The sequence below is a fragment of the Vibrio sp. 1641 genome, assembly GCF_033339995.1.
Classification (GTDB): domain Bacteria; phylum Pseudomonadota; class Gammaproteobacteria; order Enterobacterales; family Vibrionaceae; genus Vibrio; species Vibrio alginolyticus.
The window spans coordinates 1-44,684 of the sequence record NZ_JAWOVP010000023.1; the positions used below are offsets into that span (position 1 = coordinate 1).

Below are 44,684 nucleotides of genomic sequence, written 5' to 3' on the forward strand. Positions count from 1 at the left end.
GAAACGACGGCAATGACCAAATCACAAATTCTATCGCAAGCGTCAAGCTCAATCCTTGCGCAAGCGAAACAAGCGCCAAACTCAGCGCTAAGTCTGCTAGGTTAATTTCAAACCTAAGACGAGAACCTCATTGGCTCGTGGTGAGAGATGAGCGAGTAAACCCAGCTTCGGCTGGGTTTTTTTCTGTCTTTTGGGGACTCAGGATTTCTGCGAATCACGGCATTAGAGCTTCATCACATTTCAGTAAACCAAAGAAAATAATCGCAAAAAATTGAAAATTTCTTCTAAAGGATATTCATTGGTCGCCGTTAAAGGGACTGAGAGAAATGAGATGTACCTAAGTGAGGTGAGAGACACGACGGTACATTCACTAAAGCCTTAAGGAGATCAATTATGGCGATTAACGTTAATACTAACGTTTCTGCGATGACTGCACAGCGTTACCTAAACCAGGCAGCTGACGGTCAACAAAAATCTATGGAGCGTTTGTCTTCGGGTTACAAAATCAATAGCGCGAAAGACGATGCTGCAGGTCTACAGATTTCAAACCGTTTGAATGCACAAAGCCGTGGCCTAGATATGGCAGTGAAAAACGCAAACGACGGTATTTCTATTGCACAGGTTGCTGAAGGTGCAATGAATGAATCTACCAACATCCTACAACGTATGCGTGATCTTTCGCTTCAATCGGCGAACGGCTCTAACTCAAAAGCAGAACGTGTAGCGATCCAAGAAGAAGTAACAGCGCTAAACGACGAGCTAAACCGTATTGCTGAAACTACCTCTTTCGGTGGTAACAAGCTTCTAAACGGTACTTACGGTACTCAATCTTTCCAAATCGGTGCGGACTCAGGTGAAGCAGTGATGCTTTCTATGGGTAACCTACGCTCAGACACTTCAGCAATGGGTGGTAAGAGCTACGCAGCAGAAGAGGGTAAAGACGCATCTTGGACTGTTGGTGAGAAAACAGAGTTCAAAATGAGCTACACCAACAAGCAGGGTGAAGAGAAAGAGCTATCAATCAGCGCTAAGCAAGGCGATGATATTGAGCAGCTAGCGACATACATCAACGGTCAAAACGATGATGTAAAAGCCTCTGTTGGCGAAGATGGCAAACTACAAGTATTTGCTTCTTCTCAAAAAGTTGAAGGTGATGTTGAGTTTTCTGGCAACCTAGCAGACGAGATCGGCTTTGGTGGCCCGAAAGACGTAACAGTGAAAGACATCGATGTAACCACAGTAGCTGGCTCTCAAGAAGCAGTAGCGGTTATCGACGGTGCTCTTAAGTCCGTAGACAGCCAACGAGCTTCACTCGGTGCTTTCCAAAACCGCTTCAACCACGCAATCAGCAACCTAGACAACATTAACGAGAACGTTAACGCGTCTAAAAGCCGTATTAAAGATACTGATTACGCGAAGGAAACCACTGCGATGACTAAGTCGCAAATTCTTCAGCAAGCAAGTACTTCAATCCTGGCTCAAGCGAAGCAGTCTCCATCTGCAGCGCTAAGCTTGTTGGGCTAAGTGGTAAACCCAGCCTGAGGTCAACACCTTAGTGCTGGGGCACCAAAGCGATAGATTCTATCGTTAGCCCATAAGGTGGAAGGGAGATTGTAATGGATATATCCTCCTACGCATCGAACATCCAGCCTTACGGCACGCCAAATGGCACAAAGTTTGCAAATAAAAATGGCAATGATATAGGCACGTCTAGCCCAGCAAATTCAAATGGTGAGATTTCGCCGCAAAAAGCGAAAAACACCGAATACGACTTCTCTGTTCAAGCTGCGATCGAGATGGCTGAAAGCCGTCAAGAACTGAACAAGGAAGAACGTGAAAAATTGGTCGCACAAATGAATGAATTTGTAACGTCCATAAACAAAGGAGTCGCATTTCGAGTGGATGAAGAATCCGGACGAGATGTGGTGACGATTTATGAAGCCAATACCGGTGACGTGATTCGTCAAATTCCTGATGAAGAAATGCTAGTGGTATTGCGTCGCCTAGCTGAGCACACAGCCAACAGCGGGTTGTTGACTGAAAAAGTGTAAGTCGTTTTTAGAGGTGATTTGATGAGTTTAGGCCCTTTGGGGATGTCTGGCGGCATGGATATTAATTCCATGGTCAGCAAAATTGTGGATGCCGAACGCGTACCAAAGCAGCAACGTATCGACAACGAACGCACGACAATTAATGCCAGTATCAGTGCTTACGGGCGACTCAGAGAATCATTGGATACGATGAAAAATCTCATGGCGAACTTTCGTCAGGAGAAAGCATTTGCCGTTCGCACTGTCGAAACGACCAATGACAATATCGTATCTGCCACGGCAACCACAGATGCTATCGCTGGCAAATATGCTATCGATGTGTTGCAGCTTTCTCAGAGCCATAAAGTCGCTTCTGACGTATTGCCAGAAGACGCAAAATTTGGCCCTGGTAAGCTGCAGATTTCGCTTGGTGATGAGCGTTTTAATATCGATGTTCGTTCCCGATCTAAGCTCATCGATGTCGTACGCGGCATCAATGGCGCTAAAGATAACCCTGGCGTTCGTGCATCTCTTATTAACGACGTCGAAGGTCCACGCCTTATCCTTGCTTCTAACCTCTCTGGTAAGGATCATCAAATCAGAGTCAGTGTGGAGGCCGAAAAAGGCAACCCTCTTAAATATTTCGAATACCAAACACTTGAAGACCGCGTCAACGCGCTTGAAGAAGCTCGTTCAGCGGCGGAAGATGTCTTAGGTCCTCTTAAATTTCCGGAACAACCAGCAGAAGAGCTAGATGCAAACGGCAATCCTCTACCTCCAGAAGAGCAAAAAGCGGCAGACGATGTACAAGATGATGCATCGCAAGCGCCAATCTCTGCGGCGGGTGCAGAAGCAGCCAAAGCTGGTCAAGAAGCCATTGATGAAGCCAACCGACGCGCGAGTTTACGCCCTGAAGACAGAATTCCAGGGTGGACAGAAACTGCGTCAGGTACTTTGTTGGACTCTTATGAAGAACCAGAGCTCGAACTCGACGAAAAGGCAATAGAGAAGGCACCAGATGTACCAGGCTGGAATAATGCCGCATCGGGCACCCTAACCGATTCTTACGTTACGACGAAAGAGGCTAAGCAGCTTCTTGAGCAAGAAAAAGCGGAAATCGAGCAAAAAATTGCGAGTGAAAAGCAAGCGTTAGACGAAAAAGTGGCACGTGGTGAACTTTCCGAAGCGCAAGCTAAGCAAATTCATCGCGCTAAACTTGATCCTCAAGAACGTGAGCGTCTGGAAAAAATTGATGAAGCAGAAGCGAAAATCGCAAAGGCACAATCTGCTTTTGAAGAATACCTTGGAATGACAGAAGTACAAGCAGGGCAAGATTCAGAAGTTCTGCTTGATGGCGTGGCAAAGCTATCTAGCCACAACAATGTGATTGAAGATGCGATCGAAGGTGTTGATTTAACACTAAAAGGCAAATCAGAACCGAATAAACCGCCTGCTGAAATTGGTGTCGAGTACGACCGTCAAAGTGTACGCAACGATATCGAAAACTTTGTGGCAGCGTATAACTCGTTTTATCAAACCTCCCAAGCGTTGGCGAGTGTGGATCCGGTAACTGGTCAAAAAGGGCCGTTGTCAGGTGACAGCACCGTACGCAGTGCAGATTCACGATTAAAATCGGTCTTTTCTACTCGAATCGATAAGGCGCCTGAAAACCTAAAGTCCTTAACAGAATTTGGCATTACGACGACACGTCAAGGCACCCTAGAAATCAACTATGACATGCTAGATCGCCAGTTGAACAATAACTTCAACGAGTTAGAAAAGTTCTTCGGTGGCAACACAGGTTTTGCTAAACGAGTAGAAGATGCGATTCACGGTATCACAGGTATTACAGGCAGTATTCGTACTCGAGAAAAAAGTCTCACAGAACAAAACTACCGTTTGAGTGACGATCAAGCGGCATTAGATCGCCGCATGGAAAGCCTAGAGAAGCGTACTCATGCGAAGTTTACCGCGATGCAAGATGCGACCGGTAAAATGCAAGGCCAGTTAGGCGCTTTGATGAGTGCGTTGGGTTAATAAATGCAAAAAGAACTCATGGAAATTAGTGATATAGATCAACTAATTACGCAAGAATTAGAAAAAATTGATTTTAATGCTGAAGAAATTCTTCGCTTGGTCGATATCAGGGAACGGTTATTGCAAAACCTGTTACCAATTATTCATCAAAATCCTTTGGTTAAGCAGGATGCAGAGTGGCAAGCATTGCTAACTCGTACCAAAAGAATTGTCGAGCTGATGCAATCGGAAACGTCAAAGGTCGGAAAAGAGCTCCATAAGTTTCGTTATGGCCAGCGTTCACTTCAGCAGTACAAAAAATTTATTTAAAAGAGGATTACTATGCGCGGTTCTTTGCAAGCATACAAAAAGGTATCAGTCGACAGCCAGCTTAGCGCGGCTTCTCCGCACAAAGTCATTCAAATGCTTATGGCTGGTGCGATTGAGCGCCTTATTCAAGGTAAAGCAGCCATGCAAGCAGGCAATATTCCAGCAAAAGGTGAGCGCTTGGGTAAAGCGTTAGACATCATTATCGCGCTACGCAGCTGTCTATCTATGGATGACGGTGGTGATATTGCTTCAAACTTAGATTCACTGTATGAGTTTATGATCACGCAAATTTCTGCTGCTAACCATCAAAATGAGCCTCAGCTGATCGACGACGTTATCGATATTATCCGTGAGATCAAGTCCGCTTGGGACCAAATCCCAACAGAGTTTCATAATCTTACCGCTGCTGAAGTTGGTATTTAATAGTCAAAACAATGCGTTAAGATACTAGACGAATATATTTGTCAATTGCGCAACGAGTTGTGTAGCAAAGTTTCTATCAAGCTCACACCTCTCCATTGCTTGGTTGCCTTATTTTTATATTCAAATAAAATAGAAGCCATTAGTAGCCCTAATGGCTTTTTTGTTGCTGATTTTCCTATTTTGTCTATCGTAAATTGAGTGTGGTGGTTCTGCCTTCTTTAGCACCCAATTGCGCAAATCAAGGTTTGGCCGCAACGCACCTAAAATAAAGGCAATCATTCTTACTTATGCATGGTTTGGCAAAGCTGCTTGTAATTGATGATGACGCATCAAGTCGTTTAAATTTAAGCAATATATTGGAATTTGTTGGAGAAAATTGCGAAGCGGTCAGTTCTGATCAGCTCAGCGATGTTGATTGGTCTAGCGTATGGTCGTGCTGTATTGTTGGTAATATTCCAGCAGGTCAAGCGGCGAGTACGGTTATCTCTCATTTAAACAGCGCTTACCACATCCCTCTTCTAGTCATGGGCCGTTTTCCTTTGCCTGTTGATGATCTTCCAAATTTTGTTGGTGAACTAGAGCTGCCGCTTAATTACCCACAGCTTAGTGAAGCGTTACGCCACTGCAAAGATTTTCTGGGGCGAAAAGGAGTGAATGTTGTTGCTAGTGCACGCAAAAACACGCTTTTTCGCAGCTTAGTTGGTCAAAGTAGAGGTATTCAAGAAGTTCGACACCTGATTGAGCAAGTATCAAACACGGAAGCAAACGTGTTGATCTTAGGTGAGTCCGGTACGGGTAAAGAAGTTGTTGCGCGTAACATCCACTATCACTCTTCATACCGCGATGGCGCATTTGTACCTATTAACTGTGGTGCAATACCGCCTGAGCTCCTAGAAAGCGAATTATTTGGTCACGAAAAAGGCGCGTTTACTGGTGCGTTAACTGCCCGTAAAGGTCGATTTGAGCTCGCAGACGGTGGCACTATCTTTCTTGATGAGATTGGCGATATGCCAATGTCGATGCAAGTAAAGTTGCTTCGTGTATTGCAAGAACGCTGCTTTGAACGTGTAGGTGGCAATAGTACCATCAAGGTAAATGTTCGAGTTGTGGCGGCGACACACCGTAATCTAGAAAATATGATTGAAGAAGGCACGTTCCGAGAAGACTTGTTCTATCGTCTGAACGTGTTTCCGATTGAGATGCCAGCGCTGAAAGAGCGCAAACAAGATATACCATTGCTGCTGCAAGAACTGATGACACGTTTAGAGGCGGAGGGCGGACAACCTATCTGCTTTACACCTCGTGCAATCAACTCACTTATGGAGCATAACTGGCCGGGCAACGTACGCGAGTTGGCTAATCTTGTTGAGCGAATGATTATTCTGTATCCAAATAGCTTGGTGGATGTAAACCATCTACCAACAAAATATCGCTACAGTGACATCCCAGAGTTCCAACCAGAGAGCAATCCATTTGTTTCGGTGGAAGAGCAAGAGCGTGATGTATTCCAAGATATCTTCTCTGAAGATTTTAGCTTTGAAGATCAAGACGACCTTGATCACAGCATGAACGCCCCGCAAGCGCTGCCACCGGAAGGGGTTAATTTGAAAGAGCTGCTGGCTGATTTAGAAGTTAATATGATCAGCCAAGCATTAGAAGCGCAGGGAGGCGTTGTTGCAAGAGCGGCCGACATGCTGGGTATGCGACGTACTACGCTGGTGGAAAAAATGCGTAAGTACAACTTACAGCGCTAGGTAAAGTGAAGTTTTAAGACGATATCTGAATAATCACTTGGGCTGGTTAACATCGCTTTTCTGGCATCCAAAACCGTTATCTCTGAGTGTCAACTTATTGTCGATAGCTTAACGTCCTGATAAATATAAAAAATAGCTTGGTACGCTAATTGCTTACCAAGCTATTTTAGTTTTAGCGGCGATATTTCGACAGGCAGTAATGGATAACAACACCAATCAATCCCATTTAGATTCCGTAGAGAATCAGGTTGAGCGCTACAAACAGGTGCTCGATGTGATGCCTGCTGGAGTGATTTTGCTCGATACGTACGGAGTAGTGCGTGAAGCAAATCCAGAAGCGCACCGAATTCTTGAGATTCCACTGGTTAACGAAAAATGGTTCAACGTTATCCAGGCGGTGTTTGACCCACGTGAAGATGATGGCCACGAAGTTTCATTACGTAATGGCCGTAAAGTTCGACTCGCCATCTCGGCGTCCACAACAGGTCAATTGATCCTGATTACCGATTTAACCGAAACCCGTTTACTTCAAGCTCGTGTCAGTGATTTACAGCGCTTATCATCGTTAGGACGTATGGTTGCGTCGCTTGCTCACCAAGTAAGAACGCCGCTGTCGAGCGCTATGTTATATGCATCCAATTTGGGAGCGCCAAATCTTCCTCCAGCGACAAAAGATCGCTTCCAAACCAAATTAATGGATCGACTGCACGATTTAGAAAAGCAGGTTAATGATATGCTGCTTTTTGCTAAAGGTGGTGATAATAAAGTCATTAAGCCATTTACGATTGCCCAGTTGGTAGCGGAATATCAGCCGATGGTCGAAACCGCGCTAAAAAACAACAGTATTGATTACTGCCTAGAAGTTGAAGAAGAACAAACTGAACTACTAGGCAATGCGAACGCCATTGCATCCGCATTAAGTAATCTGGTCATGAATGCGATTCAAATGTCTGGTAAAGAATCGCAAGTCGATATTTTTTTCCGCCCGGTAAATGGTGAGTTACGCATTTCTGTGCAAGACAGCGGACCGGGAGTGCCCGAAGAACTGCAAGCCAAAATCATGGAGCCATTTTTTACCACACGTTCTCAAGGAACTGGATTAGGGTTGGCAGTTGTTCAAATGGTTTGCCGTGCCCATGACGGTCGATTGGAACTTATTTCAGAGCAGGGTGATGGAGCCTGCTTCACCATGTGCATTCCGCTAGAGCGAGTGCAAACAGAAGCGCAATAAGCGGCTTTTGGTAATAACAATTTCTGGAGAATCATAATGGCGCAAAGCAAAGTGCTGATCGTAGAAGACGATGAAGGTCTTCGTGAAGCCCTAGTCGATACTCTGGCTCTGGCAGGGTATGAGTGGTTGGAAGCGGACTGTGCTGAAGATGCACTGTTAAAGCTGAAATCGAATACGGTTGATATCGTCGTTTCTGATGTGCAAATGGCGGGTATGGGTGGTTTAGCTCTGCTCAAAAGCATCAAGCAGAATTGGCCTAACTTACCAGTATTGCTAATGACGGCGTACGCCAATATTGAAGATGCCGTGTCGGCAATGAAAGACGGCGCGATTGACTACATGGCGAAACCATTTGCACCAGAAGTATTGCTGAACATGGTCAGTCGATATGCACCGATCAAAAGCGATGACAATGGTGACGCGGTCGTGGCAGATGAAAAAAGTCTGCGTCTACTTGCGTTGGCCGATAAAGTGGCACGTACAGATGCGAATGTTATGGTGCTAGGTCCTAGTGGCTCAGGTAAAGAAGTGATGTCGCGCTATATTCACAACGCGTCAAATCGTAAAAATGGTCCTTTTGTCGCAATTAACTGTGCTGCGATTCCTGACAATATGCTCGAAGCAACACTGTTTGGCTATGAAAAGGGCGCATTTACTGGTGCTGTTCAGGCATGCCCAGGAAAGTTTGAACAAGCACAAGGTGGCACAATCTTACTTGATGAAATCAGTGAGATGGACTTGAACCTGCAAGCGAAGTTGTTGCGTGTTTTGCAAGAGCGAGAAGTAGAGCGCCTAGGCAGTCGCAAAAGCATCAAGTTAGATGTTCGTGTGTTAGCGACGAGTAACCGTGATCTTAAGCAATACGTGTCAGAAGGAAACTTCAGAGAGGACTTATATTACCGCCTGAATGTATTCCCAATTGCGTGGCCTGCACTTAAAGAACGTAAAGGCGATATTGCACCGCTTGCCAAGCATCTTGCTGAGCGTCATTGCAGCAAAATGGGCATGCCAGTGCCTCAATTCTCGACCGTTGCGTTAGAAAAACTATTGCAATACCCTTGGCCGGGTAATGTTCGTGAATTGGATAACGTGGTTCAACGAGCGCTGATATTAAGTGAAAATGGCGACATCGATGCAGAGCACATTTTGCTTGAGGGCGTAGATTGGCAAGATGCCAATAGCTTGCAACACGTGGTGCAAAATGCAGATATGGTCGTGCCCAATGTTAAGCCAGTTGCTCAAGCTGAGAGTGTCAGCCGCCCAGTAACTGGTGGAGAAGGCTTAGGCAGCGAGCTGCGCGATCAAGAATACGCCATTATTTTGGAGACTTTGGTTGAGTGTAATGGTCGACGCAAAGAAATGGCGGAGAAACTGGGTATAAGCCCTCGAACCTTGCGCTATAAGCTTGCCAAAATGCGTGATGCTGGTATAGATATCCCGAATTAACACAGACAACGGCCATAAGATAAAAAGTGTAAGTAAATTGATTACTAATGTCTTATGGCACGTTAATTGCTGTGTCAATAATCAGTTTTGTTAATAGTCAATCTTTTGGCTTAGAGGTGCTAATGAAAATTGATGGTATTCAGGCAGAAATGCGCGCCATGATGGTAGAAGCAACCAATACGGCTCCTACTGCAAGTGGGGCGAAAGTTGGAGCAGATTTTAACGATCTCCTAACTAAAGCCATCAATAACGTGAACACACTTCAAAAAGCATCTGGTGATTTACAAACCCGTTTTGATCGTGGTGATGCCGATGTATCCCTTTCTGACGTTATGATCGCTCGTAACAAGTCTAGTGTCGCTTTTGATGCGACGGTTCAAATTCGCAATAAACTCGTTGAGGCATATAAAGACCTCATGAACATGCCAGTGTAATTTAGGTAATAAGTGTGGCAGACAAGTCTACAGATTTAACCGTCACTGAAGGCGGCTCAGATGGTGCACTGGTAGCAAGTTCCGATGTGGATGTGGAGAGTCAAAATCCAGATCTAGAGGAGCGCAGTGCGTCAAAATTCGATATGGCAGTGGGCGACCTCGATTTACTTCGTCAGGTTGTGCTTGTGCTGTCGATCTCCATCTGTGTTGCATTGATCGTGATGCTGTTCTTTTGGGTCAAAGAACCGGAGATGCGCCCACTTGGTGCGTACGAGACCGAAGAATTGATCCCCGTTCTGGATTATCTGGACCAGCAGAAAATCAATTATAAGCTTGATGGCAATACTGTTTCTGTTGAATCGAGTGAGTACAACTCGATCAAACTTGGCATGGTTCGTTCCGGCGTTAACCAAGCTACAGAAGCGGGCGATGATATTTTGCTGCAAGACATGGGTTTTGGTGTTTCACAACGTCTCGAGCAAGAGCGTCTCAAACTCAGTCGAGAGCGCCAATTAGCTCAAGCAATTGAAGAAATGAAGCAAGTTCGCAAAGCACGAGTGTTATTGGCACTGCCAAAGCACAGCGTGTTTGTGCGTCATAACCAGGAAGCGTCTGCGTCGGTATTTTTGACATTGTCGACAGGCACGAACCTTAAGCAGCAAGAAGTGGATTCTATTGTCGACATGGTAGCGAGTGCCGTGCCGGGAATGAAAACTTCTCGAATTACCGTCACAGATCAGCATGGTCGCTTACTCAGCTCAGGCTCCCAAGATCCCGCTTCTGCGGCGCGACGCAAAGAACAAGAATTAGAACGCAGCCAAGAGCAAGCGCTGCGCGAAAAAATTGATTCCGTACTATTACCCATTTTAGGTTATGGCAACTATACGGCGCAGGTTGATATCCAAATGGACTTCAGTGCGGTTGAACAAACCCGCAAACGCTTTGATCCAAACACCCCTGCGACCCGCAGTGAGTACGCACTCGAAGATTACAATAACGGTAACATGGTAGCGGGTATTCCGGGTGCGTTGAGTAATCAGCCTCCAGCGGATGCCTCAATTCCGCAAGATGTGGCTCAAATGAAAGATGGTTCTGTCATGGGGCAGGGGTCAGTTCGTAAAGAGTCCACGCGTAACTTTGAACTTGATACGACCATCAGCCACGAGCGAAAGCAGACCGGGACAGTGGCTCGTCAGACCGTTTCTGTTGCGATTAAAGACCGTCGTCAAGTTAACCCTGATACGGGTGAAGTGACTTATACCCCAATGTCCGAATCTGAAATCAATGCCATTCGCCAAGTATTAATTGGTACCGTTGGCTTTGATCAAGGCCGTGGCGATTTGCTGAATGTATTGAGTGTAAAGTTTGCTGAGCCAGAGGCTGAGCAGCTAGAAGAACCACCAATTTGGGAGCACCCTAACTTCAGTGATTGGGTTCGTTGGTTCGCAAGTGCATTAGTGATTATTGTGGTTGTGTTGGTTCTGGTTCGCCCAGCAATGAAGAAATTGCTTAACCCTACCAGCGATGATGAAGACGAAATGTACGGACCAGACGGCTTGCCGATTGGTGCGGATGGTGAAACTAGCTTGATTGGCAGTGACATCGAAAGCAGCGAACTGTTCGAGTTTGGCTCAAGCATTGATTTGCCAAACCTTCATAAAGATGAAGATGTATTGAAAGCGGTTCGCGCTCTGGTTGCAAATGAACCTGAACTGGCTGCTCAAGTAGTGAAAAACTGGATGAATGACAATGGCTAACGATATCGTACCTCAAGATGACAACGCCGCGGGAATGCCAGTAGAGCTGGATGTTTCAACCATTACTGGCGAAGAAAAAGCGGCAATTTTGCTACTGAGCCTTAATGAACAAGATGCAGCTGGCATTATCCGTCACCTAGAACCAAAACAGGTTCAGCGTGTTGGTAGTGCGATGGCTCGCGCGAAGGATCTCAGCCAAGACAAGGTATCTGCTGTTCATCGTGCGTTTTTGGAGGATATCCAGAAATACACCAACATTGGTATGGGCAGCGAAGACTTTATGCGTAATGCATTGGTTGCCGCTCTTGGTGAAGACAAAGCCAACAACTTAGTTGACCAGATCCTACTTGGTACGGGCTCAAAAGGCTTGGATTCCTTGAAATGGATGGACCCACGCCAAGTGGCGAGCATTATTGTCAATGAACACCCACAGATTCAAACTATCGTATTGTCTTATTTAGAAGCAGACCAATCTGCAGAGATTTTGTCTCAGTTTCCTGAGCGCGTGCGTTTGGATCTGATGATGCGTATTGCCAACCTTGAAGAAGTTCAGCCATCAGCATTGGCAGAGCTGAACGAAATCATGGAGAAACAGTTCGCGGGTCAAGCGGGTGCACAAGCAGCCAAAATTGGCGGCCTGAAAGCAGCAGCGGAGATCATGAACTACCTAGACAACAACGTCGAAGGTTTGTTGATGGAACAAATTCGCGATCAGGACGAAGACATGGCGACGCAAATCCAAGACCTAATGTTTGTCTTCGAAAACTTAGTCGAAGTGGACGACCAAGGTATTCAGAAGTTGCTGCGTGACGTACCACAAGACGTGTTGCAAAAAGCACTCAAAGGTGCAGATGACTCGTTACGTGAGAAAGTCTTCAAGAATATGTCTAAACGTGCTGCTGATATGATGCGTGATGATATAGAAGCGATGCCGCCAGTACGAGTGGCAGATGTAGAAGCCGCTCAGAAAGAAATCTTAGCAATTGCCCGTCGAATGGCGGATGCTGGTGAGCTCATGCTATCTGGCGGTGCTGACGAATTCTTATAATTTCTATTGCTTCGCAATTATCCTATTGCGGAGCACCCTCACTTCTTAATCGAACACACAATAGGTAACCCATGGCTGGCGATAGAAAACGTGGATTTATCCGTCCTGATGAAGATGATTCGATGATCGAACCTCAACGTTGGGGGCTGCCTGATTATGGCGAGCCTAAAGCCAAACAAGCAAAACAAACCGCGTTCAACTATGACCCGGGATGGGTGCCGAATTTTGATGAGCCTGAAGAAGAGCAGCCACTTGCGCTAACCGAAGAACAAATTGAACTGATTAAGCAAGGTGCTTATCAAGAAGGCTTACATCAAGGTCAGGAAGCTGGCTTTAAGCAAGGTTACGACAAAGGTAAAGAAGAAGGGTTGCAAGCCGGCCATGCTGAAGGTCTCGAGCTCGGAAAAGCTGAAGGGGTAACTGCAGGGCAAGAATACATTCAGCAGCAAGTTGAAACTTTTATGAACTTGGCCAATCAGTTTGCTCAACCTTTGGAGTTGATGAATGCTCAGGTTGAAAAGCAGCTGGTGGATATGGTGCTCTGTTTAGTTAAAGAAGTGGTGCACGTTGAAGTACAAACCAACCCTCAAATTATTTTAGATACAGTGAAGCAGTCGGTTGAAGCGCTACCAATATCAGGCCACCCTATTACCTTGCACCTGAATCCAGAAGATGTCGCGATTATTCGTTCAGCTTATGGTGAAGAAGACCTTAATTGTCGCAACTGGACGTTAGTTGCTGAACCATCGCTAAATCGAGGTGACGTCCAGATTGAAGCCGGTGAATCAAGCATTAATTATCGCATGGAAGAACGCGTCAAAAGCGTATTGCACAGCTTTTGTGGCGCAAACCGTCATCAAGAGGGTGAGTAATCCATGCAAGCACTCGCTGACCGCTTAAAAAGCTACAAAGTTGAAGGCCTTACGACGCGCCCTGTCGCCTCTGGCAAACTGGTGCGTGTGGTTGGGTTAACGTTGGAAGCAACCGGCTGTCGCGCACCAATTGGCAGTTTATGCTTAGTGGAAACCATGTCAGGTCAGATGGAAGCCGAGGTTGTCGGCTTTTCAGGTGACAACCTATTTTTAATGCCAAGTGAACAAATTACGGGCATTTTACCTGGCGCGAGAGTCACCCCTTTAACCAGTGACGCTGGTTTGCCTGTCGGCATGGAGTTACTTGGGCGCGTTATAGACGGGGTTGGGAATCCACTTGATGGACTTGGCCCTTTGTATACCGATAACCGTGCCTCTTTTAATGCCGAACCAATCAACCCATTGGCTCGAAAGCCAATTTCTGAACCGCTCGATGTTGGCCTAAAAGCTATCAATGGTTTGTTGACGGTCGGTAAAGGTCAGCGTATCGGTCTGTTTGCAGGTTCTGGTGTGGGTAAATCGGTCACGCTTGGCATGATGACGCGAGGTACCACCGCACAGGTTGTGGTCGTCGGCCTGATAGGTGAGCGTGGACGTGAAGTTAAAGAATTCATCGAAGAGATCTTGGGTGAGGACGGTCGTCGCCGCTCAGTGGTGGTCGCGGCGCCTGCCGATGCTTCACCTCTAATGCGCTTAAAGGGGTGCCAAACGGCATTAACGATTGCTGAATACTTCCGGGACCAAGGGTTAGATGTTCTGCTATTGATGGACTCGTTGACTCGTTTTGCACAAGCACAGCGTGAAATCGCACTTTCTGTTGGTGAGCCGCCAGCGACGAAAGGCTACCCGCCTTCTGTATTTGCCAAGCTGCCAGCGCTGGTTGAGCGAGCGGGTAATGGAAGTGCCGAACAAGGCTCGATTACGGCGTTCTTTACCGTGTTGACCGAAGGGGATGATTTGCAAGATCCGATAGCGGACGCATCGCGAGCCATTCTTGATGGCCATATTGTACTTTCTCGTGAAATGGCGGATGCAGGCCATTATCCGGCGATTGATGTCGAGAAGTCGGTGAGCCGTGTTATGCCGCAAATCACGACCGAAGAGCACGTTCTGATGTCAAAAGCGGTGCGACAGGTCTTGTCTATTTGTCGCAAGAATCAAGATTTGGTCTCGATTGGAGCGTACAAACCGGGTACCGATCCTGCTATTGATGGCGCATTTACTTTGAAACCGAAGTTAGACGAATACTTGCAGCAGAGCATGAAAGAATCAGTGCCATATGATATGTGCGTCAATATGCTTAGAAACATTTTGGGTGGGTGATAGCGCATGAATAATGCGATGGAGTTTCTACTTGAGCAAACTAAGGATCGTGAAGACCAAGCTGTGCTTGCACTGAACAAAGCGCGTTCTGAACTCGAAGATTATTACCGTCAGGTTGAACAAATTGAAAAGTATCGGCTTGATTATTGCCAGCAGCTCGTCGACCGTGGTCAGGCGGGCCTAACGGCAAGTCAATATGGACACTTAAATCGATTCCTTACCCAGCTAGATGAAACTTTATCTAAGCAAAAGCAAGCAGAAAGTCATTTCAAAGAGCAGGTTGAAAACTGTAAAGAATATTGGTTAACCGTGCGTAAAGAACGCAAATCCTATGAGTGGATGATAGACAAACGCGAAAAAGAGAAACAACTTGCTGAAGCTAAGCGCGAACAAAAGCAAATGGACGAGTTTTCCACCTTACTTTACAGTCGAAAACCACATCGTTTCTAAACGTTATCGGTTCGATATTGCATTACGGTGTTGCAGTTGACTACATCTCTACCGATTCAAGTAAGGTAACTTTGATTGAGTCTTGTTCAATTAGCTCAAATACCTTCGGTCGAATCTCGTGAACCCACCACTCGTTGTATGTTTTTTCGTAGAGAGCCTGGCGTGCTTGTTCATTGTCGAACTCTCTAAGCCAAACAAAATAGTCATGTCCATCATCACCAGTGTGGACGTAAGTATTCAGTACACGCATGCCTTGTGAGCGTTGATAGGGCAACAGTTCTTCCTTCATCCAACTTAGCCACTGTTCTGTTTTGCCTGCTCTGATTCTATATTGGCGTAATTCTGTGATCTTCAAAGTGATTCCTTAATTGTTAAGTCAAATGTCTGTTTACGCTTATCGTTTTTCAAAGTCAATCAAGTAGCTGTACATCATGTTAGAAACCAGGTTCTCGGATAGTACTGTTGATGTTTGTTCCATAAACATGCCATCTATTAGCTTACCGAGAATTGGCTCAATATTGTGGTGTGATTTTTGCATTTTAGCTGTCAGTGTCGGGTCTTTTTGACCTTTGTTTGCCGCCAGTATTGCTGTCTGTCAGCGATACGCTCAGAGCCACGAGAACGAGAGTTTCTAAATGAGTGTGAATTTGTCCCATGTATCTGCGACTACCAAGACGCCAGTTTCTGATGTGTCCGCTAAAGCGTCCGCAAAGAGCACTGAGAGCAAGGGATTTTTAGAAACGTTAACCGATGCATTTGCTGGTAAACAAAAGCCCGAAAAAGTAGCAACAGAATCGACAGTGGTTGAAGAAAAAGAAAGAGCGGATGTAGGCAGTACTTCTTCTGCTAACGTCTCGGACGAATTGTTGGCGCAAGAAAGCCAAGAATCCGTCAGTGACGGGACCCATGATTTTGATGAAATATCAGCAAACAAACCGAATGCAACCTTAAGTGAAGAAGTAAGTTTACAAAAGGCGAGTAACAGCACACCTTTGGAGCATGATGTTGAAGCTATTGAAAAAGTGAAATCAACATCAATTGATACGAGTAACCCATCAAATACAATGGACGTAAAAAGCACGATGGGCGAAGGACAACAGCTTCTTGGTCGAATTGAACAAGCGAATCAAACCCTGAATGCGAGTAATGCATCCATCGATAGTGGCAAAGTTTTGCCTCAGAGCGCGAATTTAGTGCATTCGTTCCACGAGCAAGCAACCGTTTCGACACACCTTGATGAGCTGGCTTTGAATGAAACGCCATCAGCTCATTCGCTTGAACAAGCACAGATGATCCCAGGACAAGACTTAGAGCCAATTTTAGATAAGAATGGTCAACCTATCGATGTCGACAAACTTTCGCCTGAGTTTGCTGCTTGGCAAGAGCTAGCGAAACAAGCCAGCCATCCGACGGCTAAGAGCGCAGTCAGTGGTGAAGTAGCTAATGATCTGTCGCCGTTGTTAACAGACGTTGATGGTTCCAACATCGACGCGCTTCCACGAGTATCCTTGGATGAACTTGAAGTTATAGATACTAAGTTGGCGCAAGGAAAACCACTGACTCAGCAAGAAGCTCAGATCATTGAAGGGTTGAAACAAGGAAGGATCACGGCGGATATTCCTGATCAAGACCTTGCCCAATTTGTTGCGCTCCCTAATGACATTAAACAGATTCTCGCAGAGCAACAAGTACAACATAATTTAACTCGCCAGGCTGGACCTATGGCAGTGTCTCAGCAAATCCAGCATACAGCGGCTCAAGTACCCCAGCCACAAACTGCTCATAGTGGAGAAAAAGTCGCATTATCTCCAACGCCTGATACGTTGATAGCCGCGCAAGTGCCGACGTCGCTTCAAGGTGTGAAAGACGGAGAGATTAGCCAGAAAGTGATGAACGCAGCATTGGCGACTGGTGCGCTAAAGGCGACTGCTGATAAACAAGATAAGCCGGACCTCCAACACGGTTTCGCTGGACAGCTTCAGGCTATGGCAGGTCAGCAGGGAATTAATGTACAGCAACAAGCGCGTATTGATGCTGCACAACAAGCTCAGCTTCCGTTGCAACTAACTAAAGAGCTAGCCAACGAGCAAGTTGCGGAAAAAGTGCAAATGATGATGTCGAAGAATCTGAAAAATCTCGATATTCGTCTTGATCCACCAGAGTTAGGTCGTATGCAAATTCGTATGACCATGAATAACGACGTTGCCAATGTACATTTTACAGTGAACAACCCGCAAGCTCGTGACATTATTGAACAGACGCTCCCTCGTTTGAGAGAAATGCTAGCGCAACAAGGTATGCAGCTGGCTGATTCTTCCGTCCAGCAACAAAACAGCGGGCAACAGCAAGGTAGGTATACTGCTGAACAACATGGTCAAAGCGCGCAAAGTGGCGGTTTTTCTGGACAGTCCGAAGAGGGTTTTGAATCTGATGTCAATCTGGATTTGAATGTCGCTTCAAAGCGTGATGGAATTAGTTTTTACGCATAAAAGGCCGTTTAACGGCAATGGCATACGGTTACCAAGCAACTCACTAAAACGTCTTGGTAACTCAAAAGAACAATAAGAGACAAGAATGGCAGAAGAACAGTTACAAGGGGCCGATGCGCCGAAAGGAAAAAGCAAGTTACTTATCATCATCATCGCTGTTGTAGTATTACTACTTGGTGGCGGGGCAGCGGCATTTTTTCTAATGGGCTCTGATGAACCTGCTCAGGCTGAATCGTCTCAACAGGCTCAAGTGAAGGCATCGGATGCTGCGCCCATCGCGTATGTGAATCTTCCTCAGGCATTTGTATTTAACGTTACTGGGGATAGCCGCGATAGGTTGGTTCAAATTAAAGCGCAGTTAATGGTTCGCGGTGCAGAAAATGAAGAGTTGGCGCGGTATCATTCGCCACTGATTGAAAGCTCTATGCTATCAACGTTTGCTTCCGCGACGGTTGATCAATTGCGCTCTCCTACAGGACGAGTGGAATTGCGCGATCGTGCTTCCGAAGATATCAAAGCAGCGCTGAATGCTGCGGTCGGTAAGCCAGTGATTGAAAAAGTACTGTTTACAGATTTTGTTATTCAATAGGTAAAACGTGACCGATCTATTAAGCCAAGACGAAATTGATGCGCTATTGCATGGGGTTGACGATGTTGATGACGTCGATGAACCGATAGAAAACGACACTGAGGGTGCCGTCAATTTTGATTTCTCGTCGCAAGACAGGATCGTACGTGGTCGAATGCCGACGCTCGAACTTATCAACGAGCGCTTTGCACGGCACATGCGTATTAGTCTGTTTAATATGCTGCGTAAAACGGCAGAGGTGTCGATCAATGGCGTGCAGATGATGAAGTTTGGTGAATACCAGAACACATTGTACGTGCCAACCAGTTTGAACATGGTGCGTTTTCGTCCGTTAAAAGGCACTGCGTTGATCACCATGGAGGCTCGTTTAGTCTTTATTCTGGTAGAAAACTTCTTTGGCGGTGATGGTCGATTCCACGCCAAAATCGAAGGCCGTGAATTTACCCCAACGGAACGCCGCATCATTCAGTTGTTACTGAAAATTGTATTTGAAGATTATAAAGAAGCGTGGTCGCCAGTGATGGGGGTAGAGTTCGAATATCTCGACTCTGAAGTAAACCCAAGTATGGCAAACATTGTCAGCCCGACAGAAGTGATTGTCGTGAGTTCCTTCCATATAGAAGTTGACGGCGGTGGCGGCGATTTTCATGTCGTTATGCCTTACTCCATGGTTGAGCCTATCCGTGAACTATTGGATGCAGGTGTTCAGTCCGACAAGATGGAAACGGACGTTCGCTGGAGCTCAGCACTACGTGAAGAGATCATGGATTGTCCGGTTAACTTCCGCGTGAACTTGCTCGAAAAAGACATTTCTTTGCGTGACCTCATGGAGCTGCAACCTGGCGATATCATCCCGATTGAAATGCCAGAACATGCGACGATGTTTGTAGAAGACCTACCGACCTATCGCGTAAAAATGGGTCGTTCGGAAGACAAATTAGCGGTGCAAATTTCTGAGGAAATTGAGCGCCCACATGTCGTCAAAACAGATTTAGCTTTCTTAGGTAAAGACATCATGTCCGAGCTTGAGAGTGAAGACGATATAGACCATTAAGATACCTTATTAAATAGACATGCTATGGCATGAGTAAGGCGTAACACAGGATAGAAAAATGGAACCAAGTGACGATCAAAAGCTAGCAGACGAATGGGCAGCCGCTCTTGGCGAAGACCCGTCTGCCCCTTCTGTAGACGTAGATGAAGTATTGGCTGCGCCACTGGAAGAGCTAAAAGACACTTCAAGCCCAATTAGCGAAGATGAGCGTCGTAAACTCGACACTATTATGGATATCCCGGTGACGATTTCGATGGAAGTCGGTCGTTCTCAAATTAGCATTCGGAACCTGTTGCAGCTTAACCAAGGTTCGGTTGTTGAGTTGGATCGTCTAGCCGGTGAGTCGCTCGACGTATTGGTTAACGGTACTTTGATTGCTCACGGCGAAGTCGTGGTCGTCAACGATAAGTTTGGTATCCGTTTGACGGATGTGATCAGCCAAACTGAACGAATTAAGAAGCTGCGTTAAGATGAGTCGTTCAATCAAAATGCGATTGAAGCAAATCACTGGAGCACTGAGCTTAATGCTAAGTGCTCCTTATGCATTTGCTGCCGCACCAAATAATCTGGATCTTGCGACGACACTTGGCTCGCTTGTGCTTGTAATCGGCGTGATTCTTTTGCTGGCTTGGTTGCTGAAACGTATGCAAGTGCCAGCGATGGGACAACAAAAGGGCTTGCGTATAGTGAGTCAGTTGCCAGTGGGTACAAAAGAAAGAATCGCAGTAGTTCAAGTGGGTGAAGAACAGTTTTTGGTTGGGATTACTAGCCAATCGATCCAAACTTTAGCCAAGTTAGATAAGCCACTGAAAGAGGAAGAGTTGGCGACCAATGCTTTTGCGACTCAATTTAGCCAGCTGATCAAAAAACATGACAAAGGGTAATCCAATTCGTTTGCTCCTGAGTACGTTGTTACTTTTTGTCGGCGTGCTGTTTTCTTCATTTACCTTTGCTGAAGCAGAGGAGTCAGCGCTGCCAGATAACTTAGCCGATGGAAGTGGTGTTACAGTTCAGGCTATGCAAAGTGATACTGGTGCTAGCCGTGCTATGTCCGTTTCTAGTGGCGGTGGTATTCCAGCATTCACCATGACCACGAACCCTGATGGCAGTGAAGACTACTCGGTTACACTACAAATTTTAGCGTTAATGACCATGCTTGGCTTCTTGCCTGCCATGGTGATTCTGATGACCTCGTTCACTCGAATTGTGGTGGTGATGTCGATATTGCGTCAGGCAATGGGTTTGCAACAAACGCCTTCTAATCAGGTTATTATTGGTATTGCGCTGTTTTTGACCTTTTTTGTTATGTCTCCTGTCCTGAACGAAATCAACGACAAAGCTGTTCAGCCTTATTTGAACGAGCAAGTTACGGCGCGAGAAGCGTTTGATGCTGCACAAGCGCCAATGAAAGCATTTATGCTTAAGCAGACCCGAATCAAAGATTTGGAGACGTTCGTAACCATGTCAGGAGAGCAAGTCGAGAATCCAGAAGATGTGTCGATGGCGGTGTTGATTCCGGCTTTTATCACCTCAGAGCTAAAAACTGCATTCCAAATTGGCTTTATGCTCTTCTTGCCGTTTTTGATTATTGACCTTGTAGTCGCTTCGGTACTGATGGCAATGGGTATGATGATGTTGTCACCAATGATTGTTTCGTTGCCGTTCAAGTTGATGTTGTTCGTATTGGTCGATGGTTGGAACTTGATACTCTCGACACTCGCGGGCAGCTTTGCCCTTTAGTTAAGCGCAGATAGAGGATAAGACATGACACCAGAAATGTTTGTCGAGCTTTTCCGTGAAGCACTTTGGATGGTGCTTATCATGGTCTGCGCCATTATCATCCCAAGCTTGCTTATCGGCCTTGTAGTTGCGATTTTTCAAGCTGCGACATCCATCAACGAACAAACATTGAGCTTCTTACCGCGTTTGATTGTCACGCTTTTGGCCCTGATGCTGTTTGGGCATTGGATGACGCAAATGTTGATGGAATATTTCTATGGCTTGATTGAACGCTTACCTCAGGTGCTTTATTAGAGGCGCCTATGGAGTACCCCACTAGCGTTGTCTTAGATTGGATCGCAAACTACTTCTGGCCCTATGTTCGTATCTCATCCATGTTGATGGTGATGACAGTAACCGGGGCCCGATTTGTTTCGCCAAGAATCCGCCTTTACCTCGGTTTAGCCATCACTTTCGCTGTCATGCCAGCTATCCCCGCCGTACCTCAAGACATTGAGCTACTCTCGTTTCGTGGCTTCATGACCATTGCCGAGCAAATGATCATCGGCATAGCGATGGGTATGGTTACTCAATTTATGATTCAAACCTTTGTCCTACTTGGTCAAATATTGGGTATGCAATCAAGTTTGGGCTTTGCTTCTATGGTTGATCCCGCAAATGGTCAGAACACGCCATTGCTTGGTCAGTTATTCATGTTCTTAACGACAATGTTTTTCCTTGCCACCGATGGACACTTAAAAATGCTGCAATTGGTGGTATTCAGTTTTAAAACTTTGCCGATTGGCTCCGGCTCTCTAAACGCGGTTGATTTTCGTGAAATGGCAGGCTGGCTTGGTATTATGTTCCAAACGGCACTGAGTATGTCTCTATCTGGCATTATTGCGCTACTGACCATTAACTTGTCGTTTGGTGTAATGACCCGTGCCGCACCACAGCTGAATATCTTCTCGCTTGGTTTTGCTTTTGCTTTGATGGTGGGTCTATTACTTTGTTGGTACATACTGGCTGGTCTATACAGTCATTATGAAATGTTCTGGACAGTGGGTGAGGCGCAGATTTGTCGGCTTATTCGCTTGGAGTGCTAAGATTTGGCAGAATCAGACGGTCAGGAACGCACCGAAGAAGCCACGCCCCGACGGTTACAACAAGCCAGAGAAAAGGGGCAGGTCGCTCGATCTAAAGAGCTCGCATCAGCATCTGTGCTGATCGTTGGCGCCATTTCATTGATGTGGTTTGGAGAGGCGTTAGCACGTTCATTGTTTTCCATCATGAGCCGTTTATTTGATCTTCAACGAGAAGAGATTTTCGATACTGCAAAACTGTTTGATATCGCTTTGGGCGCGATGAGTGATTTGTTGTTCCCACTATTTTTGGTGTTAGCGACATTGTTTACCGCCGCCATGATTGGAGCAGCAGGTGTGGGAGGAATCAGTTTTTCTGCCCAAGCGGCCATGCCCAAGCTGTCGAAAATGAATCCGCTTAGCGGCTTAAAGCGAATGGTTGGCATGCAAAGCTGGGTAGAGTTGATCAAATCAATCCTTAAAGTGGTTCTGGTCACTGGTGTCGCCATCTATTTGATCCAAGCATCGCAGGCCGATCTGATTCAATTGAGCATGGATGTGTATCCGCAAAACATCTTCCATGCTTTAGATATTTTGCTGAACTTTATTTTGCTGATCAGTTGCTCGCTATTGATTGTGGTTGCCATCGATATTCCATTTCAAATCTGGCAGCACGCTGATCAGTTAAAAATGACGAAGCAAGAAGTCAAAGACGAATACAAAGAGACTGAAGGTAAGCCGGAAGTGAAAGGCCGTATTCGTATGTTGCAAAGGGAAGCGGCTCAACGTCGAATGATGGCGGATGTTCCTCAAGCTGATGTTATTGTTACTAACCCAGAGCACTTCTCGGTAGCGCTTCGTTATAAACAGAAGACAGACCGTGCGCCAGTCGTGATCGCTAAAGGTACTGACCACATGGCGATGAAGATTCGAGAAGTCGCCCGCGAACATGACATTACGATTGTGCCTGCACCACCTTTGGCTCGTGCGTTGTACCACACGACAGAACTCGAGCAAGAGATCCCCGATGGGTTATTTACTGCCGTCGCTCAGGTTTTGGCATTTGTATTCCAATTGAAGCAATACCGAAAACGAGGTGGACAGCGCCCGAAAATTCAAGATTATGATTTGCCAATCCCGCCCGAGCACCGTCATTGATACGAAAAGCGGTAAAGCCTTAAAAAAGCTCGTTTGATCAAAAGCTAAGCTTTATTTGAGTGTTTAGTCATTATTTTGGCGCTAATTATGGTACATAGATTGCTTAAAACGCTTTAATTATCAACCCTACCTAAACTTTTAGGCTAAAGCGGTCGCGTATTAATAGTAAGAGCTTACGTGACGCTTCAATCGATTGAGATCTCTCGCAGTATGAAGTTAAGCCTGCCGTTTGCAGATAAATTGCCACGAATCCCTCAACGTGAAATGCCAGCTATTGGTGCTCCGGTGATGGTTTTGGCCACCCTAGCGATGGTGGTACTGCCGATTCCAGCATTTTTGCTGGATATGTTCTTCACCTTTAACATCGCGCTTTCGATGGTGGTGTTGTTAGTGACCGTTTACACACGTCGCCCTTTGGACTTCGCTGCTTTCCCAACGGTATTGCTGATCGCCACGTTGCTCCGCTTGGCTTTGAACGTTGCCTCGACTCGTGTCGTCTTACTGCATGGTCATGAAGGCGGTAATGCGGCAGGTAACGTAATTGAGGCGTTCGGTAACGTCGTTATTGGTGGTAACTACGCGGTCGGCCTAGTGGTTTTCCTCATCTTAATGATCATCAACTTTATGGTGGTGACCAAAGGTGCGGGTCGTATCTCTGAGGTAAGTGCTCGCTTTACGCTTGATGCGTTGCCGGGTAAGCAAATGGCGATTGATGCGGACTTGAATGCCGGATTGATAGACCAAGAGCAGGCAAGAGTTCGTCGTTTTGAAGTGACCAAAGAAGCGGATTTCTATGGCTCGATGGATGGTGCCTCGAAGTTCGTAAAAGGTGACGCGATTGCCGGTATTTTGATTCTGTTTATCAACATCGTCGGCGGTCTGTCGATCGGTATGGCGCAGTATGGATTGGGTTTCGGTGAAGCGATTGAAATCTATACCTTACTGACAATCGGTGATGGTTTGGTCGCACAAATCCCATCGCTATTGCTGTCGATTGCAGCGGCAATGATGGTGACGCGCCAAAACACCGATGAAGACATGGGTGAACAACTGGTCTTCCAGATGTTCGACAACCCAAAAGCGCTGATGATTACTGCAGCTATTCTTGGTGTGATGGGCATCGTACCGGGCATGCCGCACTTTGCGTTTTTGAGCCTGGCAGTCGCGGCCGGTGCAGCGGCATATTTCATCGACAAACGGCAGAAGCAGAAAGCGAAAGAGCCCGCTTTACCAGCAACAGCAGATGAAGGTACAGAACCTTCCTCACAGCGCGAACTGTCTTGGGATGACGTCCAGCCAGTCGATATTATTGGCTTGGAAGTAGGTTATCGCTTAATCCCTTTGGTGGACAGAGATCAAGGTGGGGAACTGTTAGAGCGCGTAAAAGGCGTGCGTAAAAAGTTATCGCAAGATTTTGGGTTCCTAATTCCAGCGGTTCATATTCGTGACAATCTTGAGCTGACCCCAAACAGTTACCGAATTACATTGATGGGGGTTGCGGTGGGCGAAGCAGAGATTCGTCCGGATCAAGAGCTAGCGATTAACCCAGGTCAGGTGTATGGCATGATTGATGGGGAGCCAACCATTGACCCTGCTTTTGGACTGGAAGCCGTATGGATCCGAGAAGATCAGCGTGAGCACGCGCAAGCCTTAGGTTATACGGTTGTTGATTCATCAACGGTATTAGCGACGCACCTGAGCCAGTTATTGACCAACAACGCATCACAGCTAATTGGTCATGAAGAAGTAGAGAATTTATTAGAAATGTTGGGACGCAGCGCGCCTAAGTTAGTCGAGAACTTTGTTCCTGACCAATTACCATTAGGTGTGGTGGTGAAAGTCCTACAAAACTTGTTAAACGAGGCCATTCCAATCCGCGATATTCGCACGATTGTTCAAACTTTGGCTGAGTACTCAAGTAAGAGTCAAGAAGCTGACATATTGACGGCAGCAGTTCGAATTAGTCTTAAACGTCTAATTGTTCAAGAAATCAATGGTATAGAGCCTGAGCTACCAGTGATTACTTTGATACCCGAACTGGAACAAATATTGCATCAAACTATGCAAGCATCAGGAGGCGAATCCGCGGGGATTGAACCGGGACTCGCTGAGCGATTGCAATCTTCACTAAGCCAAGCGACACAGGAACAAGAACTGAAAGGCGAACCTGCCGTTCTGCTTACTTCTGGTGTATTACGCTCGACGTTGGCGAAATTTGTGAAGAACACAATACCTAATCTCCGGGTACTGTCTTACCAAGAAATCCCGGATGAAAAACAGATCAGAATTGTGCAAGCCGTGGGTAACTGATCTCACGCATCATTAATGGATTCATAGTTTGAAAATAAAGCGATTTTTTGCCAAAGACATGAGAACGGCGCTGCTCCAAGTGAAAGAGGAGTTAGGCGCGGAAGCGGTGATCATGTCAAACAAGAAAGTGGCTGGTGGAGTAGCGATTGTTGCGGCGATAGATAGTGAATCTAATCCGTCTCAAGCAAGCGCAGCGTCACAGCAAAATCGCGGTGCTTCTCAATCGAATCGCTATAACGAACATCGTCAAATGTCATCGTCTTCTGCTGATCGTTACCAAGATCGTCATTTAGATGAAGATAAAATTAGCCTGAACAGTAATAACAGTAACAATGAAAAAACAGGCTCAATGACGCAGCGATTCGCTAATATGCTTAAGCAATATAGCGGTGGTGCAGCAGATGCTGACGACCACGTAGCGGAAAATGAAGATTCGCTCTCGGCTTTGCTGCAACGCCAAAATAAGCATCGCGACGGCTACAACCAAGAAAAGCCAGCGCCATATCAACCAGATTCACCTTTGGCGAAGCTAATCGCACAGGACAATCGATTTGAACGTCCGACGCCCAAGCTGGACCCGACGCGCTATGACCGACGTCGCCCAAGCGATGAGCGTGGCGAATCGGCCGATGAGCTAGAAAGCATGCGCGAAGAGATGACGTCAATTCGTCGTCTGTTGGAGCACCAAGTTTCTGGCCTGATGTGGCAAGAAGTAGAACGCCGTGAGCCGCTAAGAGCGATGCTGATTAAGCGCTTAGAGCGAATGGGCGTTTCTCCGGAGTTAGCAGACCAGATGGCCTGTTATATCCCGGAAGATACAAAGCCAGCGCGAGCGTGGAAAGCGTTATTGTCGCTGGTGGCGGATCAAATCAATATTCCTAAACAGGACATTTTAAAACGTGGTGGCGTAGTCGCATTGTTGGGTCCGACGGGGGTTGGGAAAACAACAACCGTAGCGAAACTCGCAGCACGCGCAGCCATGGAATACGGTGCCGACAATGTGGCCCTTGTGACAACAGATACATATCGCATAGGTGCACATGAGCAGCTCTCAATTTACGGAAGAATCATGGGTTGTCCCGTAAGAGTTGCTAAAGATTCTAACGAGTTAGCCGATGTTATATATCAGCTAAGAAACAGAAGACTGATTTTGGTCGATACGGCAGGGATGGGGCAACGAGATGTGAGGCTTTCCGAGCAGCTCGACACTCTAATGCAAGAGAGCGGAGAAGTGATTCACAGCTACCTTGTTTTGCCGGCTACCGCACAACGTCGTGTTCTACAAGAAACGCTGGATCACTTCCGACGTATACCACTTTCGGGTTGTATTATGACGAAGCTTGATGAGTCATTAAGCCTAGGCGAATTCATCAGTGTAGTGATTCAAAACGCAATGCCAGTAGCTTACATCGCTAATGGTCAGCGCGTACCAGAAGACATTGTGATAGCGCAACCAAAATATATGCTTGCGAAAGCAAATGAACTGTTAGAGAAGTCGACAGAGAACGAACCTCACTTTTGGAACAGTGACAGTGAAGGACTCTAAGGCGGCGGACTACTATGACTGAGAATATGATACACGATCAAGCAAGCGGCCTCCGTCGCTTAACACAACCATCGTTGACCAAAGTGATTGCTGTTACTGGCGGCAAAGGTGGTGTGGGGAAATCAAACGTAACACTGGGTCTGGCGATTTGTATGGCTCGCCAAGGCAAGAAGGTGATGGTTCTCGACGCTGATTTAGGTCTGGCCAATGTGGACGTGATGCTCGGAATTCGTGCAAAACGTAATCTAGGACATGTCTTAGCGGGTGAATGTGAGCTAAAAGATGCGATTGTCGAAGGGCCTTATGGTATAAAGATAATTCCTGCAACTTCTGGCACACAGAGCATGACAGAGCTTTCTCACGCTCAGCATGCTGGACTCATCCGAGCATTTGGTAGTCTTGAAGACGAAATGGATGTCCTGCTGATTGATACCGCTGCTGGTATCTCTGACATGGTAATCAGTTTTTCGCGAGCAGCTCAAGATGTGGTTGTAGTTGTGTGTGATGAACCGACGTCAATCACAGATGCCTATGCATTAATCAAGCTGTTGAGTAAAGAACACCAAGTTCAACGCTTTAAAGTTGTAGCAAATATGGTCAGAAGCTACCGTGAAGGGCGAGAATTGTTTGCAAAGTTGACACTAGTCACAGAGCGATTCTTGAATGTTAGCCTTGAACTCGTAGCATGTATTCCATTAGATGATAAAGTACGACAGGCTGTAAAAAGACAAAAAATTGTCGTTGATGCGTTCCCACGCTCGCCTGCCGCTTTAGCTATCAGCTCACTAGCAAACAAAGCGTTGACGTGGCCACTACCGAAAACACCAAGTGGACACTTGGAATTTTTTGTGGAAAGGTTGCTAAATCGTACCGAATTCGCAGAGGACCCTTTTGGTGAATAAAGCGATAACCTATGACCAACATGGCAAATTTAATAGCCAGCAGGCGTTCATTGAACGTTATTCAGTGTTGGTTAAGCGCATTGCTCACCACCTACTAGGCCGTTTACCGCCGAGTGTTCAGGTAGAGGATTTAATTCAGGCCGGCATGATCGGTCTTATCGAAGCTCAGCAGAATTATGATGGTTCTAAAGGTGCGAGCTTTGAAACTTATGCAGGTATCCGTATTCGTGGCGCAATGTTAGATGACATGCGTAAAGGCGATTGGGTACCGCGTTCTGTTCATAAAAATAATCGAGAGATTAACCAAGCGATTGCGGAGCTGGAAGGCGAATTAAATCGAGATCCTACTGATTCTGAAGTAGCCACGCATCTCGGTATGACACTGGATCAATATCATAGTGCTCTTACCGATATCAACTGCTCAAAATTAGTCGGTATTGAAGATTTAGGCGTTTCTGATGATGTGATTTCACCAGCGGATGAAACCGATGACAGCAACCCATTCAAAGGGGTAGTTGATGAATCATTTCGAAAAGCACTGGTTGAATCAATAAAACAGCTTCCAGAGCGTGAAGCTTTGGTTCTTTCGCTTTATTATGATGAAGAACTCAATTTGAAAGAAATTGGCGATGTGTTAGGCGTAAGCGAATCTCGCGTAAGTCAAATACTGAGTCAAGCGATGCAACGTTTACGTACCAAGCTCAGTGCGTGGACACAAAATGACTAAAAACACTGATTTTACGATTCAGTGGAGGCAATTTTGAATAAAAACATGAAGATCCTTATTGTTGATGATTTCTCAACAATGCGCCGTATTGTTAAAAACCTGCTTCGTGACTTGGGTTTCAATAACACTCAAGAAGCGGACGATGGTTTAACCGCATTACCAATGCTGAAAAAAGGTGACTTCGATTTTGTTGTAACTGACTGGAACATGCCAGGTATGCAAGGCATCGATTTGCTTAAACACATCCGCGCGGATGCAGAACTTAAGCATCTGCCAGTTCTAATGATCACGGCTGAAGCGAAGCGTGAGCAGATCATTGAAGCTGCTCAAGCAGGTGTAAACGGCTACATTGTTAAGCCATTTACTGCTGCAACATTAAAAGAAAAATTAGATAAAATTTTCGAGCGTTTATAACTCTCTCTTTCTCTTTGTTATTCGAGTCATTCATACCAATTATTAAATACCTATTAAATGACTCGTTTAGCGTTTTCAAAGTGATAAGAAGAACTAAACGTAAAAGGGTCTATTCAGAATGATCTCACTAGAGCAGGCGAAGTCACTCGTTCAAATGCTAGAAAACGGGGAACAAGACCAAGCCAATATGCTTGTTGCCTCGATCTACGAAGGTGCCGATAACCCAATGCTGCAAGAAATTGGAGCGTTAACTCGAGACCTTCACGAATCACTCAAGCAGTTCAGTCTCGATCAGCGCATGACCGAAATTGCGAAAGACGAAATCCCTAACGCTAGGGATCGTCTCAATTATGTGATCGAGAAGACAGAGCTTGCAGCCAACAAAACAATGGATGCGGTCGACTGCTGCCTTCCTATCGCTGACAACCTGCATGATTGCCTTCTAAAAGTTCGTCCTCAATGGAATGAACTCATGCACGGGCGCATAGAATTAAGCGAATTTAAAGCACTGTGTCACCGAATCGACGGGCTATTAGTGCAAGTCGAAGGTGACAGCACTGAATTGCGCGGCCAATTGACCGAAATTCTCATGGCGCAAGACTTCCAAGACCTAACTGGCCAAATCATTCGCCGCGTAATTACGTTGGTTAATGAAGTTGAAGGCCGCTTAGTGGAAATCCTAACCGTATTCTCTGGAAATAAACTTGAAGAACATATTCAAGTTTTGTCAGAACCGGCAGATAAAAAGAATACACAAACAAGCGAAGCCGAAGGCCCGATTCTTCATCCAGAACTGAGAGAAGATGCGGTTTCATCGCAGGACGAAGTCGATGACTTGTTGTCCAGTCTTGGATTTTAAAGGTAACGTATGAGCTACGATTTAGACGAAGATATTCTTCAGGACTTTCTCATTGAGGCTGGGGAAATTCTCGAGCTGCTTTCTGAGCAGTTGGTTGAATTGGAAAATAACCCAGAAGACAAAGACTTACTTAATGCTATTTTCCGCGGGTTTCATACCGTAAAAGGCGGTGCCGGCTTCCTTTCATTGGCAGAGCTAGTCGATACTTGTCATGGTGCGGAGAACGTGTTCGACGTTTTACGAAACGGTCAACGCACGGTAACGCAAAACTTAATGGATACGATGCTAAAAGCCTTGGACACGGTTAATACCCAGTTCCAGGCTGTTCAAGATCGTGAGCCGTTAGAAGCTGCGGACCCTGAGCTTCTTGAAGAACTTCATCGTCTATGCAAACCTGAGTCAGAAGATGAAGTAGCGGCAACCGTAGTTGAAGAACCAGTGGCTACTCCAGAGCCTATTATTCCCGAGCCTATCATCGAAGAACCTGCTGCGCCGTCAGCACCATCAAGTTTCGGCTCTGTTGATGAAATTACCCAAGACGAATTCGAAAAGCTACTTGATGAGCTTCATGGTAAAGGTTCAGCGCCAGGCACCTCAATGTCTGCGACACCTACAACGCCATCTGAACCGCCTCAATCGAGTGCGCCATCAGTTGAAAGTGGTGATATCACTGATGATGAGTTTGAACGTTTACTCGATGAACTGCACGGTGTAGGAAAAAGTCCTTCTACGGCAGAGGCTGCTGCATCTGCATCCGTACCAGTAGAGCCACCTAAAGCGGCAGAGCCTTCCGCTCCACTGGCATCTTCATCAAATCAAGACAGTGACTTAATGACGGACGAAGAGTTCGAAAAGTTACTAGATGAGCTACATGGTTCAGGTAAAGGTCCAACGCTAGAAGAATTGGACATGGCAACGAAGCCAGCGTCAGCAAACGTAGAGCAAAGCCCTGCGAAACCTGAGCCTGTTGCTAAGCCAGCACCCGTTCAAGCAGCGCCAGCACCAAAGCCAGAATCTAAACCAGTCGCGGTAAAAGAAGAAGCCAAAGCACCAGCGGTTAAAAAACCTCAGGCTGAAGCAACCGTTCGTGTTGATACCTCGACACTTGATACCATCATGAACATGGTGGGTGAGCTCGTATTGGTTCGAAACCGCCTATTAAGCCTTGGTTTGAATAGCGACAACGAAGAGATGTCCAAAGCGGTCGCTAACCTTGACGTGGTAACTGCGGATCTACAAGGCGCGGTAATGAAAACGCGTATGCAGCCAATTAAGAAAGTGTTTGGCCGCTTCCCACGCGTTGTTCGTGACTTGGCTCGTAACCTAAATAAAGACATCGTGCTAGAAATGCGCGGTGAAGAAACCGACCTCGATAAAAACCTTGTAGAAGCATTGGCCGATCCGTTGATTCACTTGGTGCGTAACTCGGTTGACCACGGTATCGAAATGCCAGACGATCGCGCGAAAGCAGGTAAATCTCGTACTGGTAAAGTGATCCTGTCTGCATCACAAGAAGGTGATCATATCGAACTGGCTATCGTTGACGATGGTGGCGGTATGGACCCGAACAAACTGCGTGGCATCGCGGTGAAGCGTGGCATGATGGATGAAGATGCGGCGGCACGTTTAACAGATAAAGAGTGCTTCAACCTTATCTTCGCACCTGGCTTCTCAAGTAAAGATAAAATTTCTGACATTTCTGGTCGTGGTGTGGGTATGGACGTGGTTAAGACGGCGATCAATACCTTAAACGGTTCAATCGATATCGATTCTGAGCTAGGCAAGGGCACTAAGATTACGATCAAAGTACCACTAACGTTAGCGATTTTACCGACTCTGATGGTTGGTGTTGGCGGTCATCCTTTTGCTCTACCATTGGCTTCGGTGAGTGAAATTTTCCACTTGGATCTTAGTCGTACAAACGTGGTAGATGGTCAGCTGACGATTATTGTGCGTGAGAAATCTATCCCACTATTTTACTTACAAAACTGGTTGGCATCCAAATCGCAAAACGTCCAAGAGCGTACTGGTCACGGTCACGTGGTGATTGTACAGATTGGTAACCAGCGCGTTGGTTTTGTTGTGGATACGCTTATTGGTCAAGAAGAAGTGGTTATTAAGCCACTCGATAATCTATTACAGGGCACTCCAGGTATGGCTGGTGCGACAATTACTAGCGATGGCCATATTGCATTAATTCTAGATGTGCCTGATTTACTTAAGCGATATGCTGCGGCTTCACGCCTTTAAGCAAAGCTGACGTTATTAAAAGGAATAAGATGGCGATTAAAGTACTAGTCGTTGATGATTCGAGTTTTTTCCGACGTCGCGTGAGCGAAATCATCAACTCAGAATCGCGCCTAGAAGTGATTGACGTTGCGGTAAATGGTAGAGAGGCGGTTGAGAAAGCCAAATCTCTCAAACCTGACGTCATCACGATGGATATTGAAATGCCAGTGATGGATGGCATTACAGCTGTACGTGAAATAATGGCCGCTGCTCCAACGCCAATTCTAATGTTTTCGTCCCTGACCCACGACGGGGCGAAAGCTACGCTTGATGCGCTTGATGCGGGCGCATTGGACTTCTTACCGAAAAAGTTTGAGGACATTGCGCGTAACCGTGAAGAAGCGGTGTCATTACTTCAACAGCGTGTGATTCAGATTGCCTCGAAGCGCGCTTTCATGCGTCGACCTATCGCTCGCCCAACAGCGAGTACCAGCACGACTACTCGACCATTAGGTTCAAGAACGGCTTCACCTGTGACTCCAACACCAACTCGACCTGCTGCGACAAAGTACCGTGCTTCTGGTAAGAAGTATCAACTGACGGCAATTGGCACATCAACAGGTGGCCCCGTTGCTCTACAAAAAATTCTGACGCGCTTGCCGATGAACTATCCGCATCCGATTGTATTGATTCAACACATGCCAGCAACGTTTACTGCTGCGTTTGCCAGTCGTTTGAACACCTTGTGTAAGATTCAAGTGAAAGAAGCACAAGATGGCGATGTGTTACAGCCCGGTGTGGCATACCTTGCACCAGGTGGGAAACAAATGATGGTAGATGGACGAGCGGGCGCTGCTCGTCTTCGCATTATTGATGGCGGCGATCGCATGAACTACAAACCATGTGTGGATGTGACTTTTGGTTCTGCCGCAAAAGTATATGGCGACAAAGTGCTCTCTTTAGTGTTGACAGGCATGGGTGCAGACGGTCGTGAGGGCGCTCGCATGTTGAAGTCTTCAGGCTCAACAATTTGGGCACAAGATGAAGAAAGTTGTGTTGTTTATGGCATGCCCCAAGCGGTTGCTAAAGCAGGCATTTCTTCAGAAGATTTACCGCTTGACCGCATTGCTGAACGCATGTTGGTGGAAGTTGGCCTAGCGTAGGATTCATCATGATTGTTTGGAGTGTAGCTAACCAGAAAGGAGGCGTGGGTAAAACCACCTCAACAGTGACATTGGCGGGCTTATTGAGCCAGAAAGGCCATCGAGTATTGATGGTTGATACTGATCCTCACGCCTCATTGACTACTTATCTCGGTTATGATCCTGATGCAGTAACTTCGAGCCTATTTGATTTATTCCAGTTGAAGACGTTTTCTCGTGAGACGGTTAAGCCGTTGATTTTAGAAACAGAGCTGGAAGGAATGGATATCATTCCCGCGCATATGTCCCTTGCCACGCTTGATCGCGTAATGGGTAATCGCAGTGGTATGGGATTAATATTAAAACGGGCGCTGCAAACTGTCTCACAAGATTATGACTATGTGTTGATTGACTGTCCGCCAATCCTTGGCGTGATGATGGTGAACGCGTTGGCAGCCAGTGACCGAATTTTGATTCCTGTTCAAACAGAGTTTTTGGCGATGAAAGGTCTAGAGCGCATGATGCGTACGCTAACCATTATGCAAAAATCTCGCCCGGGCGGTTTCAAAGTGACTATCGTCCCAACCATGTACGATAAGCGCACGAAAGCGTCATTGCAGACATTGATGCAACTGAAAAAAGATTACCCAAATCAAGTGTGGACCTCAGCGGTGCCTATTGATACCAAGTTCCGCGATGCCAGTTTAAAGCACTTGCCAGCGTCGCATTTTGCTTCTGGTAGTCGTGGTGTGTTTGCCTATAAACAGCTACTGATTTATCTGGAGAGGTTGGCGTTCGATGAGCAGTAATGATGTGCTGTCCAGTGAACAAGCACTTGATGACTACTTTAATGCATTACTGGATGATGAAACTGAAATAACGACTCTTGAGGAAGACCTTGACCTGTTGGCTCAAGAGGTATCATCTGCAGAGCCAGAGCCAGAGCCAGAGCCAGAGCCAGAGCCAGAGCCAGAGCCAGAGCCAGAGCCAGAGCCAGAGCCAGAATTGCAGCTACAATACTCGGAGCCAGAAACGTACCAGTTTCAAGAAACATATCCGCCAGAGTTGGAAGCTCCAAACCTGGAAGATGTTCAAAGGCTATTAAGTCAGCTTGAAGCAAGCAACCCAGTGGCTGAGTTGGATATTGATAGTATTCTTGAACAAAATACGATTGATATTGCAGCAGAGATAAAAGCGGCTGAGCCTGAGGTACAAACCTTTAGTGAGGAGCCTGAGCTTCAGGGTGTTGAGGAAATACAGGACTGGGTGATTGATGAGCCAGTTTTTGAGGAAGCTCAACCAGAGGTGGATGAACCTCACGCAGTGATCGAACAAAGTATCAATATAGAATCGAACGTCGATACTGAACTCGAAACACAAGCAGATTCCGATATACCAACGGTCTGGGAAAGCACGAAGCGAAGTGAGGACTTCCAAGTTCTTTACTTTGATGTGAATGGTGTCACGTTTGCTGTACCTCTTGATGAGTTAGGTGGTATTCATCGCATTAGCGAGCTTAACCATTTGATAGGAAAACCCGCCTGGTATTTGGGGCTACAAACAAATCGCGAGCAGCAGTTTGATGTCATCGATACCGCGAAATGGGTGATGGCAGATAAGCTTCGTGATGATAGCTATAAAGATAACTACCAATATGTCGTCATGCTTGGTGAGAGCATGTGGGGGTTGGCCAGTAACCAATTAATGGGGACTGAAACGCTTAATATCGACAAGGTTCGCTGGCGTGAGCAGGCGGGTAAACGCCCTTGGCTAGCGGGCATGGTAAAAGAAAAAATGTGTGCCTTAATTCATGTCCAGGCGCTCATTGACATGCTAAACGCCGGTTTAGATGTCAAATCACTGAATTAGATTTAAGTCGGGAACGACATTAACGAGGATTAACTATGTCTCAAGCTTTTGAAGTAGAAGTGAAGAAAGATGCATCGAATGACGAAGTTCTTCAGTGGGTGACGTTCCAGCTAGAAGAAGAAACGTACGGCATCAACGTAATGCAAGTTCGTGAAGTACTTCGTTATACTGAAATTGCCCCTGTTCCAGGTGCACCAGATTATGTACTTGGTATCATCAACCTACGCGGTAATGTAGTTACTGTTATCGATACACGTTCACGTTTTGGCCTGATGGAAGGCGAAGTCACCGACAACACTCGTATTATTGTGATCGAGTCTGAGCGTCAAGTGATTGGTATCTTAGTAGATAGCGTGGCAGAAGTCGTTTATCTGCGTTCTTCTGAAATTGATACGACGCCTTCAGTTGGTACCGACGAGAGTGCGAAGTTCATCCAGGGTGTGAGCAACCGTGACGGCAAGCTTCTTATCCTTGTGGATTTGAACAAGCTGCTAACAGATGACGAGTGGGACGAGATGGCTCACCTTTAATGGCTGAATGATGATGGCTGAAGAGACTCTTTTATCTGCTCCATTCCTTGCGGGTGGCGTCGCTTTTATCGTGTTAGTATTGGTTGTTTTGCAACTGCGGATTCGCTCGGGGTTACAAAAGCAGTTAGACCAACAACGAGCTCAATCTCGACACGCAGATAAAGAAGTGCAAAAGTTGAGTAAGCAGTTACTCGAAGTGCGCTCGGTTGTCGTTGGTCTTGGGCAAAAAGTGACGGAGCAACAAGACATTATTCAGCACTTAAACGAGAGAATTCGCGAACTCGAACACGCTGATACTGATGGTCGCTTGTACAGTCGCGCTTCTAAAATGGTACAGCTTGGCGCTGATATCAACGAGCTGATTGAAGAGTGCGAACTACCAAAAGCCGAAGCTGAGTTGATGCTTTCACTGCAGAAGAAACTGGCGGGGAAAGAGAAGATTCCACCATTAAGTGGTCAGCCATCAGATGACTCAGAATATCCAACGCGTGGACGTCGTCGACGCTAAAGGTTATCAAGCGAAAAAAAGAGGCATTATTACGCCTCTTTTTTTGTTTTTAGCCGCTAATGCTCTTCTTAAATACAACCCTAGATAACCTTCAGTCGATCTTGCTCTTAGCTCTGGCCTCTCAAATTCAAAATGAGCGCTTATAACTACTTATAGTTAATTTTATTAAAGTGTGATGATTAATTAACAAAAATACATGAACTTACATGTAACCTAGCCCTCTTATCCTGTTTTGTCATAACTAAGCTGTGCTAATATAGCGGCTCGTTCATTTTTTAGTTGAAGCTCTATGTTAGAAGTGTCTAACCTGACAGCAATCCGTGATGAAAGGGTTCTGTTTGAAAACCTGCAGTTTGAAATTAAGCCTGGTGAATTGGTCCAGATCGAAGGGCGTAATGGTACTGGTAAAACTACATTGCTACGGATTGTGACAGGGTTAGGTGATAGAGAAGAAGGTGTCATTAAATGGAAAGGCGAAGAGGTTGAAAAATCTCGTGATGTTTTCCATCAAGATCTGCTTTTCTTAGGACATCAAACAGGAGTGAAACGAGAGCTTACCGCATTAGAAAACTTACGTTTTTATCAATCTATTCAAAATAATCGCTCTTCAGACGAAGAAATCTTCATCGCTTTGACTCAAGTAGGATTAGCTGGCCGAGAAGATGTGCCTGTAGCACAACTTTCCGCAGGTCAGCAACGACGAGTCGCATTGGCAAGGTTATGGCTCAGTAAGCAAATTTTATGGATTTTAGATGAGCCGTTGACTGCCATTGATAAGCAAGGTGTCAAGGTGCTTGAATCTTTGTTCGCAAGTCATGCTGATAATGGCGGTATTGTTGTGTTGACGACGCATCAAGATATGTTTGCGGACAGCCCGAAACTTAGAAAAATAAAGCTGGGTGACTGATATGATTTCCTCGATGACCACCATCATTCGTCGTGAGCTCCTAATCGCATTTCGCCGTCAGGCAGACATTCTGAACCCGCTGTGGTTCTTTATTATTGTCATTACTCTCTTTCCTCTGAGTATTGGACCAGAACCTAATTTGTTAGCACGTATTGCAGCGGGCATCGTTTGGGTTGCCGCATTGCTGTCCGCCTTATTATCATTAGAGCGTCTATTTCGTGATGATTTTCAAGACGGTGCACTAGAACAAATGATGCTAATGCCGATTCCATTGCAACTTGTAGTGGTTTCAAAGGTCATAGCACATTGGTTGTTAACAGGGTTACCTCTGATTTTAATTAGCCCATTATTGGCGGTTTTACTTTCGCTCGACTTCAATACTTGGCTATCGGTTGTATTAACCTTGATGATCGGTACACCAACACTAAGTTTTATTGGCGCCATTGGTGTGGCGTTGACTGTTGGGTTGCAAAAGGGTGGCGTTCTTTTGAGTTTGCTTATTCTTCCGCTCTACATCCCAATTTTGATTTTCGCAACATCGGCAATTGATGCTGCGGCACTCGGTATGGCGTATAACGGTCAACTAGCGATTTTAGGTGCGATGCTAATGGGGGCGATGACATTAACGCCCTTTGCCATCAGTGCCGCATTACGAGTTAGTGTTAACTAACTCAATAAAGTGCCAATGAAGCGGCGCTTGATCAAAGAATTATTATTAAAGCACTGCTACGGTCTCAACCCTTTAGACAGTGTCCCTGAAGTAAGAGTGAGAACAAAACATGTGGAAATGGCTACATCCTTATGCCAAGCCAGAAGCAGCTTATCGTTTGAGTGGTAAGTTTCTGCCTTGGTTTTCTGTATTGGCCCTCGTATGCTTATCGGTTGGTACGGTTTGGGGGCTTGCATTTGCGCCTTCAGATTACCAACAAGGTGACAGTTTCCGAATCATCTACATTCATGTCCCATCAGCTATTTGGTCTATGGGCGTTTATATGTCGATGGCGATCGCTGCATTTATTGGCCTAGTATGGCAAGTTCGCCTATCTGATATGGCGGCACTTGCGATGGCTCCGATTGGTGCAGTATTTACTTTTATTGCTCTACTTACAGGTGCTGTTTGGGGCAAGCCTATGTGGGGCACTTGGTGGGTATGGGATGCCCGTCTTACATCTGAATTGATTCTGCTATTTCTCTACCTTGGTGTGATTGCGCTCTACCATGCGTTTGACGATCAAAAAACCGCTGCAAAAGCCGCTGGTATCTTAGCGATCGTAGGCGTAGTAAACCTACCTATCATTCACTTTTCCGTGGAATGGTGGAACACGCTTCATCAAGGTGCGACGATCACGAAATTTGAGCAACCTTCTATTTCATCCGACATGCTTTGGCCGTTATTGCTGAACATCTTTGGCTTTGCGTTCTTCTTTGGTGCCGTGACGATGGTCCGTTTTCGTAACGAAATCATCAGTAAAGAAAGTCACCGCCCCTGGGTGCGCAAACTCGCAACAGAACAAACTCAGTGAGGTAACTGATTATGCATTTTGAATCTCTGAGCGACTTTTTTGCCATGGGTGGCTACGCATCATACGTATGGAGTGCGTTTGGTATTACTTTCTTATCCATGCTGATTCTTCTGATCACTAGCCTTCGCCGCGGTGATGCATTATTGAAAGAAGTGAAAGCAAAAATTGACCGTCAAGCTCGTATCGACGCAGCGAAGAACATGGAGAACACCTTATGAACCCGAGACGTAAAAAGAGGCTAGGTATTGTACTAGCGATCTTTATCGGTATTAGTGCCACCATTGGTTTGATACTTTATGCGCTTAACCAAAATATGGACCTTTTCTACACTCCAACGGAGTTGGTTAATGGTAAGCCAGATGGCACCAAGCCAGAAGTAGGCCAGCGTCTGCGTATCGGTGGAATGGTGGTTGTGGGCTCAGTTCGTCGAGATCCTAATTCTTTGAAAGTGAGTTTTGACCTGCACGATGTCGGTCCGAAAGTGACGATTACCTATGACGGTATTCTTCCTGACTTGTTCCGTGAAGGGCAGGGTATTGTTGCTCAAGGTGTACTGAAAGATGCCACGACAGTTGAGGCATTTGAGGTCCTAGCGAAGCACGATGAAGAATACATGCCACCAGAAATTGCAGAAGCGATGAAGAAAACGCATGAACCGCTTCAATACAGCACCGAACAGAAACAAGGAAGCGGCCAATGATTGCTGAAATCGGTCACTTTGCTCTCATTCTTTCGCTTGCAATGGCTGTGCTGTTGAGCGTATTGCCATTGTGGGGAGCATCGAATAATAACACCATGCTCATGAACACAGCGCGACCGCTATCTTGGTCTATGTTCCTGATGCTGTTGTTCTCTTTCGCCATTTTATGTTGGGGATTTTATACTAACGACTTCACGTTACAGTATGTAGCGAGCAACTCGAATAGTCAGCTTCCTTGGTACTACCGTTTAACCGCAGTATGGGGTGCACACGAAGGTTCACTGTTGCTATGGGTGTTAATCCAAGCTGCTTGGACTGTCGCTGTAGCGACGTTTAGTCGTGGTATGCCGCAAGAGTCGGTTGCACGTGTACTTGCTGTTATGGGCATGATCTCAGTGGGTTTCCTACTGTTTATCATCCTAACGTCAAATCCATTCCTACGTACGTTACCGTTCTTCCCGGTTGACGGACGTGACTTGAACCCTCTGCTTCAAGACCCTGGTTTAATTGTTCACCCGCCAATGCTTTACATGGGCTATGTTGGTTTCTCGGTTGCGTTCTCTTTTGCGATCGCATCCCTAATGACTGGACGCCTTGACACGGCTTGGGCTCGTTGGTCTCGTCCTTGGACAACCGCTGCATGGGTATTTTTAACACTTGGTATCGCACTAGGTTCTTGGTGGGCTTACTACGAACTTGGCTGGGGTGGCTGGTGGTTCTGGGACCCAGTAGAAAACGCATCATTCATGCCTTGGTTAGCGGGTACCGCATTAATGCACTCTCTTGCCGTGACAGAAAAACGCGGCACATTTAAAGCGTGGACGGTACTATTGGCAATCTCTGCATTTTCGTTGAGTTTGTTGGGCACCTTCTTAGTCCGTTCCGGTATTTTAGTATCGGTGCACGCGTTCGCGTCTGACCCGTCGCGCGGTATGTTTATTCTAGGCTTCCTCGTTTTCGTTATCGGTGGCTCTTTATTGCTGTTTGCCGTAAAAGGGGCAGCAGTGCGTGTACGAGGTAACTTCGACTTAGTCTCACGTGAAAATGCGCTCTTAGCCAACAACGTATTACTTATCGCCGCTCTTGTTGTGGTGTTAGTGGGGACACTGTTGCCGCTCGTACACAAGCAGCTTGGTTTGGGGTCGGTCTCTATCGGTGCGCCATTCTTTGATATGCTATTTGCGTGGTTAATGATGCCATTTGCTTTCCTGCTTGGTATTGGCCCTCTTATTCGTTGGAAGCGAGACAATTTATCTAAACTTGTGAAGCCAATGCTCGTTTCAGGTGTGCTTGCTTTCGCCTTGGCCGCGCTATGCGTGTACCTGTTTGCCGATTTCTTCTCAACCATGGCTTACATTGGTTGGGTGATGGCGATTTGGATTATTGCGATGCATGGCTTTGAACTGTACGAGCGCGCAACGCACCGTCATAGCTTTAGTGAAGGTGTTCGCAAGCTGCAACGTAGCCACTGGGCAATGATGTTGGGTCATGTTGGTCTGGCGGTATCTGTTATCGGTATTGCGATGGTACAGAACTACAGCATCGAGCGTGATGTACGTTTAGCACCTGGCGAACACTTCCAAATTCAAGGCTATGATTTCTACTTCTCAGGCTTGCGTGATAAAGATGGTCCAAACTACGATGGCTACATCGCAGACTTTGAGATCACACACAATGGCAAATACGTGAATACGCTTCACGCAGAGAAGCGCTTCTACCGTACGGCTAAGTCTATGATGACTGAAGCAGCCATTGACCGTGGTATTAGCCGCGACTTATACATTGCAATGGGTGAACGTTTAGACGACAACCGATCTTGGGCTGTTCGTATTTACTATAAACCGTTCGTTCGTTGGATTTGGGCTGGCTCTTTGATTATGGCATTAGGCGGCGCACTAGCGATTTCTGATAAACGCTACCGCTTCCGTAAATCGCCGAAGAAAAATGCGAAGTCAAAAGAGCAGGAGGCATAACATGAATAAGAAAATCTTATTTATTCCGCTTGTCGCTTTCATGATTCTAGCGGGCATTTTCGCAACCCAATTAATGCGTAACCAAGAGGGCGATGATCCAACTAAATTGGAGTCGGTTTTGGTTGGCAAGCCAGTTCCTGAGTTTCATTTAGAAGACCTGGCTGAGCCTGGAAAACAGTACGACCAATCAATTTTTAAAGGTGAACCGTTGCTCTTGAACGTTTGGGCAACGTGGTGCCCAACGTGTTATGCAGAGCATAAATACCTAAACGAATTGGCGGGTAAGGGCGTTAAGATCATCGGTATGAATTACAAAGATGATCGTAATAAAGCAATAGGTTGGCTGAATGATCTCGGCAACCCGTACTTGATCAGCCTATTTGATGGCAGTGGTATGCTTGGCCTTGACCTTGGCGTTTATGGTGCTCCAGAAACATTCATTATTGATGCAAATGGTGTGATTCGCTATCGCCATGTAGGGGATGTAAACCCACGTAATTGGTCAGAAACACTGGAGCCGCTTTACAACAAATTGGTTGAGGAGGCGAAGCAATGAGAAAGCTAATTCTTGCCGTTTTTGCTGCGATGACATTATCTCTTGCTGCTCATGCGGCCATTGAAGTGTACGAGTTTGATAATTTGGAACAAGAACAGCAGTTCAAAGAGTTAAGCCATACGCTCCGTTGCCCTAAATGTCAGAACAACACGATCTCGGATTCTAACGCTGAACTTGCTCAGGACTTACGCCATAAGGTGTACGAAATGACCAAAGAAGGTAAGTCCAAAGATGAGATTGTTGATTACATGATCGCCCGTTACGGTAACTTCGTGACTTACAACCCACCATTTACGGTCGCGACTGCGATTTTGTGGCTAGGGCCACTCGCTGTAGTACTGGGTGGTTTTGGTTTGATTGTGCTGCGTAGCCGTAAATCTAAAGTTAAGGCAAAAGCGAGCAGTGACGAGCAATGGGATGAGCAAAAAGAAGCTCGTTTAAAAGCATTGCTTGAAGAAGAGAACAACGGAGATAAGAAGTAATGACACTATTTTGGATTTCCACCGTTGTTCTCACGCTTATTGCTTGTGCGCTGGTGGCTTTGCCGCTGCTTAAACAAAAAGCGAACAATGATGATGTGTTACGCGATGAGCTTAACAAGGCATTTTATAAAGACCGACTATCTGAGCTTGCAGATGAAACTGACGAAGGTCTAGTTGAAAGTGAAGACGAACTGATTTCTGATCTAAAGCAATCACTGCTTGACGATATCCCTGGTGATAAAGCGCAAAAAGAAACTAAGGTTTCTCCAATCGCGGTTTTAGTTCCATCGGTAATTCTGACGGTGGTGCTGAGCTATGGTTTGTATTATAAATTTGGCGCGTCAGACGATATTGTTCAATGGCAAGAAGTGTCTGCAAATCTACCTGAGTTATCGAAAAAGCTGATGTCGGCTTCTTCTGAGCCGCTGAGTGACGATGAAATGGCGGATTTGACCCTTGCCCTTCGAACTCGCTTACATTACCAGCCGGAAGACTCGACAGGTTGGTTACTGCTAGGTCGTATTGCGTTAGCAAATCGTGATGTCACCACAGCTATCGATGCGATGGAAAAATCGTACCGCCTAGAGCCAAAAGATCCTGATGTGATGTTGGGTTATGCACAAGCTCTGATGCTGTCTCAAGAGGAAATGGATCAAGCGACGGCTCGCTCATTACTCGGCAAGCTGATGCAGCAAGACTATGTCGATCTGCGTGTGTTTTCTTTGTTAGCGTTCGATGCGTTTGAGCGTCAAGACTTCCCGGCAGCCATCAAGTACTGGGGAATCATGCAGCAAATGATTGGTCCAGAAGATAGTCGCTACGAGATGTTGTCACGCAGTATTGAGAGTGCTCGTAAGCAAATGGGCGAAGCGGTTTTACCGGATAAGAGTGTAGCTGTGACAATTAATGTGGCACCAAATGCTCAGTTGGATCCAAACGCAGTTCTGATTGTGTCAGTACATCGTTCAGATGGCTCTCCAATGCCTGTGGCTGCTGCTCGTTATCCGCTAGGTACTTTCCCTCGCACAGTCGTATTAGATGATGGCAATGCCATGATGCAAGGGCAAAAGTTATCTTCACTCGATAAGCTAATCGTCCGTGTGCGTGTAGATTCTGACGGTAACGTAGCAACGCGTGATCAAGATTGGCACGGAGAAAGTGACGTCGTTGAATTTGGCGCACCAGTAGAAGTGACCATTGATCAGCAGTATTAATTGTTAACATCTGTCTCTGAAACATGACAACGAGGTAGAGTCAGTTGCCTTTAGTGGTATGACTCTAAACGATCGAGTAGAATACCGAAGGCCAGCGATTGCTGGCCTTTATTTATTCCCATATCTGAGTCATCTTTACTATGTATCCTGCTCAACATACGTACAATGGTTAATCGGGGTGACTTAGGTACATTAATAGTCGTTATGGAAAATAAAATGTATAACAAGGGTAAATCTACCTTCTTGTTGCTGTTAGCCGTTGGACTGGTTGGCTGTTCAAGTGCGCCTGATGAAGCAGTAACAGGACAAGAAACAAATCAAACGACTTCTGATGTGTATGACCCGTTGGAAGGCTTTAACCGAACCATGTGGGAACTCAACTACGAATATTTAGATCCGTATTTGGTTCGTCCTGTATCACTTGCGTATGTAGAATACACGCCAGTTCCTATTCGTTCTGGTATCGCTAACTTCTTATCGAACTTAGATGAGCCAGCAAGCATGGTTAATAACTTAATCATGGGTAATGGTACGAAAGCCGTGGACCACTTTAACCGTTTTTGGATTAACTCGACGTTCGGTATTTTCGGTTTATTCGATATTGCAAGTGCCGCGGGTATTACGAAGTACGACGAGAAAGCGTTCAGTGATGCAGTAGGCCACTATGGTGTTGGAAATGGTCCTTACTTCATGGTTCCAGGTTATGGTCCGTATACCTTACGTGAAGTGACAGATACCGTAGATAGTACGTATTTACCCCTCTCTTATCTCAACTTCTGGGCGAGTTTGGGAAAGTGGGCGTTTGAAGGAATGGAGAAGCGTGCTTTATTAGTACCGCAAGAAGCGCAGCTAGACTCGTCGCCGGATCCATATATTCTAACTCGCGATGTTTATATCCAGCGTCAAAACTTTAAAGCAGAAGTTGAAACGGTAGAAGAAGTTAACATCGAAGAAGAAGAGTATTTAGATGAATATCTAGAAGACTTTTAAGCGTTGTTCTTCACAATAGAGTGACCCGTCCTGATATGGGTTGACACTTTTTAACTAAAACGCTCGATGTACTTCATCGGGCGTTTTGTATTTTAAAG

Annotated in this window: 48 protein-coding genes; 46 read left to right on the forward strand and 2 right to left on the reverse strand. The window is 46.0% G+C overall.

Translation table 11 applies throughout. The features are described 5' to 3' along the window. The 15 genes from R7Z47_RS22910 to fliJ all read left to right on the forward strand — a co-directional run. Window positions 1-105 (forward strand): flagellin (locus tag R7Z47_RS22910; protein ID WP_254661342.1); only part of this gene is annotated, 105 nt, incomplete at its 5' end. A gap of 288 nt (window positions 106-393) precedes the next feature. Further along, window positions 394-1,524 (forward strand): flagellin, encoded by a 1,131-nt coding sequence (locus R7Z47_RS22915; RefSeq protein WP_005380449.1) that lies wholly within the window; start codon window positions 394-396, stop codon window positions 1,522-1,524. A gap of 92 nt (window positions 1,525-1,616) precedes the next feature. Then, complete coding sequence (gene flaG, locus R7Z47_RS22920; protein WP_005384493.1) at window positions 1,617-2,051, forward strand: flagellar protein FlaG; 435 nt, start codon at window positions 1,617-1,619, stop codon at window positions 2,049-2,051. 21 nt (window positions 2,052-2,072) lie between these two features. Continuing rightward, window positions 2,073-4,067 (forward strand): flagellar filament capping protein FliD, encoded by a 1,995-nt coding sequence (gene fliD, locus R7Z47_RS22925; protein ID WP_137282299.1) that lies wholly within the window; start codon window positions 2,073-2,075, stop codon window positions 4,065-4,067. Window positions 4,068-4,070: 3 nt separating this feature from the next. Further along, entirely contained in the window at window positions 4,071-4,376 is a 306-nt protein-coding gene (locus R7Z47_RS22930; protein ID WP_005380456.1) for a flagellar protein FliT, read from the forward strand. Window positions 4,377-4,388: 12 nt separating this feature from the next. Next, window positions 4,389-4,799 carry a flagellar export chaperone FliS gene (gene fliS, locus R7Z47_RS22935; RefSeq protein WP_005380457.1) on the forward strand — a complete coding sequence of 137 codons (411 nt, stop codon included), beginning with the start codon at window positions 4,389-4,391 and terminating at the stop codon, window positions 4,797-4,799. A gap of 287 nt (window positions 4,800-5,086) precedes the next feature. Further along, on the forward strand, window positions 5,087-6,553 hold the full coding sequence (locus R7Z47_RS22940; RefSeq protein ID WP_005384490.1) for a sigma-54 dependent transcriptional regulator: 1,467 nt from the start codon (window positions 5,087-5,089) through the stop codon (window positions 6,551-6,553). Between the two features lie 199 nt (window positions 6,554-6,752). Further along, the gene (locus tag R7Z47_RS22945) at window positions 6,753-7,784 is read left to right on the forward strand and encodes a sensor histidine kinase (RefSeq protein ID WP_005380459.1); all 1,032 of its coding nucleotides are present in this window, start codon (window positions 6,753-6,755) and stop codon (window positions 7,782-7,784) included. A 36-nt stretch (window positions 7,785-7,820) separates the two neighbouring features. After that, window positions 7,821-9,230 carry a sigma-54-dependent transcriptional regulator gene (locus R7Z47_RS22950; RefSeq protein ID WP_053349543.1) on the forward strand — a complete coding sequence of 470 codons (1,410 nt, stop codon included), beginning with the start codon at window positions 7,821-7,823 and terminating at the stop codon, window positions 9,228-9,230. 122 nt (window positions 9,231-9,352) lie between these two features. Next, window positions 9,353-9,664, forward strand: a complete 312-nt coding sequence (gene fliE / locus R7Z47_RS22955; RefSeq protein ID WP_005384482.1) for a flagellar hook-basal body complex protein FliE — start codon at window positions 9,353-9,355, stop codon at window positions 9,662-9,664. A 14-nt stretch (window positions 9,665-9,678) separates the two neighbouring features. Beyond that, window positions 9,679-11,421 carry a flagellar basal-body MS-ring/collar protein FliF gene (fliF, locus tag R7Z47_RS22960; protein ID WP_005380462.1) on the forward strand — a complete coding sequence of 581 codons (1,743 nt, stop codon included), beginning with the start codon at window positions 9,679-9,681 and terminating at the stop codon, window positions 11,419-11,421. Next, on the forward strand, window positions 11,414-12,469 hold the full coding sequence (fliG, locus tag R7Z47_RS22965; protein ID WP_005380470.1) for a flagellar motor switch protein FliG: 1,056 nt from the start codon (window positions 11,414-11,416) through the stop codon (window positions 12,467-12,469). Before fliF ends, fliG begins: the two co-directional genes overlap by 8 nt. 71 nt (window positions 12,470-12,540) lie before the next feature. After that, a complete protein-coding gene (gene fliH, locus R7Z47_RS22970; RefSeq protein WP_005394317.1) occupies window positions 12,541-13,341 on the forward strand; it encodes a flagellar assembly protein FliH in 801 nt (266 codons plus the stop codon). Between the two features lie 3 nt (window positions 13,342-13,344). After that, complete coding sequence (gene fliI, locus R7Z47_RS22975) at window positions 13,345-14,664, forward strand: flagellar protein export ATPase FliI (protein WP_137282298.1); 1,320 nt, start codon at window positions 13,345-13,347, stop codon at window positions 14,662-14,664. A gap of 6 nt (window positions 14,665-14,670) precedes the next feature. Beyond that, the gene (gene fliJ / locus R7Z47_RS22980) at window positions 14,671-15,114 is read left to right on the forward strand and encodes a flagellar export protein FliJ (protein WP_005380474.1); all 444 of its coding nucleotides are present in this window, start codon (window positions 14,671-14,673) and stop codon (window positions 15,112-15,114) included. A gap of 40 nt (window positions 15,115-15,154) precedes the next feature. Here fliJ and R7Z47_RS22985 read toward each other — a convergent pair whose 3' ends face one another. Both R7Z47_RS22985 and R7Z47_RS22990 read right to left on the reverse strand, forming a co-directional pair. Next, window positions 15,155-15,469, reverse strand: a complete 315-nt coding sequence (locus R7Z47_RS22985; RefSeq protein WP_170897463.1) for an NIPSNAP family protein — start codon at window positions 15,467-15,469, stop codon at window positions 15,155-15,157. A gap of 39 nt (window positions 15,470-15,508) precedes the next feature. Then, a complete protein-coding gene (locus R7Z47_RS22990) occupies window positions 15,509-15,652 on the reverse strand; it encodes a hypothetical protein (RefSeq protein ID WP_182039393.1) in 144 nt (47 codons plus the stop codon). 97 nt (window positions 15,653-15,749) lie between these two features. On the opposite strand from R7Z47_RS22990, the gene R7Z47_RS22995 reads away from it, so the two are divergent. The 31 genes from R7Z47_RS22995 (at window position 15,750) to R7Z47_RS23145 (ending at window position 44,586) form a co-directional block, all read left to right on the forward strand. Beyond that, window positions 15,750-17,603 carry a flagellar hook-length control protein FliK gene (locus R7Z47_RS22995; RefSeq protein ID WP_064354228.1) on the forward strand — a complete coding sequence of 618 codons (1,854 nt, stop codon included), beginning with the start codon at window positions 15,750-15,752 and terminating at the stop codon, window positions 17,601-17,603. Window positions 17,604-17,688: 85 nt separating this feature from the next. Then, a complete protein-coding gene (fliL, locus tag R7Z47_RS23000; RefSeq protein WP_005380477.1) occupies window positions 17,689-18,192 on the forward strand; it encodes a flagellar basal body-associated protein FliL in 504 nt (167 codons plus the stop codon). Window positions 18,193-18,199: 7 nt separating this feature from the next. After that, the gene (fliM, locus tag R7Z47_RS23005; protein WP_005380478.1) at window positions 18,200-19,246 is read left to right on the forward strand and encodes a flagellar motor switch protein FliM; all 1,047 of its coding nucleotides are present in this window, start codon (window positions 18,200-18,202) and stop codon (window positions 19,244-19,246) included. A 58-nt stretch (window positions 19,247-19,304) separates the two neighbouring features. Continuing rightward, window positions 19,305-19,715, forward strand: coding sequence for a flagellar motor switch protein FliN (gene fliN, locus R7Z47_RS23010; RefSeq protein ID WP_005380479.1), 411 nt, complete (start codon window positions 19,305-19,307; stop codon window positions 19,713-19,715). A 1-nt stretch (window position 19,716) separates the two neighbouring features. Next, window positions 19,717-20,130 carry a flagellar biosynthetic protein FliO gene (gene fliO / locus R7Z47_RS23015; protein ID WP_005380480.1) on the forward strand — a complete coding sequence of 138 codons (414 nt, stop codon included), beginning with the start codon at window positions 19,717-19,719 and terminating at the stop codon, window positions 20,128-20,130. Then, entirely contained in the window at window positions 20,117-20,986 is an 870-nt protein-coding gene (gene fliP, locus R7Z47_RS23020) for a flagellar type III secretion system pore protein FliP (protein ID WP_005394311.1), read from the forward strand. The genes fliO and fliP overlap by 14 nt, the downstream gene beginning before the upstream one ends. Window positions 20,987-21,010: 24 nt before the next feature. Further along, window positions 21,011-21,280: a flagellar biosynthesis protein FliQ gene (fliQ, locus tag R7Z47_RS23025; RefSeq protein ID WP_005380488.1), complete on the forward strand. Its 270-nt coding sequence runs from the start codon at window positions 21,011-21,013 to the stop codon at window positions 21,278-21,280. An 8-nt stretch (window positions 21,281-21,288) separates the two neighbouring features. Next, the gene (gene fliR, locus R7Z47_RS23030; protein ID WP_005384463.1) at window positions 21,289-22,071 is read left to right on the forward strand and encodes a flagellar biosynthetic protein FliR; all 783 of its coding nucleotides are present in this window, start codon (window positions 21,289-21,291) and stop codon (window positions 22,069-22,071) included. A gap of 3 nt (window positions 22,072-22,074) precedes the next feature. Beyond that, a complete protein-coding gene (flhB, locus tag R7Z47_RS23035) occupies window positions 22,075-23,205 on the forward strand; it encodes a flagellar biosynthesis protein FlhB (RefSeq protein WP_005380490.1) in 1,131 nt (376 codons plus the stop codon). Between the two features lie 210 nt (window positions 23,206-23,415). Next, window positions 23,416-25,515, forward strand: coding sequence for a flagellar biosynthesis protein FlhA (gene flhA, locus R7Z47_RS23040; RefSeq protein WP_025998722.1), 2,100 nt, complete (start codon window positions 23,416-23,418; stop codon window positions 25,513-25,515). Between the two features lie 28 nt (window positions 25,516-25,543). Next, entirely contained in the window at window positions 25,544-27,061 is a 1,518-nt protein-coding gene (gene flhF, locus R7Z47_RS23045; RefSeq protein WP_064354227.1) for a flagellar biosynthesis protein FlhF, read from the forward strand. A 14-nt stretch (window positions 27,062-27,075) separates the two neighbouring features. Further along, complete coding sequence (locus R7Z47_RS23050; protein WP_005380498.1) at window positions 27,076-27,963, forward strand: MinD/ParA family protein; 888 nt, start codon at window positions 27,076-27,078, stop codon at window positions 27,961-27,963. Then, window positions 27,956-28,690, forward strand: coding sequence for an RNA polymerase sigma factor FliA (locus R7Z47_RS23055; RefSeq protein ID WP_005380499.1), 735 nt, complete (start codon window positions 27,956-27,958; stop codon window positions 28,688-28,690). The genes R7Z47_RS23050 and R7Z47_RS23055 overlap by 8 nt, the downstream gene beginning before the upstream one ends. A 45-nt stretch (window positions 28,691-28,735) precedes the next feature. After that, window positions 28,736-29,104: a chemotaxis response regulator CheY gene (cheY, locus tag R7Z47_RS23060; protein WP_017635949.1), complete on the forward strand. Its 369-nt coding sequence runs from the start codon at window positions 28,736-28,738 to the stop codon at window positions 29,102-29,104. 118 nt (window positions 29,105-29,222) lie between these two features. After that, complete coding sequence (locus R7Z47_RS23065; RefSeq protein WP_005380502.1) at window positions 29,223-29,963, forward strand: protein phosphatase CheZ; 741 nt, start codon at window positions 29,223-29,225, stop codon at window positions 29,961-29,963. A gap of 9 nt (window positions 29,964-29,972) precedes the next feature. Next, on the forward strand, window positions 29,973-32,213 hold the full coding sequence (locus tag R7Z47_RS23070; RefSeq protein ID WP_262607138.1) for a chemotaxis protein CheA: 2,241 nt from the start codon (window positions 29,973-29,975) through the stop codon (window positions 32,211-32,213). A 29-nt stretch (window positions 32,214-32,242) separates the two neighbouring features. Then, window positions 32,243-33,355, forward strand: coding sequence for a chemotaxis response regulator protein-glutamate methylesterase (locus R7Z47_RS23075; protein WP_005384458.1), 1,113 nt, complete (start codon window positions 32,243-32,245; stop codon window positions 33,353-33,355). An 8-nt stretch (window positions 33,356-33,363) separates the two neighbouring features. Then, complete coding sequence (locus R7Z47_RS23080) at window positions 33,364-34,143, forward strand: ParA family protein (RefSeq protein ID WP_005380505.1); 780 nt, start codon at window positions 33,364-33,366, stop codon at window positions 34,141-34,143. Continuing rightward, window positions 34,133-35,203, forward strand: coding sequence for a chemotaxis protein CheW (locus R7Z47_RS23085; protein ID WP_318130634.1), 1,071 nt, complete (start codon window positions 34,133-34,135; stop codon window positions 35,201-35,203). The genes R7Z47_RS23080 and R7Z47_RS23085 overlap by 11 nt, the downstream gene beginning before the upstream one ends. A 35-nt stretch (window positions 35,204-35,238) precedes the next feature. After that, the gene (locus R7Z47_RS23090; RefSeq protein WP_005380507.1) at window positions 35,239-35,733 is read left to right on the forward strand and encodes a chemotaxis protein CheW; all 495 of its coding nucleotides are present in this window, start codon (window positions 35,239-35,241) and stop codon (window positions 35,731-35,733) included. Between the two features lie 13 nt (window positions 35,734-35,746). Further along, window positions 35,747-36,241 (forward strand): DUF2802 domain-containing protein, encoded by a 495-nt coding sequence (locus R7Z47_RS23095; protein WP_025767176.1) that lies wholly within the window; start codon window positions 35,747-35,749, stop codon window positions 36,239-36,241. A gap of 289 nt (window positions 36,242-36,530) precedes the next feature. After that, complete coding sequence (gene ccmA / locus R7Z47_RS23100) at window positions 36,531-37,148, forward strand: cytochrome c biogenesis heme-transporting ATPase CcmA (protein ID WP_005380511.1); 618 nt, start codon at window positions 36,531-36,533, stop codon at window positions 37,146-37,148. 1 nt (window position 37,149) lies between these two features. Beyond that, complete coding sequence (ccmB, locus tag R7Z47_RS23105) at window positions 37,150-37,818, forward strand: heme exporter protein CcmB (protein WP_005380512.1); 669 nt, start codon at window positions 37,150-37,152, stop codon at window positions 37,816-37,818. A gap of 109 nt (window positions 37,819-37,927) precedes the next feature. Continuing rightward, complete coding sequence (locus tag R7Z47_RS23110; RefSeq protein WP_005380513.1) at window positions 37,928-38,671, forward strand: heme ABC transporter permease; 744 nt, start codon at window positions 37,928-37,930, stop codon at window positions 38,669-38,671. 11 nt (window positions 38,672-38,682) lie between these two features. Beyond that, on the forward strand, window positions 38,683-38,889 hold the full coding sequence (gene ccmD, locus R7Z47_RS23115) for a heme exporter protein CcmD (RefSeq protein WP_005380515.1): 207 nt from the start codon (window positions 38,683-38,685) through the stop codon (window positions 38,887-38,889). Further along, window positions 38,886-39,371, forward strand: a complete 486-nt coding sequence (gene ccmE, locus R7Z47_RS23120) for a cytochrome c maturation protein CcmE (protein WP_005380516.1) — start codon at window positions 38,886-38,888, stop codon at window positions 39,369-39,371. Before ccmD ends, ccmE begins: the two co-directional genes overlap by 4 nt. Continuing rightward, complete coding sequence (locus tag R7Z47_RS23125) at window positions 39,368-41,344, forward strand: heme lyase CcmF/NrfE family subunit (RefSeq protein ID WP_064354224.1); 1,977 nt, start codon at window positions 39,368-39,370, stop codon at window positions 41,342-41,344. The genes ccmE and R7Z47_RS23125 overlap by 4 nt, the downstream gene beginning before the upstream one ends. A 1-nt stretch (window position 41,345) precedes the next feature. Then, complete coding sequence (locus tag R7Z47_RS23130; protein WP_005380518.1) at window positions 41,346-41,900, forward strand: DsbE family thiol:disulfide interchange protein; 555 nt, start codon at window positions 41,346-41,348, stop codon at window positions 41,898-41,900. Then, window positions 41,897-42,382, forward strand: a complete 486-nt coding sequence (locus R7Z47_RS23135; protein WP_005380519.1) for a cytochrome c-type biogenesis protein — start codon at window positions 41,897-41,899, stop codon at window positions 42,380-42,382. The genes R7Z47_RS23130 and R7Z47_RS23135 overlap by 4 nt, the downstream gene beginning before the upstream one ends. Continuing rightward, complete coding sequence (gene ccmI, locus R7Z47_RS23140; protein WP_318130635.1) at window positions 42,382-43,596, forward strand: c-type cytochrome biogenesis protein CcmI; 1,215 nt, start codon at window positions 42,382-42,384, stop codon at window positions 43,594-43,596. Before R7Z47_RS23135 ends, ccmI begins: the two co-directional genes overlap by 1 nt. A gap of 216 nt (window positions 43,597-43,812) precedes the next feature. Then, window positions 43,813-44,586 carry a VacJ family lipoprotein gene (locus tag R7Z47_RS23145; RefSeq protein WP_005380523.1) on the forward strand — a complete coding sequence of 258 codons (774 nt, stop codon included), beginning with the start codon at window positions 43,813-43,815 and terminating at the stop codon, window positions 44,584-44,586. The last annotated feature ends 98 nt before the right edge of the window (window positions 44,587-44,684 follow it).

Bases quoted from the DNA above. Each gene is read 5' to 3' on its own strand.
- R7Z47_RS23110 (WP_005380513.1), top strand. From the start codon at position 37,928: ATGTGGAAATGGCTACATCCTTATGCCAAGCCAGAAGCAGCTTATCGT.
- fliS (WP_005380457.1), top strand. From the start codon at position 4,389: ATGCGCGGTTCTTTGCAAGCATACAAAAAGGTATCAGTCGACAGCCAG.
- R7Z47_RS23075 (WP_005384458.1), top strand. From the start codon at position 32,243: ATGGCGATTAAAGTACTAGTCGTTGATGATTCGAGTTTTTTCCGACGT.
- R7Z47_RS23085 (WP_318130634.1), top strand. From the start codon at position 34,133: ATGAGCAGTAATGATGTGCTGTCCAGTGAACAAGCACTTGATGACTAC.
- R7Z47_RS22915 (WP_005380449.1), top strand. From the start codon at position 394: ATGGCGATTAACGTTAATACTAACGTTTCTGCGATGACTGCACAGCGT.
- R7Z47_RS22990 (WP_182039393.1), bottom strand. From the start codon at position 15,652: ATGCAAAAATCACACCACAATATTGAGCCAATTCTCGGTAAGCTAATA.
- fliR (WP_005384463.1), top strand. From the start codon at position 21,289: ATGGAGTACCCCACTAGCGTTGTCTTAGATTGGATCGCAAACTACTTC.
- fliQ (WP_005380488.1), top strand. From the start codon at position 21,011: ATGACACCAGAAATGTTTGTCGAGCTTTTCCGTGAAGCACTTTGGATG.
- R7Z47_RS23130 (WP_005380518.1), top strand. From the start codon at position 41,346: ATGAATAAGAAAATCTTATTTATTCCGCTTGTCGCTTTCATGATTCTA.
- fliP (WP_005394311.1), top strand. From the start codon at position 20,117: ATGACAAAGGGTAATCCAATTCGTTTGCTCCTGAGTACGTTGTTACTT.
- fliG (WP_005380470.1), top strand. From the start codon at position 11,414: ATGGCTAACGATATCGTACCTCAAGATGACAACGCCGCGGGAATGCCA.
- R7Z47_RS23050 (WP_005380498.1), top strand. From the start codon at position 27,076: ATGACTGAGAATATGATACACGATCAAGCAAGCGGCCTCCGTCGCTTA.
- flaG (WP_005384493.1), top strand. From the start codon at position 1,617: ATGGATATATCCTCCTACGCATCGAACATCCAGCCTTACGGCACGCCA.
- R7Z47_RS22940 (WP_005384490.1), top strand. From the start codon at position 5,087: ATGCATGGTTTGGCAAAGCTGCTTGTAATTGATGATGACGCATCAAGT.
- R7Z47_RS22995 (WP_064354228.1), top strand. From the start codon at position 15,750: ATGAGTGTGAATTTGTCCCATGTATCTGCGACTACCAAGACGCCAGTT.
- ccmB (WP_005380512.1), top strand. From the start codon at position 37,150: ATGATTTCCTCGATGACCACCATCATTCGTCGTGAGCTCCTAATCGCA.
- R7Z47_RS23065 (WP_005380502.1), top strand. From the start codon at position 29,223: ATGATCTCACTAGAGCAGGCGAAGTCACTCGTTCAAATGCTAGAAAAC.
- cheY (WP_017635949.1), top strand. From the start codon at position 28,736: ATGAAGATCCTTATTGTTGATGATTTCTCAACAATGCGCCGTATTGTT.
- fliO (WP_005380480.1), top strand. From the start codon at position 19,717: ATGAGTCGTTCAATCAAAATGCGATTGAAGCAAATCACTGGAGCACTG.
- ccmI (WP_318130635.1), top strand. From the start codon at position 42,382: ATGACACTATTTTGGATTTCCACCGTTGTTCTCACGCTTATTGCTTGT.
- R7Z47_RS23090 (WP_005380507.1), top strand. From the start codon at position 35,239: ATGTCTCAAGCTTTTGAAGTAGAAGTGAAGAAAGATGCATCGAATGAC.
- fliD (WP_137282299.1), top strand. From the start codon at position 2,073: ATGAGTTTAGGCCCTTTGGGGATGTCTGGCGGCATGGATATTAATTCC.
- R7Z47_RS23125 (WP_064354224.1), top strand. From the start codon at position 39,368: ATGATTGCTGAAATCGGTCACTTTGCTCTCATTCTTTCGCTTGCAATG.
- fliJ (WP_005380474.1), top strand. From the start codon at position 14,671: ATGAATAATGCGATGGAGTTTCTACTTGAGCAAACTAAGGATCGTGAA.
- R7Z47_RS23095 (WP_025767176.1), top strand. From the start codon at position 35,747: ATGGCTGAAGAGACTCTTTTATCTGCTCCATTCCTTGCGGGTGGCGTC.
- ccmD (WP_005380515.1), top strand. From the start codon at position 38,683: ATGCATTTTGAATCTCTGAGCGACTTTTTTGCCATGGGTGGCTACGCA.
- ccmE (WP_005380516.1), top strand. From the start codon at position 38,886: ATGAACCCGAGACGTAAAAAGAGGCTAGGTATTGTACTAGCGATCTTT.
- R7Z47_RS23070 (WP_262607138.1), top strand. From the start codon at position 29,973: ATGAGCTACGATTTAGACGAAGATATTCTTCAGGACTTTCTCATTGAG.
- R7Z47_RS22930 (WP_005380456.1), top strand. From the start codon at position 4,071: ATGCAAAAAGAACTCATGGAAATTAGTGATATAGATCAACTAATTACG.
- fliH (WP_005394317.1), top strand. From the start codon at position 12,541: ATGGCTGGCGATAGAAAACGTGGATTTATCCGTCCTGATGAAGATGAT.
- fliL (WP_005380477.1), top strand. From the start codon at position 17,689: ATGGCAGAAGAACAGTTACAAGGGGCCGATGCGCCGAAAGGAAAAAGC.
- fliN (WP_005380479.1), top strand. From the start codon at position 19,305: ATGGAACCAAGTGACGATCAAAAGCTAGCAGACGAATGGGCAGCCGCT.
- R7Z47_RS23080 (WP_005380505.1), top strand. From the start codon at position 33,364: ATGATTGTTTGGAGTGTAGCTAACCAGAAAGGAGGCGTGGGTAAAACC.
- R7Z47_RS23145 (WP_005380523.1), top strand. From the start codon at position 43,813: ATGTATAACAAGGGTAAATCTACCTTCTTGTTGCTGTTAGCCGTTGGA.
- R7Z47_RS23135 (WP_005380519.1), top strand. From the start codon at position 41,897: ATGAGAAAGCTAATTCTTGCCGTTTTTGCTGCGATGACATTATCTCTT.
- fliI (WP_137282298.1), top strand. From the start codon at position 13,345: ATGCAAGCACTCGCTGACCGCTTAAAAAGCTACAAAGTTGAAGGCCTT.
- fliE (WP_005384482.1), top strand. From the start codon at position 9,353: ATGAAAATTGATGGTATTCAGGCAGAAATGCGCGCCATGATGGTAGAA.
- ccmA (WP_005380511.1), top strand. From the start codon at position 36,531: ATGTTAGAAGTGTCTAACCTGACAGCAATCCGTGATGAAAGGGTTCTG.
- flhA (WP_025998722.1), top strand. From the start codon at position 23,416: ATGAAGTTAAGCCTGCCGTTTGCAGATAAATTGCCACGAATCCCTCAA.
- R7Z47_RS22945 (WP_005380459.1), top strand. From the start codon at position 6,753: ATGGATAACAACACCAATCAATCCCATTTAGATTCCGTAGAGAATCAG.
- R7Z47_RS22950 (WP_053349543.1), top strand. From the start codon at position 7,821: ATGGCGCAAAGCAAAGTGCTGATCGTAGAAGACGATGAAGGTCTTCGT.